The organism is Mycolicibacterium sarraceniae, assembly GCF_010731875.1.
GTDB classification, from domain to species: domain Bacteria; phylum Actinomycetota; class Actinomycetes; order Mycobacteriales; family Mycobacteriaceae; genus Mycobacterium; species Mycobacterium sarraceniae.
Genome location: NZ_AP022595.1, coordinates 225,473 through 280,289, shown reverse-complemented (window position 1 = coordinate 280,289; position 54,817 = coordinate 225,473). Strand labels below are relative to the sequence as shown.

Sequence of the window (54,817 nt, the reverse complement as noted above, 5' to 3'; positions counted from 1 at the left end):
GCCCAGGCGCCCCGGCGCATCGAAGGTGAGCTCGATAAGCCTTGTGCCACAGAGGTCTCGCTCATGCGGCGTGCCGTCGCGGATGATGTTCGACATCGGCCTGCCCTCGATCCACTCGGTGATCATCACCTTGGGTGCGCTGGCCACCACGTGGGGCACGACAAAATGCGGATGGCCCTGGTAGGCCTTGGCGAAGGCGCGCTGGTTGTCGGCCTCCAGCCGGTAATCCAGCTCCATCTCGGTGCGCTCGATGAGCTCGTCGACCACGCCCTGCACATCGGCACCGGGAGCGAGTTGTTTGAACACGCTGACCAAGCGCTGCATGGTCTTGAGGTCGGCGCGCAGCGCTTCGTCGGCGCCGGGGTACTGGATCTTGACCGCGACCTCGCGGCCGTCGGACCACACCCCTTTGTGCACCTGGCCGATGCTGGCCGAGGCCACCGGGGTGTCGTCAAACGAGGTGAACCGCTCACGCCACTTGGTGCCCAGCTGGCCGTCGAGCACCCGGTGCACCTTCGCCGCGGGCAACGGTGGGGCGTCCTTCTGCAGTTTGGTCAGGGCTTCGCGGTAGGGCTCGCCGAACTCCGCGGGGATCGCGGCTTCCATCACCGACAGCGCCTGGCCCACCTTCATGGCACCGCCCTTGAGCTCACCGAGCACGGTGAACAACTGATTGGCGGCCTTCTCCAACAGCTCGGCCTGGACCTCGTCTTTCGACTTGCCGGTCAGCCGTTTGCCGAGGCCCAGCGCCGCCCGGCCGGCAAACCCCACCGGGATGCTCGCCAGCTTGACGTTGCGGGCCGCCCGGCCACGCTTGATGTCTGCCACGCCCCCATCATCCCTGACGAAACCCCGCTGGCAACCATGGATGGTCAGCATTGACAGTTCGGATGCCGTGACCAGCGACGGGCCGAGATCGTGTTGCTAGTGACATCGACCTGCAGGGTGGTGTTCAGGGTGTCCGGGGGTGCCCCGGCGGGTTCGTCTCCGCGAACCGCGGTGATGATGCGCTGCAGCTGGCCCAGCGCGACCGCAGCGGTAGCCAGCACCGTTGGTCGATCAGCAGTGCCGATCACCTCGCGTAGCTGGGCGGCCACCGCGGGCCAGGCCCCGTCGCGGTCGGTGCGGTGCAGGTCTGCGCAGGCAAGACAACTCGTCACCCCGGGGATTACCAGCGGCCCAACCAGTCCGGCGCCGTCTCGCACCCGGACCGGCAAATGCGGCACACCGGCGGTGTGTAAGTCCCGGACCAGCCGCGGGTCGGCGACCAGATAATCGCTCAATACCACCATGTCCGCGCTCGCGGGGGATACCGAGGCATTCGGGTGGCTGGTCTGCGCGATCCGGGCTCCGGAGCATCGCAGCGTCTCGACCAGCAGATCGGATAGCGGGCCGCGGCCGTGGATCCGGATCGACAGCGCGCGGGTGGCCGGCTGCCGCGCCCGGCCGCGGACTACCCCGCTGCGCACCAGGGCTTCCAGGATCTGTTGGACACCGGGCCCGGTCAGTCCGTGCGTGTCGGCCAGCCGGTGCAGCTCGGCCATTGCCAGCGGAACCTGCATGCCGCGCAGCAGCGCGGCCAGTGCGGACGGGGTGGCACCGTCAGGCGGACGGACCAGAACCGCGCGGCGGGGATCCCAGCCCACCTGCACCGCGCCGTCGGGGCGTAGCAGGACGGGCATCGCGGGGTCGAGCGCGTAGAGCACCCGCCGACTGTGGCATCACCGAGGTGCCGCGCGGCTCAGCTATCCACAGGCTTGGCGGGGTCGTCGCCCTCATCTTGAGATTTCTGGAATTCCTCGATCGCGGCGTCGATATCCAGCCCGCTGGTGTCACCACCGATGATCCGGTCGATGAATCCGGCTGGCTCGTCGAGGTCGGTCGAGTTGGGCAGCAGGTCGGGGTGCTGCCACACGGCGTCGCGGGCATCGATGCCGACGGCGTCGGTCAGCCGCTCCCACAGCGCGGCGGCTTCCCGCATCTTGCGGGGCCGCAGCTCGAGGCCAACCAGCGTCGCGAACGTCTGCTCAGCAGGTCCGGCGGTGGCTCGCCGACGACGCAGCATTTCCGAGAGCGCGGCGGTGCCGGGGATGCGCTCACCCAGGGCGGCGGTGACGACGGTCTGTACCCAGCCCTCGACCAGCGCCAGTAGGGTTTCCAGGCGTTCCAGCGCCGCGGTCTGCTCCGGGGTGGCCTTCGGCTCGAACATGCCCTGGCTGAGCAGTTGCTCCATGGCGGCGGGGTCGGCCAGTGCGGCTGGGTTGAAGCCCTGAGCCAGCTCCTCGATACCGCTGATGTCGATCTTCATGCCCTTGGCGTAGGCCTCGACGGCGTTGAGCAGCTGAGTCGACAGCCACGGCACGTGGCTGAACAGCCGGTGATGGGCCGCTTCTCGGGCGGCCAGAAAGGTCAGGATCTCGCTACGCGGCTGTTCGAGACCCTCGGAGAGCGCTTCGATGGCCTCAGGCAGCAATGCGGCGACGCCCTTGGGGCCCAGCGGCAGCCCGATATCGGTCGAGGTGAGCACCTCGCGGGACAGCGTGCCGAGCGCCTGGCCCAGCTGCGAACCGAATGCCATGCCGCCCATCTGGGTCATCATCGCCAGCAGCGGGCCGGCCATCGCCTGGGCTTCCTCCGGCAGGGACGACGCCCACACCGACCCGATCTGCGCGGCCATCGGGTCACACAGGCGCTTCCAGGTGTCCAGGGTGCCCTCGACCCATTCGTTGGGGGTCCAGGCGACAGCCTTGGTCGCCCCCGCCGGTAGCGCGGTGGCGCCGTCGAGCCAGGTGTCGGCCAGGTGCACGGCATCAGCGATCGCCGAGCTGGTGGCCGCCGGAATCGGTGCCACGAAACCGATCGAGCTCGACGCCAGCTGGCGGGCCAGGTCGTAATTGACCGGCCCCGAGGAACGGCCGCCCATCGGGTTGTCGGCGCCGCTGAACATCTGGCCGAGCTTGGTGAAGATCTGGCCGAGGTCGGCCATATTGAAGTCGCCGCTGCCGAAGCCGAATGGGTCGGCGGGGCCGGAGGTGGGGTCCTTTTTCGGCTTGTCGCGGTCGGGGTCGTCTCCCGGGGAGAAGCCAAAGGGCAGGTCAGCCATGTCTCAACCGTACTCACCCGGCGTCGCGGGCGCGTAATTGGCGATCACGCTGTCAGTGAACCGGGCCTGCTGACATTCCCCGGGTCACTTCGCTCCTGCCCACCGGATCTACTCTTGGCGGCGTGAACAGGCGGATTCTGACGCTGATGACGGCGCTCGTGCCGATCGTCGTTTTCGGCGTGCTGCTGGCGGTCGTGACGGTGCCCTTTGTCTCGCAGGGGCCCGGGCCGACTTTCGACACGCTCGGCGAGTTCGACGGCAAGCAGGTGGTGGCCATCAACGGCACCGACACCCATCCCACTTCGGGGCACCTGAACATGACGACGGTCGCCCAGCGCGACGGGCTGACCCTCGGGCAGGCACTGACGTTATGGGTGTCGGGCCGCGAACAGTTGGTTCCCCGCGATCTGGTGTTCCCGCCGAACAAGTCGCGTGAGGACGTCGAGAAGGATCAGGACGCCGATTTCAAGAACTCCGAGGACAGCGCTGCATACGCCGCCCTGGGGTTTTTGAAGTACCCCAAGGCGGTCGTGGCGGCCAAGGTCAACAACCCCGGACCGTCGGCAGGCAAGCTGCAGGACGGTGACGCCATCGACGCGGTCGACGGTAAGCCGGTAGCGAACCTTGCGGAGTTCACCGGGCTGCTGAAGGCCACCAAACCGGGGCAAGAAATCGTCATCGATTACCGCCGCAAGAACGCCCCGTCGGGCACGGCGCGGATCACGTTGGGCACCAACCCCGATCGCGAGTATGGCTATCTGGGGGTGGCGGTCCTCGACGCGCCGTGGGCTCCGTTCAGCATCGATTTCAACCTCGCCAACATCGGCGGTCCGTCTGCCGGGCTGATGTTCAGCCTGGCCGTCGTCGACAAGCTGACCACCGGGCACCTCAACGGATCGAAGTTCATCGCCGGCACCGGAACAATCGACGCGGACGGCAAGGTGGGTCCGATCGGGGGCATCACCCACAAGATGCTGGCTGCTCAGGAAGCCGGCGCCTCGGTCTTCTTGGTGCCCGCCGACAACTGTGACGAGGCCAGGTCAATGCGTGACGACAATATGGAACTGGTCAAGGTGGACACCTTGGCCGGGGCGGTCGACTCGCTGCACACATTAACCTCCGGCGGCCGTCCGCCCAGCTGTTAGCCCGTCGGTGCAGGACGGCACCGCTGTCCAGGTGCGTAGAGTTGTGGCGTATTGCTGCCCCGGCGCGGCGCGCCCGCCCGACAAGACCCAGGAGCCTGACAGGTGAGTATGCGGCCCGGCGCCCGGATGCCGAAGTTGACTCGGCGCAGCCGAATTCTGATCGGTGTTGCGCTCGCGGTCGTCGTGCTGTTGTTGGTTGGACCTCGTCTGGTCGACACCTATGTGGACTGGCTGTGGTTCGGTGAGCTGGGCTACCGCTCGGTGTTCACCACCGTGCTGGTGACCCGCATCGTCGTATTCCTGGTGGCCGCGCTGCTGGTCGGGGCGATCGTCTTCGTCGGGCTGGCGCTGGCCTACCGCACCCGCCCGGTATTCGTGCCGACCGCCGGGCCCAACGATCCGGTGGCGCGCTACCGCACCGCGGTGATGGCGAAACTCAAACTGTTCGGCATCGGGGTGCCCGCGATCATCGGCGTGATGGCCGGTGCGGTCGCGCAGAGCTACTGGCCACGGGTACAACTGTTCCTGCACGGCGGCGATTTCGGCGTCACCGATCCACAGTTCGGCAAGGACCTCGGCTTCTACGCCTTCGATCTGCCGTTCTACCGGCTGGTGCTGTCGTATCTGTTCGTGGCGGTGTTCCTGGCCTTCCTGGCGAATCTGATCAGCCACTACGTGTTTGGCGGTATCCGGCTGGCCGGCCGTGGCGGCGCGTTGAGTCGTCCGGCGCGTATCCAGCTGGTCGCGTTGATCGGGACGCTGGTGCTGCTCAAGGCGGTGGCCTACTGGTTCGACCGCTACGAGTTGCTCAGCCACACGCGCGGTGGCAAGCCCTTCACCGGCGCCGGCTACACCGATATCAACGCGGTGCTGCCTGCCAAGCTGATCCTGATGGCCATCGCGATCATTTGCGCGGCCGCGGTGTTCTCCGCACTCGTGCTGCGTGACTTGCGGATTCCCGCGATCGGGCTGGTGCTGTTGCTGCTGAGCTCGCTGATCGTGGGGGCGGGCTGGCCGCTGGTCGTCGAGCAGATCAGCGTCAAACCCAATGCGGCGCAGAAGGAAAGCGAATACATCAGTCGCAGTATCGTCGCAACCAGGCAGGCCTATGGCTTGACCAACGATCACGTGACGTACCGCGACTACACGGGCAACGCGCCCGCGACGGCCAAGCAGGTGGCCGACGATCGGGCGACTACGTCGAATATCCGGGTGCTGGATCCAACGATCATCAGCCCGGCGTTCACCCAGTTCCAGCAGGGCAAGAACTTCTACTACTTCCCCGACCAGTTGTCGATCGACCGCTATCAGGGACCCGACGGCGATCTGCGTGATTACGTCGTCGCCGCGCGTGAGCTCAACCCGGATCGTCTGATCGACAATCAGCGGGACTGGATCAACCGGCACACGGTGTACACCCACGGCAACGGCTTCATCGCGTCGCCGGCCAACACGGTGCGCGGAATCGCCAACGACCCGAACGCCAGCGGCGGCTATCCGGAGTTCCTGGCCAGCGTCGTCGGTGCCAACGGCAGTGTCGTCTCGCCGGGTCCGGCTCCGCTGGATCAGCCCCGTGTCTACTTCGGTCCCGTCATTTCCAATACCGCGGCTGACTACGCGATCGTCGGCAAGAACGGCAACGACCGTGAATACGACTACGAGACCAACACCGAGACCAAGAACTACACCTACACCGGCAGCGGCGGTGTCGCGCTGGGCGACTGGCTGGCCCGCAGTGTGTTCGCCGCGAAGTTCGCCGAGCGGAACTTCTTGTTCTCCAACGTGATCGGGTCCAACAGCAAGATCCTGTTCAACCGTGATCCCGCGCAGCGGGTGGAGGCGGTGGCGCCGTGGCTGACCACCGACAGCACCGTCTACCCGGCGATCGTGAACAAGAAGATGGTGTGGGTCATCGACGGCTACACCACGCTGGACAACTACCCGTACTCGGAGTCGACCTCGTTGTCCTCGGCGACGGCGGACTCCACCGAGGTGGCCGTCAACCGGCTGGCGCCGGACAAGCAGGTGTCCTACATCCGCAACTCGGTCAAGGCCACCGTCGACGCCTACGACGGCACCGTCACGCTGTACGCGCAGGACGAGACCGACCCGGTGCTGAAGGCGTGGATGTCGGTGTTCCCCGGCACGGTCAAGCCGAAGAGCGACATCTCGCCGGATCTCGCTGCGCACCTGCGTTATCCGGAAGACTTGTTCAAGGTCCAGCGGATGCTGCTGGCCAAGTACCACGTCGACGATCCGGTGACGTTCTTCTCCACCTCGGACTTCTGGGATGTGCCGCTGGATCCCAACCCGACCGCAAGCAGCTATCAGCCGCCGTATTACATCGTCGCCAAAGATATTGCCCGCAACGATAATTCGGCGTCCTTCCAGCTGACCAGTGCGATGAACCGGTTCAGGCGCGACTTCCTGGCTGCCTACATCAGTGCGAGCTCCGATCCCGACACCTACGGGCGGATCACGGTGTTGACGATTCCAGGTCAGGTCAACGGCCCCAAGTTGGCGTTCAACGCGATCAGTACCGACACCGCGGTCAGCCAAGACCTCGGTGTGATCGGCCGCGACAACCAGAACCGAATACGGTGGGGCAATCTGCTGACGCTGCCGGTCGGGCAGGGCGGTCTGATCTACGTGTCGCCGGTCTATGCCTCACCGGGAAGTAGTGACGCCGCATCGTCGTACCCACGGTTGATCCGTGTGGCGATGATGTACAACGACAAGGTCGGCTACGGCCCGACGGTAAGTACGGCTCTGGATGGCATTTTCGGGGCTGGCGCGGGTGCGACGGCCACCGGTCCGGCACCGGCGACCCCGCCGGGGGGTCAGCCGCCGGGCTCTCGTCCGCCGGCAGCGGCTGCGGCCCCGGCGCCGGGCAGTGCGCCGGAGGTTCCCACCCCTATCGCGGCGGTTACGCCGGGCGTGCCGGGCGCGCCGACGGCGTTGTCGGGGCCCAAAGCGGCCGCGCTGCAAGATGTTGAGACCGCGCTGGGTGCCGTGCAGGAAGCCCAAAAGAATGGCAACTTCGCCGAATACGGCGATGCGCTGCAGCGTCTTGACGATGCCTTCAAGAAGTACGAGGCCACTAAGTAGTTCTGCCATGCGTGAGTTGGTCGTGCTCGGCACCGCAAGTCAGGTGCCGACGCGCTACCGCAACCACAACGGCTACCTGCTGCGCTGGGACGACGAAGGGCTGCTCTTCGATCCCGGCGGGGGAACCCGGTGCCAGATGGTGCTGGCTGGGGTTCCGGCCAGCGCGGTAAACCGGCTGTGTCTCACGCACTTTCACGGGTACCACTGTCTCGGGGTGCCCGGCATCATCCAGCGCTCGTCACTGGACCGGGTGGATCATCCGATCTCGGCACACTTTCCGGCGTCGGGCGCGCAGCACTTCGCCCGGCTGCGGCACGCCTCGATCTTCTACGACACCGTCGGCGTGCGGGAGGAGCCGATCGAGGCCGCGGGGCCGGTGGCGGTTGGGGCGTTCGGGGTGTCGGAGCTCGCCGACGGTGCCGACATGTTGGTGATCGGGGCGACGTTCTTGGCGCACGACGAAGACCTCGCGGTGCGTTACGGGCACCTGACGGCTCGGCAGGCAGCCGGGGTAGCCGCCGCGTGTGGCGTGGCGTACGCCGGTGCCCGCGCGACGCTAGGACGCGCCTTGAGCGGTGGGAAGTCCCACGCGCAGGGCGATGGCTTGTTTCTGCCCGGTGTTGGTGACGAAGTTGGCGTCGGCGGGTTGGCCGGGTAGACCGTCGAACTCGACGCGGGCCAGGGTGGATCCCTCGGTGAACAGCAGCACGGTCACCGACTTCGCGCCGTCGGGGGAGTTACCCGAGACCACAGTTCCGCCGGTGCCGACGATCGAGGGCTGTGGCGGTCCGGGGTTGACCGATTTGGTCAGGCTGGCCTGCGCTTCGGCGAGCGCGGACGGGCCGGAGGCGGGGTTGTCGAGCTCGACGAGCAGAATGCTGACGGCCTTGGTCTGCTCCTGGTTGACGATCAAGACCTCTGCGCCGGGGCGGGTGTCGGGGTTGGCGGTCGCGGGTTGCGCGGTGAAGGCGTCGCTCTTGGTCGAGATGTCGCGGGACTGCAGCAGCAGTCGGGTGTAATCGACGGGTGCAGCGGCCGGCTTGGTGCTGGTCGTCGTGGTTGACATGCTCACGCCGGGGAGCGCGGGGATCGACGCGGCGGGTTTGCCTGTTTCGAGACCGGATTCGTGGTCACAGCTGGTGGTCCCGAGAGCGACGGCGGCGATCATGGCGATCGCGGCGCAGCGAGTGGCGTGTTGTCTCTTCATCTCCATCGAGCCTGTCGACTTCGGCCGCGAGAAGCAAGTGAATAGGGGTGGGTTGTGACGAACGCGATGGGTGTTTGGGGCTCTGATCAGCCGATTTGGTTCCTCTGCTCAGCGCCCGGTAACGTTGCGTTCACCCGACGCGGGGTGGAGCAGCTCGGTAGCTCGCTGGGCTCATAACCCAGAGGTCGCAGGTTCGAATCCTGTCCCCGCTACTAGGCAAAACGGCCCCCGGAGATCTCTCCGGGGGTCGTTTTCATTGGGTTTGTGAACGGATTTGTGAACGTCAGGCTTCCTGATTAACGATTAACGATCTTGACGCGTGACGACCGCAAGTGAGTGCACGAAGTTCGGTAGCACAGGTCTGTGCTCGGCTTGATTACTCCAGCTGGCACGAGTCGCGGCACGTGAGCCGCATGTATGGCGAATGGTGCGTGCCGCTGCGCGTGGCGGCGCAGTGGCGCGCTGGCGGTCTGGCTAGGTCACATGGCCGAGCACGGTGTCACAGGAGTGCGCATGATCGGGGCACTCAGGGCTGGCGAAATCGGCGAGTGTGCGGCAGCAGCCCTTTTCGATGACCATGACCCTGAGAAAGTCCGGCTAGTCGACATCACAGCTAGTCAGCCCATCCTGTCGGAGGGGCAACGCATACTGGCGATCACGACGACACCTGACGAGCTGACCACCCTGCAAGCGGCGCTGGCGATTTGCGATGAGAACGACGGTGCGGTTGCCGCCGACGCCATTGCCGCTCGATTCGACGTGGATCGTGATGTAGCGGTGCGTGTGCTGCTGCCGTCCATTGCCGAGTATTTCGAGAACAGGCAAGACCGTGAACGCGGCTCTGCGGTATCAGCACAGCCAAGACGGTAGGGACGCTGTCGTTGCCGCGAACCTCAGTGCCAACGCTGTAGCTGAACTGGCGAAGGCGAAGGACAACCTCTGATGAGTTCGAAAGCTTCAGGGGAACAGTCGGACGCGCTGTCATGTATCGGCCTCCGTCCTACCTGTCAGGAAGGGCGTCATCGCTGCTGTCACTGACCACACCGTGGTTGTGCAGCTGCGCGGTGACTCACACACGGCCGCTGTGTCGCCGGAGCACCTTAAAGTTGCAGCCTGAGCCGACGTGCAAGGGCATGATGATCCAGAGGCATATTCAGCGGAGTAGGACCGTGTGTGCCTGCCGCTTCTTGACGGTGGCCAGCCCTACGCTGGGAAGCTATGACGACATGGCGGGACATCGCCGAACACGAGCACCTCATCCCTAGTGTTGACCGTCGCTGTGGATGCAGTTGATGGCGTCATCGTGGATGCCGATGGTGTTGATGTAGCGAAGGCCCTGTCCGCGTAGCGGGCAGGGCCTTCGTCTGCATGGTGACGGCGTCCTCGGTGCGGTGACGTCGCATGGTCGGTGATTCAGTCGTGGCCTGTTTCAGTGACCGCGATCCGGGCGGCTTTCTCATCGACGATCGCGGCTTTCGCGGCGAACGCCGCGGTCAGTGCGTGCACGGCGAGGTTGTTGACCGCCCGGGGGTAGCCCCGGGCGGCGTTGTGGATCAGGGTGATCGCGTCGTCGGAGAACAGGGTGTCGGTGCGGCCGGCGATCGTGGCGTGGTGGCCGATGTAGTCGGCGGTATCGGCGGGGGCCATGCCGGCGATCGCGTAGCGCATCGCGATGCGCTGATCGAGTGCGGCCAGCACGCCCAGACGCAGGCGATGCCGCAGGGTGGGTTGCCCGACGAGCAGGGCGGCGAAGGGTGACCCGGAGTCCATGTCGTGGTTGGTGAGCATGCGGATCGCTTCCATTTGGGTGTTGTCGAGCAGGTGGGCTTCGTCGATGACCACGACGGGGGTTCGGCCGCGTTCGGCGTGTTCAGCGGCCAGGGCCTCGGCGGCCTGGGGGGCCAGGGTGGCGGTGTAGAAACTGGGCACCCGCCCCAACGCGGTGACGATGTGGTGCAGCATGCCGCGGACCCCGACCGAGGGGTTGGGCAGGTAGATGATGACGTGGCGGGCCGGATCGAGCGCGGCGGTCGCGGCCCGGATCGCGACGGTCTTACCGGCACCGACCTCCCCGGTGATGACCCCGATCGCATGCTGGTCCACACACCAGGAGATCCGGGCGACGGCTTCGCTGTGGCCGGGGTGGCGGTGCAGCATCCCGGGGGCCAGAGCGCGGCCGAAGGGCATCCGGGTGAAGCCGTAATACTGTTGCAGCCGTTCGATACTCACGCCGACACCCCATCCTGGTCGTCAAGGCTGGCGATGTCGTCGATGCTGAGTTGTCCGGGGATCTGGCCGTCGGTACGCGCGGTGGTGGGGGTGGCGAACAGGGCGTTGTATCCGATGCGGTGATCGGCGCGGATCTGCTCGTGGTGGGTCTGGGCGGTCAGCGCCAGGTAGTCGATCCCGGTCGCCGCCGGGGCTGGTTCGGTGTTTCGGGTCGGGCTTTGGGGTGGGTATGGCGGGTGATGATGTGCGGCACGGCCCGGCCGTAGCGGACCTCGCGGTAGCGGACTTCGATGGTTTCCAGGTCGAAGGGTGAGAACACCAACTCCACCCGCCGCCCGATCAGGGCCGTATCGACTTGAAAGGTGTTGCCGTGCAACGACACCGTGGCCGTTTTGGTGACGGTGCGGTGCTCCGACCACAGGAACGCCTCGGTCAGATCCGCGGATGTCGGTACCGCCGGGCCGCGGCCGAGCCGGGTCCAGCCTTGCTCCCAGCGGTCCAGCGGGGCGTGGCCGGTCTCGGTGTGGGTGCGGCGGTGGTACTCGGTTTCGACCCACGCGGTGAACAGCCGGTTCAGTTCCAGCAGCGCGGTGCGGTGATCAACCCCGGTAGCGGCGAGCTGTTCGGCGGTGGTATCGACGATCTCGACCAGGAACTGCTCACGCACGGTGCGGAAGAACCGTTCGATCTTGCCTCTGCCCTGGGGGCGGTGCGGGTGGAATGGACCAGGCGCACGCCGAGTTTCGCGCACGCCCGCAGCAGCCAGGCATCGACGAAGGCCGACCCGTTATCGACATAGACGCTGGCCGGGACCCGCGGGCGGCCAGTGCGGGTTGCAGCGCGGCACCCAACCGGACGGCGTCCTCGGCGAAGCCGAAACGGTAGCCGCAGACCAGCCGGGAATGATCATCGAGGAAGGCGAACAGATAGGTTTTCCTCCCGCCGATCCGCGGGCCGTGCAGGGCGTCCCCGGTCCACCGGTCGTTGGGGTTGGCGGCTTCGAACCGGCCGAACACCACCGGGGCATCCCCGGCGGCCGGGCCGATCAGCTCCAGGCGGTGGAACAGCCGCAGCAGGGTCGATTCCGAGGGCCCCCGGTCGCGGTGCGCAGGATCCTGCCCACCTGCGCGGCGGTCCGGGCCGGGTTCTCCCGCTTGAGGGCCGCGGCCATCTCCAACACTGCGGTATCGGTGCGCGGCACACACGTCCGGGGGCTGGGCACCAACTCGACGAACCCGCCGGCCCGATACCGGCGGATCCACCGATCCAGGGTGTCCCGGGAATACCGCACCGGGGTCCCGAACGGGTCGGTGTGCTCACCGGAGGCGATCTGGCGGACCAGCCGCCCCGGGCCTTCGTCGACAGGCCCTGATCCAACGCCGGGCAGATCAACTGGTAGCGGAACAACCCCACCGCCTGGGCCCGCGCCCGGCGCTCATCCTCACCCAACACCGCACTGACTCCTTCACCGCTGGCGATGCCGCCCAAACCCGTTGCCAGGGCAGTCATCCCCGCGACGATGGCCCATCGACCCCACCGCGCATCAGAGGGCAACTGGTGTTGCACCCACCCACCCCGACACCGGCGGCCACTCCGGCGCGAGCAGCCGGGCACCGCTGCACGCCACCGCCACTGAAACCGCCGTCACCGCGCCGACCAGCCGTCCCGGCCCGAACCGGGACACCATCGCCGCCCTCGCCGCGCCCACCGCAGCCAGAACATCCCCGACAGCTGTGCCGGTCGCCGGAGGTATCGACACCTCCACCCCCGCGGTCACCGCGACCCCGATGAACCACTGGCGCACCGCCTCGACCCGCCGACCGATCACCCGCAACCAGCGCCGGACCGTGCACGCCGGGATACCCGCCGCCGCGGCGATCCGCCGATGCCCGACACCGGCCGCCCGGGCCTGCAACACCGCCCATACCAGCTCCGCGGCATACGCCCTGCGCAGCAACAACGACACCGGCAACAACACATGAGTCACCGCACACCCCCGGCACCGCGACCGGCGAGGCCGGACCGGACCCTCCAGCCCGACCACCCGCCGCGACCGCCCGAAACCCCACCGGGCCAGCACCCCGTCCGGGCACGACGGACACGACAGCTCCCCAGCCGCCAACCGGGACTCGACGCGAACAAGATCGACCTCTACGGTCACCATCAGTGCCTCCGAGCACTACAGCGCGGCACCCCGCCAAGCCGGCCAAGACTTCAGCGGGGTGCCGCGCACCATCAGTTCCTCGACACACTGACGGTGCAGACCACCAAGATCAAACCCCGGTCACACCAACGACCACATCGGCACGCTCAACGACGAAGGCCCACCCCGTGGTCGTCGTTCCCAGCGACGGTCAACACCCTAGTCAGATAGCTGATCTGGAGAGGATAGAAGAACAAGGCGCGCCTGCAGAGCAGCTCTTGAAGGAAGCCCGTTCGTATGCCTCCCTCAACCTCCGGGGACAGGTGGACTTCGGTCATGTACCCGACCCTTCCGGCGCAATGGAGTGCCATGAGTGGCAGGAAAGACACGGAAGCTGGTCGCGTGAGTTCACGGGCCACACCCGGTCTACAGGACGTAACACGGTCACTGTCATTGGGAAACAGGACAGCACTGGCGCAGTAGTGCAGACGTGGCTCGAGATCCGCGTCAACGACGCCGTGATGGGAACGTCGACCGCTGATGCCCGAGAATTGGCTGCCGCCATCGTTGCCGCTGCCGATGAGGCCGAGGAAATTGAAGATTGAAGCTCTTGTCTGTCGCCAAATCGTTACTGTTACAACCATTCCGGCAGATCTACCAAACGATGCGCAAAAGGGGCAATGTGGACACCAGCGGTTCGTCAGGCGACAAGCCGCCGAGCGTCGAGGAAGGTTATGCGTGGCTAAAGGATCAGACCGGGAACGCGTTGACGCGGCTGCAGGCGGTCAAGGCGTCCGACTCTGCGGTCATCATCGCGGATGATCTCTACTTTGCACCTATCTACACAACGTTTCAGCAAGGTGTTGTCCAATGTCTACTCAGCGCGCTGGATCATCTGAGGTTCTTGGCGTGGAGCCTTGAAAATCGTGAGCACCCATATCCGTACGCGCAGGCCACGGTGATACGAACTGCAATCACCGGAGCCGCGACTGCCTTGTGGATGGCCGACGGAAATACACCAACCGAACGACGTTTGCGCGCATTGGAATTCAACTTCAAGGACCTCAAGTCTCGCCTAGGGTGGCTGAATACCTTGGCGGCTGACCCGATAAATCAACCGTTCCCGCCAGCAGACCAAGCCACCTTTGACGCGCTGGTGGTCGAAATAGACAAGCGGCTTAACTGGATTCTGCAACAGGCGACCACGCTCCAATCGCGTGCCACGCTCTTCACACAGAACACTTACGGGGGGCAGTGCACCAGCGATACGAAAATGGTGCAGCTCGCCGGAGCGGTGGTGCCGGCACTCAGCAGTGGCGGGTTTGACCCTGCCTGCGTCTTGTCGAACTCATGGCAATTGCTCAGCGGCTACGCGCATGCACGGCCCTGGGCCTCGCTACAAAGCAGCAAGCACATCGTCAAGGACGCAACACCCGACCCCCAAACCGGGGTAATAACAGTCGCCGTGCAGGGTGACCCAGAGAGGTTGTTGGACTATGCATTTCGGGCTCTGCGGGTCGTTGAAGCTGGAATCAGTACGCTCGAGCACCTATCCGCCTAGGGTTTAGACGGGCCTCAAAGACGCCGGCAACGGTTCGGATATTCCTTGCCAACCGCGGCACGGAGGGGCATCGTCGGGTAGCGACGACGCGGAAGAGGAGCGCTGGCCTGCAATGACCCAATCGGATCCACAAGAGCTGCTGGCGCATCTTTGGCGTAGGGCAATGACCCAGAACATCGTTGAGCGCACGACGTCGAAAGCCAAACGCGGTGCCGATTTGAGAGATTGGGCACTGGAGGTCACACAGAACTTACTCGACGCTGAGAGCAGCCTTGCCCTCGACGACAGAGACTTTGTGCCCGAGTATGCGATTGGGATGGTGAGCACCACAGCGGTTTTCCCGGTCATGGCGGCAATCTGAAACGCCCTGGAAATCCCGGAGGCTCCTGACCTTGGAAACGAGGATGCAGGTATGCCGAAGGAACAGTCTGCCGGGAAGCCCACGGCGCGTCGTTACAGCCCGGAGGAGAAGGCCGCTGCGGTGCGGATGGTCCGGGCTCTGCGTGCCGAGTTGGGGACCGAGCAGGGAACCGTGTCGCGGGTGGCCCGCCAACTCGGCTACGGGGTGGAGTCGGTGCGGTCCTGGGTGCGTCAAGCCGATATTGACGAGGGATGCGCTCCGGGAGTGTCCAGCGCGGAGTCGTCACGGATCAAAGAGCTCGAGCAGGAGATCCGAGAACTCAAGCGTGCCAACGAAATACTGAAACGTGCGGCCAGTTTTTTCGGGGCGGAGCTCGACCGCCAACACAAGAAATAGTCGATTTCATCGACGCCCAGCGCGAGGAGTTCGGGGTCGAGCCCATCATCACCGTCCTGCGATCGGCAGGCGTGGTGATGGCCCCGAGCACTTACTACGACGCCAAGTCCCGCGGTCCGTCGGCGCGCGCGCAACGTGACGCCGAACTGGTGCCGGCCCTGGTGGCCCTCTGGGAGGACAACTACCGCGTCTACGGGGCCCGCAAACTGTGGAAGACCGCCCGCCGAAATGGCCACGACGTGGGCCGCGATCAGGTGGGCCGGTTGATGCGGGCTGCCGGTATCTGCGGGCACGGCGCGGTAAACGGGTCAAGACCACGAAGCCAGATGCCAGCTGCGCGGCACCCCGATCTGGTGAAGCGCAAGTTCACCGCGACCGCGCCGAACCAGCTTTGGGTGACGGATCTGACATTCGTGCCGACTTGGGCCGGCGTCGCGTACGCGTGTTTCATCGTCGATGCGTACTCCCGGATGATCGTGGGCTGGCGGGTGGCCGGCCATATGCGGACCTCGATGGTCCTCGACGCGTTGAGATGCGCGCTGGTCGCGCGGAAACCTGTTGGCGGGCTTGAGATGTCACTCCGATGCTGGGTCGCAGTTCACCTCCATTCGCTACGGCGAACGGCTCGCCGAGATCGGCGCGGTCCCTCTATAGGTTCGATCGGGGACAGCTTCGATAACGCCTTGGCGGAGACGGTGAACGGCTACTACAAGGCCGAGCTGATCTACGGTCCCGCCCGCAGCGGGCCGTGGAAGACCGTCGAGGACGTCGAGCTGGCCACCCTCAGTTGGGTCTTCTGGCACAACACCAACCGCTTACACGGCTACCTCAACGACGTCCCGCCCGCTGAGTTCGAAGCCACGTTCTACGATGCCCAACGGAGCGACCAACACCTGGTCGAAATCCAATAGCCCGAGCCTCCGGCAGAACCAGGGCGTTTCACACCATCACCCTCGACGAAAAATCGAGGCTAGGGCGCAGGCCGCCAATGCGACGGCGGAACACAACATGATCGCCGGAATGAGCCGCCGACGATTGAGGACGTCACCGAGCGGCACCACCAGCAGAATTCCTACGGCATAGCCGATCTGAGTCACCGTGACCAGCAGGCCGGCGAGGCCGGTGGAGATACCGAGCGAGGTGCCTATATTGCCGAGAAGCGGTTGAGCCCAGTAGAGGTTTCCCACTGCTGCGCCTCCCGCCACCGCGAATAACAGGGTGAGCCTGGTGGAGATGCCGACCGGTCGCTCCGGTTGTGTTTCGTCAGTTCCGTTGGTATCCATGCGATTTCCTCCGTCGTTCCGTCAGATCGAGTTCAGGAGACTGCGACCCGATCGAACTGCCCTAACTGGTTTTGGCACCGGGGCGCCAGAGGCGGAGTGTGATCAGAGGCGTCGCGTGTGGTGAAAGGGCTCAGGCGCTGTCTGTCTTCTCAATGGCCGCAATAGGGGATGGGGCGATGCCGTCGGTACTGGCGGCCCAGCTGGCGAGAAGCTGCAGACCATCATGGGAGGGGGTGCCGGGCTGCGCGGTGAAGGCCAACAGCATCAGCCCACGATCGGCGGCCAGATTCATGCCTTCGTAGGTGAGGGTCAGGTCACCGAGGGCCTTGCCCCCATGTAATGGACACGGGATTTGTGGTTAGGCGGCTTCGGGCAGCGTAGCGGGTGTCAGGGTCCTTTCGTAGGTGGCGGGGCTGGAATGACGGCAGCTGGAGTGGCGTCGTTTGGTGTTGTAGCGGGCCAGCCAGCGGAAGACCTCGCCGCGGCAGTTCGCGGTGTCGGGCCAGCTGGCACGGTCTTGGAGGACTTCGCGTTTGAGGGTGGCGTTGAACGATTCGGCCAGGGCGTTGTCGGCATGACCCCACCCCGCCCATAGACTGAGTGACACCGAGGTCTTTACAGAGTGCGCGGCGCGCTCGCGTCGGACTATCGACATTCCTCGACTCGTCAGGCGATCATCGGGTCGATCGCCGACCGGGGCACCAGCACCTGCAGCCCCCCAAACGAGGCGGGCAGCAGCACTCCCTGGTCGAAGAAGAAGATCACACCGTCGTTGACCACTGCAAAATTCTGGTAGTTGGCCGGGTTATAGAGGGCGCTCGTCGCGAACGGCAACGGTGGCGGGGGTGGCGGCGGTGTGGTGGTGGTCGTCGGTGTGGCCGCGGCCGGCTCCCCCGGTTGGGTGGTGGCAGGTGCGGCCGGCTGCGGTGGCGGGGCAAACTGCTGTTGCAGTTGGGCCTGGACGATCGGCGCAACGGTCTTCAGGGGGTCGTCGACCCGCCACAGGGGCGCGTTTGCTTTATCTTCCGGAGCGGCCGTGTAGATGATCGCCTTGCGATAACTCTGGTCCCAGTCGAAGGCCTTGTACGTCGTCTGCGCTTGCGTGCCACCGACGTTCTGGACCACCTTGAAGACCATGCTTTGTGTGCCGCGTGGGGGAATCGAGGACGTGTACTCCGTCGGTGTGACGGTCAGCGAATACGGGGTCTCGCGGGGCGCGCCGGACTTGGCCGTATTGAGGAAGGCGTCGCGGGTCTGCGAAATATAGTCGGCGACGGACTTCTGGTCGGGGTAGTCGAGCGGCATGCTGATGTTGACGCTGTAGGCCGGGTCGGAGAGCTGAATGACACACGCGCTGCCGGTGTTGCTGCCCTTGAGATCTGCGCAGTAGTCCTTCGGCGCCGCCACCGCCACACCAGAGGAACTGACGATGGCGGCGACCGCGACGCCAACGATCACGCTGAACGAGCGCATGGGTATCCCTTCACACACACGCGGCGCTCGGCCGCTGATCGAAACAAACGACTACGTATAGCCTAATCCGTTGCCGTTCACACAGGCCGCAAGCCGCCGACGCGTGAGCGCGGACCATGATGGTTGCATGAATGCACGATCAACGAGCCGGGCGCTACGAGCCGCCGGGGCTGTCCTCGGCCTGCCGATCGGGTTCGACCCGCGTGCTGTCACGGCCAATAATCTTGTTGTCCTGCACCAATTTCCGGAGGCCACGGCGTGCCATTCGTGGTGATCAGCGACCAGCCGATCGACGAAGACTAGGACTGGCTGGCTCAGCTGCCCGGCTGAGATCGGTCACGACGGTCTTTGTGGGACGGCGTGGTGAGCTCCTTGATCTCGGCGACCACATCGGCCACGTTGAGCGCGTCATGGTCGGCGATCGCAAGCTCGTCCGCCGCGAGCGTGCCGCCGAATGCTGCAACCCCGCCGATAGCGTTTAGCCTGTTCAACTAGGGGGTACTCCGCGACAGCAGGTTCAGATTCGAGCCGGTGACTACTTACGGCGAATCAAAGGGAGCTTGTTGATGCCTGCGTCCGGTGCGGCCAATTCAGATTATTCCGAAGTCACTCAAATGTTCCGGAGCCTCAAGCTCCTTGATGAGGGTTCGCCCGCGTTTCGCCGTCTCCGAGATTCCATCATCGAGCGCAGTTTGCCGCTTGCCGACCACATCGCGCGGCGGTACGGCGGCCGTGGCGAGCCGTTCGACGATCTTGTGCAGGCCGCACGAGTTGGCCTTGTCAACTCCGTGAACCGCTTCGACGTCGAGACCGGCTCAGAATTTCTGTCCTTCGCCGTGCCGACGATGATGGGCGAGGTCCGGCGTCACTTCCGGGATTACGGGTGGGCGGTGAAAGTGCCTCGTGGGATCAAAGAGATTCAGCCGCAGATGATCAGGGCTCGTTCGGACCTGTCGCAACGGCTGAACCGCGCACCCACGGCCACCGAAATCGCCGCTCATCTTGGAGTCGACCGGGAGCTGATCATCCAGGCGACCATTGGTGGCGGTAACTACGCAACCGTGTCAACCGATGCCCCCGTTGGGGCCGGCGAGGGCCCCAGGGTTATCGCCGACACCTTTGGTGAGGTTGACCCCAACCTGGACAAGGTGCTGAACGTCGAAACGGTCCGTCCGTTGATTGCCGCATTGCCCGCGCGGCAGCGAGTGATTCTGACCCTTCGCTTCTTCGACAATCTCACCCAGACCCAAATCGCCGAACGAGTGGGGTGCTCGCAAATGCACGTCTCACGTCTTCTCGCGAAGGCGCTCAAGTCCCTGCGCGCCAGCGCCGAGGGACCCGAGCTCGCAGCGACCGCATAGTCCACCCCAGGTGGCTCAAACAAGTCGATGTGCCGAGACCTATCGCAGCGGACGACGCCTTGGCCGCCGCGGGACATGACGACAGGGTCGGTCAGCCCCGCTCCGACGAAGAAGAGGCCGATCGCGGCGGCAATCCAACTACTCACCCGGGACGTGCTCTATCCACGTCTGGACGAAGTCTGACCCGTCGCCAACTAACCCGTCAGCCCCAGCAGCGGCGGAACCAGGTAACGCCGTGCGAAGGACCGGGCTGCGTCGTCATCGCCGAGCGCGACGTTCTGTGAGGGTGTCAGCACAAACGACACGATGACTCGGACGGTGACCTCGGCGACCTCGAGCAGTTCAATCTGGGTGCGCTTGTCATCGGGCAGCGCGACGGCTAGTTGATGCGCCAGGAACGATGACGCGGTCAGGATGACGCTGTCGCCCTCGACCGTCAGGAACGGCAGCACGGTCTCCGGTTCGGTGGCCAGCAACCGCTGCAGCAGTGCGTGCCCGCGCATCGTATTCAGCGTGAACACGAACCCCTCGACCAGCTTGTCTTCCGCCGTCGGGTAGCCGCCGGCCTCTTCGGCGAGTTCGGATAGGAAGCGCTCGAGTTCCCGGAGCAGTACCGCCTCGACGATGGCGTCCTTGTTCGCGAAGTTCCGGTACAGCGTCACCCGGGCCAACCCGGACCGCTTGGTGATGTCCTCCACGGTGGATCGCCGGATGCCGAACAGCTCGAATTGCTTGAGCGCTGCATCGAGGATCCGTTGAGGGTTGCCTTCGGCGGTCGGCGACCCGAAACGCTGCACCGCTTTGGCGAGCAGGCCTCCGTGTTTCATCGGTGCAGTCTAAAGCCTGGCATGAACTATTGATACAAACAGACGACGAATGTATCTTCAGTTCGCAGCGCTCAGGACATCCGCGACTAGCAGGAGGCTTCCCATGGCCACAGCTTCAATGGCTTCATCGACCAAGACACTGACCTCACCCAGCCGGGAGGAGTTCTCCGATCGGCTGCTCAAGGGCTCGGCCAAAAAGTCGTACGCGCCGGCTGTCGACATCGACTGGGAATCCCCGGTCGTACCCGACAGGTTCTTCCTGCCACCCCGCGTGGTGTCGCTGTACGGCACTCCGATGTGGGCGGATATGACCCGCGAACAGCAGATCGAGCTCTCGCGCCAGGAGTTCATCAACCTTCTCTCGGCCGGTGTGTGGTTCGAGAACATCCTCAATCAAGCGCTGCTGCGTGGCCTGATGCACGCCGACATCACCTCGTCGTCGACCCATTACTCGCTCACCGAACTCGGTGACGAGACCCGGCACATGGTCATGTTCGGTCGCACGATCAGCGCGGTGGACGGAAAGGCGTTTCAGCCCAGTCGCTTTCAGCGGATGATCATCAACGCGTTGCCGTTGATGTTCCAGAAGTCGGTGCTGTGGATCGCCGCACTCGTCGGTGAAGAGATCTTCGACGCCCTTCAACGCCAGATCCTCGACGACCCCGAGCTGCAGCCGATTGTGCGTCGCATCATGCGGATTCACGTGACCGAGGAGGCGCGGCACATCCAATTCGCCCGCGACGGCGCACGTCGCGATGTCCCAACGATGCGGCGGCGCAACCGGTTTCTACTCGCCAGCGTCCACGGCGCCGGGGGACCGTTCTACCGCTACCTGTTCACCAACCGCGCCGTGTACCGGCGGGCCGGTCTCGACGGCCGGGAAGCGCGCCGCCAGGCCCGCGCCAATCCGTACTTCCATGAGACGACGCGTGCCGGATTCGCGCCTTTGGCGGCGTTCCTCGACGAGATCGGGCTGATGAACTGGATCAGCCGCCGGATGTGGAAGCGGACCAACTTCCTGTGACCACAGTGGACGAGAACGGTGTCTTCGACGGCACAGCCGAACTGGATGTGGCCGACGCGCGTTATGAGGTCCGGGTCCGCCTCGCTGGTCACCTCAGCCCGATCGACGGGCAGTACCACTGGCAAGGCCTCGCCTACGGAGCGCCCGAGGATCTGGCGGCGGGCAAGCAGGCTCGACTGCGGATTGGAAGCCGAAGCGCCGCCGTTCGTCTCGTCGAGAAAGTCCCCTCCGGCCAACTGATGGTCAGTGGGGTCGGAGCGCCGCCGTACGATCTCATGCCGGTCGGAGGGAAACCCTCGAGAGAGGCCTTCTAGACGGTCCGCGCCAACCGATCCGCTAGCAGCGCCGCGAACTTCGCAGGATCTTCCAGCGTGCCACCCTCAGCCAGAAGTGCTGTGCCGTAGAGCAATTCGGCTGTTTCGGCGAGCGCGGCGTCGCCCCCGCGGCTCGAGAACCCGTCTCTCAATCCGGCCACCAACGGATGGCCCGGGTTTAGCTCGAGGATGCGTTTCTGCTGCGGGACCGTTTGCCCTGACGCCTGCAACATGCGCGCGAGCGCGGGCGTCATGCCGAAACTATCGGTGATCAGACAGGCCGGAGAGTCGGTCAGCCGAGTAGATAAGCGCACTTCTTTAACGTTCTCGCCCAGAGTCTCGGCCAGCCACCCGAGCAGGTCGGCGTAGTCCTGCTCCAACTGCGAGCGTTCGGCCTCGAGCGCGCTCTTGTCTTCCTCGGAGTCGAGGTCAACCTCGCCCTTGGCGACAGATTGCAGGCGCTTGCCGTCGAACTCGGGCACCATATCCACCCAGACCTCGTCGACCGGGTCGGTAAGCAGCAGCACCTCATAACCCTTGGCCTTGAACGCTTCCAGGTGCGGTGAACTCAGTAGCTGCTGACGCGATGTACCGGCGGCGTAGAAGATCTGCTCCTGACCCTCTTTCATCCGACCGACGTATTCGGCCAGCGTAGTGGGTTCCTCGTCACTGTGCGTCGAGGCGAATGAGGACACCGCCAGCAGCGTGTCCTTGTTGTCGACATCGGATAGCAGGCCCTCTTTGAGGACCCGGCCGAAGTGCACCCAGAAGGTTCGGTAGTCGGCCGGGCGCTCGGACTGCATCTCCTTGATCGTCGCGAGCACCTTCTTGGTGAGCCTGCGGCGGATCGCCTTGATCTGCCGATCTTGCTGCAGAATTTCGCGAGAAACGTTGAGCGACATGTCCGCCGCATCGACGACGCCCTTGACGAAGCGCAGGTAGGGCGGCAGCAGTTCATCGCAGTCGGCCATGATAAACACCCGCTTGACGTACAACTGCACACCGACTCGGGCATCGGAGTTGAACAGGTCGAACGGGGCGATCGACGGGATGAACAACAGTGCCTGGTACTCGAAGGTGCCCTCGGCCTTCATCGGGATGACCTCCAGTGGGTCGTCCCAGGCGTGCGCAATGTGCTTGTAGAACTCCGTGTACTCCTCGTCGGAGACGTCGTCTTTAGGCCTGGCCCACAATGCCTTCATGGAGTTGACGGTCTCCGTCTCGACGGTGACCGCCTCGCCTTCGCCGTCCTCGGTCGCCGGGCTGCGCCGCTCCACCTGCATCCGAATGGGCCAGGCGATGAAGTCCGAGTATTGCTTGACCAGTGCCCGGATCTTCCATTCGGCGGTGTAGTCGTGCAGCTCGTCCTCGGCATCCTCGGGCTTGAGATGCAAGGTGACCGACGTGCCTTGCGGCGCGTCGTCGACGGCGGCCACGGTGTAGGTGCCCTCGCCGCTGGACTCCCATCGGGTTGCCGAGGTCTCGCCCGCTTTACGGGTGAGGAGGGTGACCTTGTCGGCCACCATGAACGACGAGTAGAAGCCGATGCCGAACTGGCCGATCAGTTCTTCGGATGCGGCGGCATTCTGCGCCTCCCTGAGCTGTTGGCGCAGTTCGGCGGTGCCGGACTTGGCCAGCGTGCCGATCAGGCCGACCACCTCGTCGCGGGTCATCCCGATCCCGTTGTCGCGGATCGTGAGCGTGCGGGCGTCCTTGTCGATGTCGATCTCGATGTGCAGATCGGAGGTGTCGACGTCGATGTCCTTGTTCCGGAACGCTTCCAGGCGCAGTTTGTCCAGCGCATCGGAGGCGTTCGAGATCAACTCCCGCAGGAATGAATCCTTGTTGGAGTACACGGAGTGAATCATCAGATCAAGCAACTGGCGGGCCTCGGCCTGGAACTCCAGCTGTTCGACGTGTTCAGTCATGGTGAATCCGATCGGGAGGGACGACGATTGGTGCCGGCAGGATCATAGCGAGCGTCAATGGACGCGTGGCGCCATCTGTCAGCGGTTCAGTAGCGAATAGCTGTTATGGATGCGCGGCGGGAGATGGAGTCGACCGTCGCGACGCTGGATTCAGGGGAATCCGGCGCCTGTCTGTGGTTAGGCTATGGCTTGATGAACGGATCGCCGCCGCCGCGCAAGGAGCTTGAGGCATTGCTGGCGCGGGCAGCGCGGCAGGATGCCGAGGCATTCGCCACGTTCTATGACCTGACCAAGGCGCGGGTGTACGGGCTGGTGCTACGGATCCTGCGGGATCCCGGTTATAGCCAGGAAACCACCCAGGACATCTTCCTTCACGTGTGGCGCAATGCCACCAAGTACGACCCGGCGGCCGGATCGGCGATGGCCTGGCTGATGACGGTCGCCCACGGTCGCGCTGTCGAGCGGGTGCGATCTGAAGAGGCGAGCCGTCGGCGTGAAGACCGCTACGGAACGGCCACCGTCGAGCGCCCCGGCGACGATGTGGCCGAAGCGGTGCTCGTCGGAGAGGACCGCCGCCGCGTCGCCGAATGCCTCGGTTCGCTCACCGACGTCCAACGAGAGTGCATCGAGCTCGCCTATTACGGCGGATTGACCTATCCGGAGGTGTCGGCACGGCTTTCGGCAAATCTGTCGACCATCAAATCGCGGATCCGAGATGCCTTGCGGGGCCTGCGCAACTGTCTGGCTGTGGCATGACAGGCCCGGCAGATTTCGAGCTGATGGAACTCGCGGGGGTGTACGCCCTCGGAGCCGTCGACGATGACCAGCGCGCCGACATCGAGCGCAGTCTTGACGCCGCACCTGCGGCGTTGGCCCAAGCTTTTCGCGATGAGGTGCGGGCCTATCGCGAAATGATGGCCCTGGTGTCGGCCGCCACTGCCGTCGAGCCGCCGCCCGAGCTGCGGGAGCGGATCCTGGCAGCGGCCACACCACAGGTCAAGGCACCCCGTCGCTCCTGGCGCAGGCCGCTCATCGCCGCCGCTGCAGCTTTGGTCATCGGGCTCGGGGCGCTCGGCGCGGTCGCTGTACTGCGCCCACCGACCCCCAGCACGCCGACCGCCGCACGCGTGCTCGAGGCTCCAGACGTCCGGACCACCACCGCCGCCATCCCGACCGGGGGCATGGCCACCCTCGTCTACTCACGCGACACCAATGCCGCGGTGCTGGTGATGAACAACGTCGCCCCGCCACCGCCGGGTTCGGTCTACCAAATGTGGCTGCTCGACGGTGGGACCCCGAAATCGGCAGGCACGATGGGCACCGATACCGTGCGGCCGTCGACAACGGCGATGCTCACCGATCTCGGAAACACCAACGCGCTGGCGTTCACACTCGAGCCCGGGCAAGGTTCCCCACAACCGACGGGACAGATTTTCGCCACACTGCCGCTGACCTGATCCGGTCGCAACGGCGGGCCCACACCCATCCGGTGGGCCGGCGGTGACGAATACCGGTGCTGAACGTTGCGCAGCGCCTCGAAGCACTCGTCGGCACAGCAGACGGCGCGACCGCCCATCACTACGATCTGTCCAACGACTTCTATCGCCTACTTCTCGATGACCACGTGGCGTACTCGTCGGCATGTTTCACCGATGACCGGCAAACGTTGCCTGAGGCGCAGACTGAGAAAGTCGACCTCATCTGCCGCAAACGCGTTCTCGCCGAGGGCCTGCGGCTGCTCGATGTCGGCTGCGGCTGGGGTTCGCTGATCCTGTTCGCGGCGCGGCGCTACGGGGGTGCACGCCACCGGTATCGCGTTTTTCATACAGCGTTCCGTCAACCGTGCTCCGGTTTCGCGGGTGGCGATGCCCAGTTCGTCGAACAGGCGGCACCACGTCGGGTATGTGCGATCGTTATGCACCAGAAACGCGGAGTCCACCGCGACCGTCTGGCCGTACCCGTCATCGAGCAGGTGAGTGTGCGCATGCCGCCGACACGGCTGTCGGCCTCGAACAACGTCACCCGGTTCCGCCGTGCCAGCACGTATGCGGCGGTCAGGCCCGCGACTCCACCACCCACAACGGCGAGTGATCGCCGACCGACGCCGTGACTCATGCCCGTCATTCGGCGCAGCGCCCGCGCCGGGTGGGTGGCAATGTCGGCGGCTTGGCCAACCCCGATCCCATCCACGACGTCGTCAGCGCCGAATACCTGAATATGACTGCACCGGACGCTTCGGGAACTCGCGTGCTGACAACGCATTTCGACGATGTTCAGGCGCACTAAGACCTACCCGATGAATTCTTCCGGCTGTTCCTCGACCCCACCCAGACCTACAGCTGTGCGTGTTTCGAACGTGCCGACATGACCCTGGAGCAGGCCCAGATCGCCAAGATCGATCTGTCGCTGAGCAAGCTGGGACTGGAGCCGGGCATGACGCTGCTCGACATCGGGTGCAGCCGGGGCGCCACCCTGAACAGGGCCGTGGAGCGCTTTGACGTCAACGTCATCGGGCTGACCTTGAGCCGCAACCAACAAGCCAGCGCGCAGCGACTCCTCGACGAGAACGCCAGTCCGCGCGCCAAACACGTTCTGCTGCAAGGCTGGGAGCAGTTCGGTCGCGCCCGCTACGACGGTTTCTTCCGGGCCGCTCATACGCTGCTGCCGCCTGACGGGGTCATATTGCTGCACAGCATCATCAGGCGCGATGTCGAGGAATTCGCGGCAGCCGCCAGGCCTGCACAGCCTTGGCCGCCCGCAGCTCGTCGATGGAGGGCAGTTCCCACTCGGGTGGCAGCGTCTCGAGGAACTCGCGGAGCACTCGGGTGACGTTGATCTGCTGCCAGCGCTTGTAGCTGTTGACGTAACCCAGCCCGATAAGGCAGCCCCCGCCCATCGGAAACACCCAGCCGTAGCCGGGCAGCTGATCGCCCTGAAACGCCAACTTCATATGGATGTCGAGGGAGTCGGAGTCGGGACGGTTCGCCTGCATCTCGGTGCGAATCGCGATCGCCGAGTAGCCGTTGTACCGCGACGTCAGGCCGAGGGCCCGTTCGACGGGCGAGTAGGTGCCGTCGGCGGCGATCACCGCGTCGGCGAACACCTACTCCCCATCTTTGCGCGCCAACCCCGTCACTCGTCCGTCGGCGTCGATGATGGGGCCGGCGACCTCGGTGGACTGGCGCACCTCGGCGCCTGCGGACTGGGCGTTCTTCAGCAGCAGCGGGTCCAGTTCGCGGCGAGGCGCACAGTGGCCATGGTTGGGCATGCCGGGGCGGCTCGGGAATGACAGCTCCAACCGATTGGGGCTGAAGATCGTCGCCCGATTGACGCGGTGGAATTTGTCGACCTCGTCAGCCAGTCCCATCTTTTGGATGAGACTGACCGCGCGAGCAGTCAGGCCATCGCCGCGTGGCTTGTCACGCGGGAATTCGGCCTTATCCAGCAAGACAACTCGCGCTCCGCTCTGCACGGCCCGCCAGGCTGCAGATGCCCCTGCCGGACCCCCGCCGACAATCGCCACGTCATATCGCTCCATACGCGGTATTCGACGCTGTGGCCGTCGCGGACGGGTTGTGAGCGGGACCAATCTCACATCACATGAGGCGCGATCAGCATGGTGGCGCCGCGGACAACATCGAGAAGATCAAGTCGGCGTTGGCCAGTCTGAAGGCCGATGCCGAGTCGTTGGGGATGGAGATCGATCCGGTGGCCGGCAACCCCAAGCAGTTTCGCGACCTTTGGGACAAGCTGTCCCAGGAGGACAAGGACTTTCTGTACAGCCGCGACCACAGTGTCGGCAACCACCCGGGCATGCCGTTCGTCGACCGCGACACGCACAACCAGCAGCACCTCGGTGAGCTGATCGGAGACCACTCAGAACAATATCGATTCGATGCAACGCCGCTACGACGAGCTTGCCCGCCAGGTGTACATGGGGGACAAGACCGATGCGACCGGTAACGAGCTCACCGCGCTGGGGTCGCAACTGATGGCGGCGCGGCTCAATATGGATGGCTATAAGGCTGTGCAGGGTTCACTGCATCCGTCCGGCGATAACAATGATCCGCTCGGCAAGGTGCCGCGGATGCTCGGCTTCATCGACGGTGAGTTTCATTGCCCCGGCCGGTTCTTCGCCGGCATATGCTGCGACGCGATTGGCGGCGAATCGGGAGTCGCAGCCGCTTGCCGACCACGCCGTCATGACATCGATAGCCTGACGAGTCCACTCGGCTTTCTCGTTCATGATGTGCTGTATGTGCGGCCATGCCGACGACTCACTCCGGGGATTTCGCGTCCCCAAAATGTGGATAACGAGTGCGTGTGGCACAGTGGCGCGACCGTTGCGGACTCGCACCGGATTCCTGCCGCTACACGCGACCCTGACTGTAGCTCAGCTGGTCGCCGCCGACGGGTAGGGCTGATCGGTGCTGGCGTGCGGATCGATGTGCACCGGCCGGCCGATGTAGGGAAACGCGCGTTGTGCGCACGCAGGCCGATCGCAGACCTTGCAGCCCGCGCCGATCGCGACACTGGTCTCGGCGTCAGCCAGATCCACACCCGCGGAATAGATCAGCTTGTCAGCATGATTGAGCTCGCAGCCGAGCCCGACGGCGAACGTCTTGCGCTGCCCGAGATAGCGGCTCGGCGGTGAGTCGGTGGTGCGGGCGATCCAGAAGTACGACCGGCCGTCAGGCATCTGCGCTACCTGGGTGCTGAACTCGCCGGGCCGGTTGAACGCATGGTGCACCACCCACAGCGGACAGCTGCCACCGACGCGGGAGAAGTGGAAGGCCGTGGCGGACTGCCGCTTCGAGATGTTGCCTGCGGCATCGGCGCGGACGAAGATGAACGGCACACCGCGCGCGTCCGGGCGCTGCAACGTAGAAAGCCGGTGGCAGACGGTTTCGAAACCGACCTCGAAGCGGCGGGCCAGCTGGTCGATGTCATAGCGAAGTTCGTTGGCGGACTGCAGGAACCGGCGGTAGGGCAAAAGCAGAGCTCCTGCGAAATAGTTCGCCAGCCCGATGCGGGCTACCTCGCGGGCCTCGGGTGTGAGTTGATCGTCGGTGGCCAGGATGGCGTCGAAGGCGTCGGCCTGGGTCAGCAGCGCTAGCTGGGTGGCCATCTGGAACGCCCGCTGGCCCGGGTGTAGCCATCGCGCGATGTGCAGGATGGCGGTGTCTGGTCGATACCGGCGTTTGACATTGGGGCCCAGTGTCTTTCCGTCGTCCAGCACAGCGGTGATACCGAGATCCTCGGCGAGCACTCGGATCAGCTGCACATCCAGCTCACCCACCCGCAGTTGGTAGGCGTCGAATAGTTCCTCTGCTGCCCGGTCGAGTTCGTCGACATAGTTCTTGCGGTCGTAGAAGAAGTCGCGGACCTCTTCGAAGGGCATCGGCCGTTCCGGGTCGTCGGGGATATCGACGCTGGCTCGACTACGCAGCGCTTCCACTTCGGCGGTCGCGTTGACCATCCGGCGGTGCAGGCTGACGATGGCTTGCCCGACATCGGGCATGCGGGCCGCAAGCTCCTCGATCTGCGTCGTGGTCGCCTGGCTTTCAGCGAGGCTTTCCCGTAGGTCGGCCACGAGCCGGGCATCGGAGTCGGTGGCGAAGAAATGGGCGGGGAGATTGAACCGCTCGGTCAGTGTCAGCAGCACCGGCACGGTGATCGGCCGCTGGTCGTTCTCGAGCTGATTGACGTAGCTCGTCGACAGATCCAGTGCTCTGGCCAGCGCGACCTGAGTAAGGCCGTGCTCCTCCCGCAGGCGGCGCAAACGCGCGCCGGCGAAGGTCCTAGACGGCACCCCAACCACGCCAGCAGCCTACAACCCACGGCATTCGCAACATTCGCAAAATCGCCCTGAAAAGGACGCAAAAGTACGCACTTACAGTGGGTGTTGGGTGTCGACCCGGCTGCGTACTGTGCGAATCATGTCGAGCTTGCAGATTCACGACGTCCGTACCCGGCGCAGCGCGGAGGAGTTTCCGCGTTCCGAACACCTCGCGTGGAAGATCGCCGAACTGGCCGCCGATCCGGTGGCCGTCCCGCCGGAAACCGAGGCGATGGTCATCAATCGCATCATCGACAATGCCGCGGTGTCGGCGGCCTCGGTGATCCGGCGCCCGGTCACGGTCGCCCGCGAGCAGGCGCTGGCACATCGCTGCGCCCGTAACGGAGCCAAGGTGTTCGGTGTTCCCGGCAGCGTGTCGCCCGAGTGGGCCGCCTGGGCCAACGGCGTCGCCGTGCGCGAACTGGATTTCCACGACACGTTTCTGGCCGCCGAGTATTCGCACCCTGGGGACAACATCCCGGCACTGGTCGCCGTCGCGCAGCATTTCGACGTCCGCGGTGCTGACCTGATCCGCGGTATCGCGACCGCCTACGAGGTGCAGATCGACCTGGTCAAGGGAATCTGCTTGCACGAGCACAAGATCGACCACGTCGCGCATCTGGGGCCGGCGGTGGCCGCCGGGCTGGGCACCATGCTGCGACTCGACCCGGAGACCATCTACAACGCGGTCGGCCAGGCACTGCACCTGACTACCGCCACCCGGCAATCGCGCAAGGGGCTGATCTCCAGCTGGAAGGCCTACGCCCCGGCCTACGCCGGCAAGGTGGCGATCGAGGCCGTCGACCGCGCCATGCGGGGCGAGGGTTCACCCGCGCCGATCTGGGAAGGCGAAGACGGTGTGATCGCCTGGCTGCTATCGGGTCCCGAGCACACCTACCAGGTGCCGTTGCCCGCGCCGGGACATCCCAAGCGCGCCATCCTGGACAGCTACACCAAGGAACACTCGGCCGAATACCAGAGCCAGGCGCCGATCGACCTCGCCCGCCGGTTGCGGGAACGCATCGGCGATCTCGACCAGATCGCCACGATTGTGTTGCACACCAGCCACCACACCCACGTGGTGATCGGCACCGGTTCCAACGATCCGCAGAAGTTCGACCCCGACGCATCCCGCGAGACCCTCGACCACTCGGTGATGTACATCTTCGCCGTCGCACTGCAGGACGGCAGCTGGCACCACGAACGGTCCTACGCACCCGAGCGGGCACACCGCCCCGACACCATCGACCTCTGGCACAAGATCTCCACCGTCGAAGATCCGGAGTGGACGCGGCGCTACCACTCGACCGACCCGGCCGAGAAGGCGTTCGGCGCCCGCGCCGTGGTCACGCTGAAGAACGGTGACGTGATCACCGACGAACTGGCGGTCGCCGACGCGCATCCGTTGGGGGCGCGGCCCTTTGAACGCGATCAATACATCGCCAAGTTCGTCGAGCTGGCCGACGGTGTGGTCGAGGACGCCGAGCAGAAGCGATTCCTCGCGACTGTCGGCGACCTCGCCCGGATCCGGCCCGGCGGGTTGGACGCGCTCAACGTCCTCGTCGATCCGCGGGTCCTGGACAAGGCACCCACCATCCCGTCCGGGATTTTCTCGTGACCGCGGGTCTGATCGGGTCGGTGTCCTCGGCCGCCGACAAGCGCGCCCGCTTCCGGCGTGGACTGGATTCTGGTCGGCTGCTTCGCTTTCCCGGAGCGTTCTCACCGCTGGTCGCCAAGCTCGTCGCCGAGATCGGCTTCGACGGCGTCTACGTCTCGGGAGCGGTGCTGTCGGCCGACCTCGGCCTACCCGATATCGGGCTGACCACCCTCACCGAGGTGGCCGGCCGGGGCGCCCAGATCGCCGGGGTCACCGACCTGCCGACACTGATCGACGCCGACACCGGATTCGGCGAGCCGATGAGCGCCGCGCGCACGGTCACGGTGGTGGAGGACGCCGGCCTGGCCGGCTGCCACTTCGAAGACCAGGTCAACCCGAAACGGTGCGGGCACCTTGACGGCAAGGCCGTGGTGCCGACCGAGGAGATGGTCAAGCGACTGCGGGCAGCTGTTGCGGCGCGGCGTGATCCGAACTTCATCATCTGCGCACGGACCGATGCCGCTGGTATCGAAGGTGTGCCGGCCGCCATCGACCGGGCCAAGGTCTACGCCGACGCCGGCGCAGACCTGATCTTCACCGAAGCGCTCTACGCGCCCCTGGATTTCGAGCAGTTTCGCGCCGCGGTCGACACGCCGTTGCTCGCGAATATGACGGAGTTCGGCAAGTCCGAACTGCTCACCGCTGCCCAGTTATCCGACATCGGCTACAACGTCGTCATCTACCCGGTGACCACCCTGCGGCTGGCGATGCATGCCGTCGAGGTCGGATTGCGCGAGATCGACTCGGCCGGAACGCAATCAGGGCTGATCGACCAGATGCAACACCGCAGCCGCCTCTACGAACTGCTGCGCTACGCCGACTACAACCAGTTCGACTCCGATATCTACAATTTCGCGCTGCAAGGAGTAACACGATGACTACTCCCACCATTCACAAGGGGCTGGCCGGTGTCGTCGTCGACACCACCGCGATCTCCAAGGTGGTTCCCGAGACGAACTCCCTGACATATCGGGGCTACCCCGTGCAGGATCTGGCCGCGCACTGCAGCTTTGAGCAGGTCGCCTATCTCCTGTGGCACGGCGAACTGCCGACCGACCAGGAGTTGGCGCTCTTCGCCCAACGGGAACGTGCATCCCGGCGTATCGACCGTTCCATGCTCGGCCTGCTGGCCAAGCTGCCCGACAATTGCCATCCGATGGATGTGGTGCGGACCGCCATCAGCTATCTCGGTGCCGAGGACCCCGACGAGGACGACAGCACCCAGGCCGCCAACTACGCCAAGTCGTTGCGGATGTTCGCGGTTCTCCCGACGATCGTCGCCGCCGATATCCGGCGTCGGCGTGGGTTGGAACCGATTGCACCGCAGAGCCATCTGAGCTACGCGGAGAACTTTTTGCAGATGAGTCTCGGCGTAGTGCCCGATCCGGTGATCGTCAAGGCATTCGAGCAGTCGATGATCCTCTACGCGGAGCACAGCTTCAACGCGTCGACGTTCGCCGCGCGCGTGGTCACCTCCACCCGGTCCGATATCTACAGCGCGGTGACTGCGGCCATCGGAGCCTTGAAGGGATCCCTGCATGGTGGCGCCAATGAGGCCGTCATGCATGACATGATCGAGATCGGCTCGGCGGACCGTGCGGCGGAATGGCTGCACGGCAAGCTGTCCCGCAAGGACAAGGTGATGGGGTTCGGGCACCGGGTCTACAAGAACGGTGACTCCCGCGTGCCCACCATGAAGGCCGCACTGGCCCGCGTTGTCGAAGCGCGCGACGGCCAGCGCTGGATGGACATCTACAACGTGCTGGAAGCGTCGATGTTCGCCGCCACCAAGATCAAGCCCAATCTCGATTTCCCGACCGGCCCGGCCTATTACCTGATGGGTTTCGACATCCCGAGCTTCACACCGCTGTTCGTGATGAGTCGGATCACCGGGTGGACCGCGCACATCATGGAGCAGGCGGGGTCAAACGCGTTGATCCGGCCGCTGTCCGAATACTCCGGCCAGCCTCAACGCGCGCTCGTCTAGCGCAGCTCGAAGGGGACGTGTGTTTTCTAAGGTTCTGGTTGCCAACCGCGGTGAGATCGCGATCCGCGCGTTTCGTGCCGCCTACGAGCTGGGCGCGGACACGGTTGCGGTCTACCCCTACGAAGATCGCAACTCGTTGCATAGGCTCAAGGCTGACGAGTCGTATCAGATTGGCGTAGAGGGTCATCCGGTTCGCGCGTACCTGAACGTCGACCAGTTGCACTGGTCAGCCTACCTGTCGGTGAAGCGCCCAGGGGGCGGCATCGCTCTATCCGGTCTCGGGTGGCTCGGCCTGACGAGTGATCGTCGACGCGATTGCTTGCAAGATCTCGGCGCCGCTCTTGCCGGTGGTGGCTTCCATGCCGGACAGCAGCAGGCCGGACAAGTTGACCAATCCGGTGATCAACCCGGAGCAGCCGTCTGGCTCGGCTGTGTAGGCGTCGATCCGCTGGTGGAGGAACTCCGCGCCCTCGTCGTGGTTCCACGCGGTCATGACGTCGATCGCCCACCTGGTCTTGTCCTCGGCCATCACTGCATGCCTGGTGCGGCCTAGAAGATCAGGCCGGACGTTGTGGTGGTGGCGGCAGCAAACCGTTGTTGGACATCGGCCCAATTGACCACGTTCCAGAACGCCTTCACATAGTCGGCTTTGACGTTGCGGTACTGCAGGTAATAGGCGTGCTCCCACATATCGACTTGCAGCAGCGGGATGATGCCCAGCGGCACGTTCGCCTGCTGGTCGTACAGCTGGAACGTCAGCAGTTTCCCGCCCAGGGTGTCATAGCCCAGCACAGCCCATCCGGAGCCCTGCAGTCCGTTGGCGGCCGCGGCGAACTGCGCACGAAAGCTGTCGAAGGACCCGAACTGGTCATCGATGGCAGCCGCCAGGTCACCCTCGGGCTTATCGCCGCCGGCGGGGGAGAGGTTCTTCCACCAGATCGAGTGGTTGACGTGGCCCCCGAGGTGAAAGGCCAGGTTCTTCTCGTTGAGGAAAATCGCGGCGTGATCGTTGTTGGCGCGGGCCTCTTCCAACTTCGCAACCGCGTCATTGACCCCTTTGACGTAGGCCGCGTGATGCTTGCTGTGGTGAATCTCGTTGATCTGCCCCGAGATATGAGGCTCCAGAGCCCCGTAGTCGTAATCCAGCTCAGGCAGGGTGTACTCGGCCATGGGGTGTCCTCTGCATTCTCACTCGTGGGCATTCAAACTTCAGCGTATCTGTTCAGATGTTCAGATGATAGGCTAAGTGCGTGGGTCGGCCGCGCACCTGAGTCGATGCAGCACATCACTAACCGCCGTTCGGTGGCCAAGGGTGCCGCGGCCGCCCACGCCACACGTGAGCGATTGTGGCGCAGCAATTTTCCGGTGCCGAGGAGCGGTCGGCCTCAGTAATCCCAACCGGGCCGCCTGCCCGGGGTTGTGCTCGAACCCGTTCTCCCAGTAGGGCTTATCGAATCCGGGGGCGAACACGGCATCACCGGCGAAGGTCAGCTGATCGTCTCGACGGGCACTCCGCTGGCTTCGGCGATATCGGTCACCGTGCCGCGATCGAAGGCCGTTGGCGAATTCATGGCTGGAAGATCTAGGATCGCTCCAGCCGTCGTGGTGAACAGTGCGTCAATTGCGCAAAGCCGGCCCGGGTAATGCGGCGAAATGCAAAGGTGGAGCCGATGCGTCACCGAATCCTGGGCGTCGTGCTCACTGCTGCCGCAGCCACACTGTGCGTGGCTGCCCCGCCCGTGGCCGCGGCTGGCGATGACGACTGCAGCCTGCTTCTGCCGGCAGCCGATCGGCTGGAGGCGGTGTTCAATCAGATTGCCCCGAGCGGGACTCCGCCGTGGGTGGCCGCCCAGGTTCGGGCGCCGCTGAGTCTGCTGCACAACTTGAGCAGCCCACCCGGGATCGACCTGCGGATCCGCTCGAACATGGTGGCCTCGCAGATCGACAACGGCGACCCGTACCGGCCGGCCAGCCCGGAACGCCTGGCCAGCGATCTCGCCAAGGCCAAGGGTCTGCTGGTCGAGGTTCGGGACTGGTGCGCCCCATAGCGTCTAGTTTCCGCCCAGACCCCAACGCTTGATCGCAACACGTTCGGCGTCAGGCCAAATGGCTCTGGCGGCCGGTGAATTGCAGAAGTAATCCTCGGCCTGGCGAATGCTCATGTCGACGGCGTGCTGGCCATCTTCTTGGTGGGCACGGCAATTGACAGTCAAGGCCCGGTTGGTGGCCGGATCGGCCTCCAGGACTTCGATCGTCAACACCGTGACAAGCGTGTACCCTGCCCCGGTTGGCAGATAGAAGGTGAGATCCCGGCTGGCCAGCCCGCCGGCGTTGGTCACCAGATAACCGTCACCACTGGGATATGCGGCCTGTCCGACCATTTGGGTGCGTTCGTAATGCTGGCTGTCGCCATCGGCGCGCCACACCGCGAACCGAGTGTTCGGGTTCGCGCCGTTCAGCAGATTCTGGGAGATCGGGATGATCAGCTCGTCGCGGCCGTCGCCGTCGACGTCCTGCAGTCCCGCACCGCCTGGGGTCGAGGGCTCCAGCAGCTCGTCGATGGTCTGCACCACCGCGCCCGAGCGGTCGGTCACGGTGACCTTCACCGCCCTGGGCCGGGGCAATTCGGGCACGCTCCAGTAGTTGACGGCGAAAGTGAGACCATTCGAACGCAGGGTGCAGTCCACCAGAGGTGACGTCCCCGTTGGGGTGATCACGGGATTCGATTGGGGGCACGGGGGTAGCGAGGTATCCGCTGCGGCTGTCGGGGACAGCGTGCTCCCCGCCGCCATCGTCACGACGGCGACGAGGTGCGGCAGCCGAATCACGGATGGGGCGCCGGTTTGGCCGGGGCAGGAGCAGGCGCAGGACCGGCGCCCGGCGCGGGCGGAGCACCCGGTACCGGGGGAGCGGCCGGGGTGCCGGCGCCCGGAATCTGTTGCTCCCCGGGTGCCTTGGTACCGGTCTTGGGGCCGATATCGGTGACCTGCCACGCATTGCCCACTTTGTTCACCGTGACTCGCAGCAGGATGATCGACACCTTCGGCGTCGGGTTCTGCAGATTGCGGGTGGTCTGGTGCGCTGAGATCACCACTTGGTAGGAACCGTCGGGCTGGAGCACTGGATCGGAGGCCAATACCTCGCCGGTGGAGCTGACCTGCGCCTGCAGCATCACCGCTTTCAGTAGGTCGGTGGCATTGACGTACTTGTCTTTAAGCTGCTGTGACACACCGTCTTCGACAGCGTGAAAGAAAGCGTCGGGGTCCTCGAAGCTGTAGGTCAGCGATTTCATCGCGTAATCCCTGGCGAGCTGTGCCGCAGCCGCACGATCTGCCTCGCTCTGGCGCAGCTGGGTGAGCTGGTCGTTGACCTGGCGGTATCTGATGAACCCGAACGCGCCTCCGCCGAGGATCACGATCACCAAAACGACTGCGACCCAGAGCCCGCGGTTCTTCGACCAGTGCTGCGGCGCGGGAGAGTCGAGCGCAACTGCAGTGTCGTCAGCGGCGGGCCCGGCGTTGTTCACGGCCTCGGTGTCGTGGACTTGCGTTTCATCGCCGGCAGTTGGCTCGGTCATGGAGAGATCTTCCCTTGTTATCGCGTCGTTCGTGGTCACTGGCGCCATGCGGGTACGTTGAGCTGAACCCGCACGCCGCCGGTGTCGTTGAACGTCGATTCCCAGAAGTCGAGCCAGTGCCCGGCGTCCACCTTAATGTCGTGCAGGGGAGCCATCGCCGGCTGCAGGATGGTGGCGAAGGTACTCAGCGGGCCGGCCAGCATGTCGAGCCAATCGCCGAACTTGGCGACCAAGATGCCGGCAGGGTCCTGGGGGCCGATGACGCCGATCCCGGTATGCGACAGGATCTCGATCTGATGAATCAACTGCAAGAAGGCGGGAACCGATTTCGGCAGTATTTTGCCGGTCTCGCTGATGATTTCGCCGGCATGGAGCTCACCCAGGTTGGTGGTGAACGTGGAGACATTGCTGAACAATGTGCCCAGCAGTTCCTTGTCGTCACGGATCACCTTGGCGGTCAATCCAGCGGTGACGGCCAGTGAGTCGATGGTCTCGTCGTTGCCCCGGAAAGCCTCCGACATGTCATTGATGATGCCGTGTATCTGGTCGAGGTTGAGCGCCGTGAACAGGACATTGGCCTTGGTGAGCAGATCGCTGGCGGTGACGATCGGGGCGACTCGGTCGGCGGGTATCACCGTCCCGTCGGTGAAGTACGGTGGCGCAATCAGTTTCGGCCGGAAGTCGATGTACTGCTCGCCGGCCGCCGACAGGTTCTCGACACTGACCATGCTGTTGGCGGGCACCTGATACTTGCGGTCGACGTCCATCGACACCGCCAGCCCGGTGTCGGTGGTCTGGATGCCAGTCACCCGGCCGACCTTGATACCGCGCATCGTCACTTCCGAGGTAGGCATCAGGCCCCCGGAACTGTTGAGCAGCAGGGTGAGTCGGGTGATCTGTTTGGTCGGGCCCATATCGAGCACGCCGAACGACATGTAGGCCGCGCCGGCCAGTGTCATGACCACCAGGATGGCCAGTGTGGTGCGCGCACTGAATTTCATGGCACCAGTCCCATCGTCTGCATAGCCTGGACCGCGGCGTCGGCCTTGTCCGCGGGATCGACACCCTCCTGCCCGGTGGGGGTGTGGAGTTCGGTGATGGTGTATTTTGGGCCGCCGTTGCCGAAGAAGCCGAGCAGCTTGTAGCGGAGCAAGGCCACGAACTTGTCGGCGATCACCGGAATCGTGGTGTCGGCGGTCGCCATCGTGTGGATCATCGGCGTGATGTAGGAGAGGATCTGCATCAAGTCACCGGCAATCGGGTTAATGAGATCACCGCCGAGCTTGCCGACATCCTTGGAGGTGCCGACCACATTGAGGATCGCCATCGTGACCGCCGACAGGCCTTGGAGTTTCGCCGGGCCTTCGGTGACCAGCCGGTTGAAGACTTGCGTGTTGGCCGCGAAGCCGGAGGTGATGTTCTCCATCCCTTCGAGCATCCGATCGATGGTGTCCTGATTGGCGGCCAGATCATTGAGGACGCCGGCGACGGTGTGCTGCATCCGGTTCAGCTCGCCGGGGTCTTGCGGGAACGCCTTGTTGACCTTGACCACGGTGGTCTGCAATGTGCCGATCGCGCCGCCGGCCACTAGATTCGACATCGACCGCAAGAGGTCTTCGACGTTGTCGGCCGGTGCGGTGTTCCGCATCGGGATGGTGTCACCGTTGCGCAGGATGGGCCCAGACGTGTCGTCTGGCGGGAGCAGCGCGATGTAGATATCGCCGAGCGGGGTGGCCTGGCGAAGTTCAGCGCGGGTATTGACGGGAAGTTTTGTATCGCCGGCTATTTCGACATATGTCACTGCTGTGGTGCCCTCGAGCTGAACGCGATCGAGCACGCCGATCTGCACTCCGCCGGAATCGACCTTGGCCCGGGCCGGCAGATTGAGCACGCTGGCGAATTCGATCTTGATGCTGTAGGAGTGCCGCGGGGTGTACGCGCCGGGCACCGGCAACCGGGTGGGATCCAGCGAGCAGGCCGCTGTGAGACTGAGAGCCAGCGTCGCCAGCAGCGCACAGAAAATGCGAATCGATCGTCGGGTCATGGTGACAGCGCCGCCCCCAGAACAAGATTGGTCAGACCGAGGGTGATCGGGTCGCTCGGGGTGCCTGATGCGCACGCCGCAGCCGCGCCGGGGACATTGCGGTCCTTGAGGCCCTGGCAGATCGCACCGGCCTGGGTCGGGGCGATCGAGACCTGCGGTGGGATGTAGGTGACGTTGTGGGTGCCCCACGACGGTTCATAGATGTCGGCGATCCAGTGGCTGAACTGTGGCCAGGAATTGATCATCGCGGTGATCGCCGGGATATGTCTGTTCAGCAGGTCCCGCAATCCGCCGAACCGAGCATCCAACTTCTCGTAGAATCGCGGCCCGAAGCGGTTGATCGCCTCGGTTAGGGTGGGCAGCAGGTGCGAGACATACGCCATTGCCGCCCCGAAGTTGTCGGACAGGCCCTCCATCAATTGGGTGGTGACCGGAAGCGTTCGGATGACCGAGGCGAAGCTGTCCCAGTTGGTGAGGAAATCAGAGGTGAGGATCTCGCTGTTCTCGAAGAGCTGCCGGTAGTCGGCATCGGCCTTGTAGGGGTCGGCGAGCATGGTGACCAGATTGCGCATGGTCTTGTTGATGCCGGGGCCGGTGCCCTTGAGGGAATTGCTGGCCGCCGACAAGCTGTCGTTGATGGCCTGCACGCCGGGCGCCTTGGCGGGGTCCTGTCCTGGCTCGGACCCAAGGATGGAGTCGGTGAGATCGCCGATGGCAGAGAATGTTTCGCTGACGCTGATCGGGGTCTTGGTGGATTTCAGCTTGATACAGCCCGGACCGGTGAACTTCGGGCCACCGGTGTAGGGCTTGGTCAGTTCGATATGGCGATCGGTGACGATCGATTGTGAGTAGGTGACCGCCCCGACATCGGCGGGCAGCACCAAGTCAGCCGGGACGGTGAAGTCCACTTCGACGTGGTCGGGCTTGTTGACGATCGCGTTCATCGAGCCCACCTCGATACCCAGCAGCGCAACCTTGTTGCCCGGATACAGTCCTACCGCGTCGGTGAATTCGGCGCACATCGACCGGGTGGGATTGATCTTGGGGCTCAGGATCTTAATGCCGACAACGACCGCGACCGCGATCACAGCGAGGATGACCACCGCTACGGCGATGACACGCGTCGACCGCCGCGAACCGATACCCGACTCCCCGGTCATATCAACAGGTCTTCATGATGTTGGGCAGGCACAGGTCTTGACCGGGGACCAGCCGGTTGTGCTGGTCGAAGGTGACACCGTTGCCACTGAGCATCGGTCCCACGATGTTGAGCGTTTGCCCCAGGCCGTCAAGTGCCATACCCCACCGTTCGGGATGGGCCGCGAGGGTGTCGCTGATGTCTTCGAGTCCCTCGGCGATCGGCATGACATCTTTGCCATACCACATCGTGAGCCGGTCGAGTACGCGGGTCAATTCCTTTATCAGGCTGAAGAATTCGACGATATCGACGGATTTCGAGGTGTACATCTTGCCGAGAATGTCGAACTGTTCGAATAGCGTGATGAGCTGTGCGCGCCCGGCGGTCATCGCACGCAGGCCGTCGTTGACGAAGTCGAGGCCGCGATGGAAGTCGGTGGTGGACTTGCTCATCGATTCGGTCAGCGTGTCCGCCGACTGCAGGAGGTTGCGTATCGCGTCGGGATACCTGTTCGCGGCCTTGGCGACCTCGGCGAAGGTGTCGTGGATGACGTGACCGTCGACCTTTTTGACCACCGGGGTGGCGGCCTGGATGATGTCGTTGACCTCGAATGGCAACGTGACGCGTTCCGGTGCAATCCCGTTGCGGCCCAGCGGTGATGAACCCTTGGGGTCCAGCGCGACATAGTGTCCGCCAAGCGGCGTCAACAGCTTGATGTCCAGCGTGGAGTCCGAGCCCACCTTCACCGCATTATCGACGTCGAACGTCATCTCGACGAGAGCGCCGTCGAGCCGAACACTGGTGACCTTGCCGACCGGGATGCCCGCCACCCGGACCTGATCGCCGGCGCGCAGACCGGCAGAGTTGGGCATATGCGCGGTGAAGCTGGCCTCGTCGGCCGGATTCAGGTAGGCCATGGCGGTGCCGGCCAGCGAGGCGATGATGAGAGCGACGCCGATGATGCCGTTTCGGCGATTACGGTTGGCGGTGGCGCGTTCGTCTCGCGACGCCTGCCATCCGCCGATTCTCGCGCTCCATCCGCTGAGCCGCTTCCCACGCTCGATCACCGGCATACCACCAGGTTCTGTTGTGCGAACGACACTTCGCCGATCCCTGGCAGGGTGACTTCGCCGTGTGAGCAGGAGAACGCTGGTGTTGCCGGTTGTTCGTCGACCAGCCAGTCCCGCACACCCTGGATCAATGACGGGGCCAATGAGAGGCCCGCGATGATCGTCGGGGTCTGCGGCCACATCCGGCTGCTCAGGTCGTAGAGCGGACCGGTCGTCCCGTCGAATGTGCGCTCGAAATATTGCAGGACGTGGGTGGTGTTGCGTAGTACCGGAAGTCCGCTGTCCAGGGCGGAGCGGAATTCCTCGGCCTTGGAGCCGAATTGCGCCAGCACTTCGTTGAGCTGGGAGATGAGCGCGAACAGCTGTCCGGACCTGCCGCCCAGATCTTGGGCGATAGCACTGAGATTGCGGATCATCGTGGTGATGAGGACCTGACGGTCGACGGCCAGTTTGGAGATTTCGTCGAGGTCGTGAAGGAACGGGCCGATACCCGACTCGTCCCCCTGGATCAGCCGCAGCAGGTTCTCACCGAGCAGGTTGAACTGGGCGGGGTCCAGAGTCTGGAACATCGGCTGAAATCCGTTGAACAGCTTGGCTACGTCGAACGACGGAATCGTCTGCCCGATCGGCAGGGTGCCGCCGTCGGGCAGCCGGTTCTCGGGCTTGGGTGGTTGAACGAGTTCCACATAGCGCTGACCAATCAGGGTCTGATACCGCACCGCGGCAACGGTATTGGTGTACACCGGGTGATCGGTTTGGGCGTTGAAAACTACCTTGGCGACTCGCCCGTCGAGCCGGATAGTCTGCACTTTGCCGACCTGCACCCCGGAGATGCGGACGTCGTCGCCGACGTAGAGGCCTGACACATCGGAGAACGTCGCCGTGTAGCGGGACAGTGCTCCGGTGACCGGACTGCGCAGGGCCGTCAGCACGACCAGTGTGCACACCACGGCGACCGCGGTGAAGATCGTCAGCCACATCACGGATTTGGTCACGCTTCTCATCGCCCACCACCCGGTGGTGGTGTCGGAGCCTCGGCGGGCAGCGCTGCTGCCAGTCCGGGCATGGCATCCAGAGTCAGCTCGAGATTCAGTCGGACCTTGCTGTTGATGATAGGAAAGGCCGTACTCGTGCGGTCCAGCAGACCCGATATCCGGTCGTAGGCCGGTGACATGCTCCCGTACATGTAGGCGTACGGCACGAACACGCTCATGGCCCCGCCGAAGAGCGGGACGAGCCACGATAAGTGCTTGGCGAAGATGCCGTCGGTGGTGAAGAGAAGTTTCGACAACTGGTCCATGATCACGTTCATCCGGTCCACCCCGTCGGGGTGCGCCAGGAATTCCATTCCGTTGAGCAGGTCGTAGGCCAGGCTCACGAGGGGAACGGCGTCGCTGACCCCGTTGACCACCGAGGCGAGCACCGAAAGCGATTGCGAGAAAGGCACTTTCTGGGAGTCGGTGAGCATCTTGACCAGGTCGAAATACGACCGGGTGACCGGCTCGGTGAGGTCGGCGTGCTTGCGCACGATCCCGATGATGTGGTCGATATCGGGCGAGTCCATGATCCGGCCGAACTTCTGGCCCTGCCGGAGCAGCCCGGTGATCGATGCCGATTTCACATTGGTGTCGACCATCAGCGTCTTGTTCGGGCCCAACCGGGGGCCCGCCCCACTGCTCACGAGTTCGACCGCCGCCAGGCCAAAGGTGTTGGAGGAGGTGAAATTCGCCGTCGTGTCGGCGGCCAGAGCGGCCGCTTGGCGCGGCTCGAGCTCCAGGGTGATTTTCTGCTTGTTGAAACCGGCCGACTGCAGCGTTTTGACCGAACCAATGGTCAGGCCACGGAACTTGACCTCAGCACCTGGGGTCAGACCCTCGCCGAGCTTGTCGGCCAGCACTGTCAGAGTGAACGTGTCGGCGTAGTTCCCGGTGCCGACTTGGTACAGGACAGTGCCCGCGACAGCCAGCACCACCGCGGCGAGGAGTCCCCGGAGTCGCAACGCACCCGAACTGGGCTTCCGCCCTCCTTGGTCGGCAGCAGATACTGGCATGCCCTATCCCGAAATCCGAATACCGGGGCTGTTGCCCCAGAACAACAGTGTCAGCACCATGTCGGCGGCCACGACGGTGACGATGCTGGCCCGGATCGCGCGACCCGAGGCTCGTCCGACACCTTCGGGCCCCCCGACGGCGTAATAGCCCTGGTAGCCGTGGATCGCGATGATCAGCGTCACGAAAATGACCGCCTTGAGCACCGAGAACACCACGTCGGAGGGCTGGATGAACGAGTCGAAATAGTGGTAGTAGGTACCCGAGGACTGCCCGTGCAGGACATTGACCACGAGTGCGCACGACACATAGCTCAACGCCAGGGTCACCACGTAGAGCGGAATGATGGTGAGCATCCCGGCGATCACCCGAGTGGTGACCACGAACGGGATCGACCGAATCCCCAGCGCTTCTAGCGCGTCGATTTCCTCGGAGATCCGCATGGCGCCGATTTCGGCGGTCATCCGGCACCCGGCCTGGGCCGCGAAGCCGATCCCGGCGATCATTGGCGCCATCTCCCGGGTGTTGGCATACGCGGAGACAAATCCGGTCAGCGGGCCCATCCCGACCATGTCCAGGGCGCTATAACCTTCGATGCCCACCGAGCCGCCGACCGCCGCACCCATGAACACCAGCACGCCGATGGTGCCGCCACCGACGATCAGTGACCCGTTGCCCCACATCACGTCGACGAGCAGGACCCCGGTCTGGTGCCGGTAGTGCTTGAGCGTGTGCGGAATGGTGCCGAGCACCTCGGCCAGGAAGCTGACCTGATGCCCGAGGCGCTGGAACAGCGAGTCGCCCCGCTCGGCGATCCACACCGGCACCCGTACGACGCCCGGCACGTAGCGGGCCGGAGTGGCCATCAGCCCATCCTTAGCGGCATGGACATCGACACGCCCTGCGTGATGATCAGGTTGAGAATGAAGACCGCGACTACCCCGATGACGACCGAGGCGTTGACCGCGTCGGCCACCCCGCGCGCACCGCCCTTGGCTTCCAGTCCGCGCTGACAGGCCACCAGGATCACGACCAGACCGAAGAGCCAGGTCTTGAGCATGGCGACGACCACATCGCCGACGCTGGCGAACGACGCGAACGAGGCGATGTAGCTGCCGGGTGTACCGGATTGGAAGCCGACATTGATCGCGTAGCCCGCCGCCAGCCCCATGAAGATGATGAAGGCGCACAGTACCGGTGCCACGAACACAATTGCCGCCAGTCGCGGGGTGACCAAGCGCTGCACCGGATCGACACCCATCACGCGCAGCGCGTCGACTTCCTCGCGGATGGTGCGTGCGCCGAGATCGGTCGCCACGGCCGAACCGGCGGCTCCGCCCAGCAACAGCGCCGCCACCATTGGCGCGCCCTGCCGGATCACCCCGAGACCGCCCGCGGCACCCGAGACCGACGAGGCGCCGACCTGCTGGATGAAGTTGCCGACCTGGACCGCCACGATAACCCCGAAGGGGATGGACACCAGCAATGCGGGGATCGCCGTGACACTGATGATGAACCAGGCTTGATGGATGGTGTCGCGCCATGGGTGGCGCAGGCGGCACAGGTCCGTGATCAAGAAGCCAAACGCCTGCGCGCCCAGTCCGAAGAAGCGGCCCAACGTCTGCAGTGACGAATCCGTTTGGGCGAGCACATGCCGAAGCGGTCTGCTGAGGATCGTGATGGCCTGGCGGCCCGTCGACACCTCCGCAACGGACTCGGTGGCCTCCGGATTATCCGATCTCGCGGGGGCGTCGACATCGACGTCGGCGAGATCGATGTCTTCGAGTTCGGTCGCTGGTTGCGCCGCAGTCGCGTCATGGACACCTGCGGTCAACGGCAGGCACCTCCTTAGTCGCTGGCAAACTACTTCCCCCCAGCAAAGTTCGAGCATGGTTGTTGTGCGTTTACCAGCGGTCCGACTACGTGCGTTCTACCAGCGGCGGAGTTCGCGTGTTCACAAAAGAAGTTCAGTGTGATACACGCCACAATAGGCCGTCAACGCCCGCTGACGCTCGGCGGCGCCGGCCGCCGCCGCTCCAGGGTTGCGGCAGGGTCAATAACGTGCGCAGACGTGGATCGAGTGCGACAAGAGTCGTGAGTTCACTGGCTCAGCAAGGCTTCGTGTCCGGTGATGTCCTCTTTCGACAGGGTCTGTGGTTCCGATTGACCCGCGATCGCACAGGAAACTGGCAGCCTGTCCGGGCAAGTACCGCTACGACCCGGCGCGATTATCTGCCAGATCGTCAAATCCCGGCGAAGAACTCGGTATCTGCATTAGGGTTCGTGCAAGTTAGACGGACTAGGTGGAGGTCATGGCGAGCGCGGTTTCTGGGCAAGTGCCGGGGGCGATTGTGCTCGAACGTTATGCCGGTCACCTCTGAACACAATGGCGCAGGGGATCGGCGCACGCGAGTAGTCGACTTCATCGTCGAACACCTGGCCCTGCGCGGCACCCGGCATCTGTTCGGTGTAGACGGCGCTAACATCGAAGACGTCTATGACGCCGCCCATGCTCGCCCCGACATCACCGCGGTGGTGGCCAAGCATGAGTTCTCCGCAGCCGCCATGGCCGACGCCTACAGCCGCGCTCGGGGCGCTATCGGGATCGTCATCGCGACATCCGGCGGCGGTGCCCTCAACACCATTCCGGGGCTGGGGGAGTCATTGGCCAGTCGGGTTCCGGTCCTGGCGCTCGTCGGTCAGCCGCCGACGACGACTGATGGCCGTGGGTCGTTCCAGGACACCAGCGGGCAGGGCGGTGCGCTGGACGCGGACGTGTTGTTCTCGGCCGTGTCGGTTTTCTGCCGGCGGGTACTGACCCCGGCCGACATCGTGACCGCCCTGCCGCAGGCGCTTGACGCCGCGGCGGCCCGCGGCGGCCCGGCGGTGTTGTTGCTGCCCAAAGATATTCAGCAGGCTCTTGTTGATGCACCCGCCGGCGCGGTGATCGGGCAGCCTGTGCGCCGGATCGGGGACATCGGCCCGCTGGTCGAGCTGATCCGCAACACCGACGGTCCGGTGACGATCATCGCCGGCGATCAGGTCGCCCGCGACGACGCCCGTACCGAACTGGAGACGCTGCGGGCGGTGCTAGGGGCACGTATCGCCGCGGTGCCCGATGCGAAAGACGTTGTCACGGAAGCGACTCCGCTCGGTGTGGCGGGGGTGATGGGCCACCCGGCGGTGGGTATCGCGCTGGCCGAGAGCGGGCTGTGTCTGTTGGTGGGAACCCGGTTGCCGCTGATGGCACGGGAGCCGGCGCTGGATTCGGTGCCGATCGCGTCGATCGGCTCGGCGGTCCCCTATGTCCGGAGTGCACATGTCGACAGCGACGACCTGCGCGCCTCGCTGAGGCTGCTCGCAGCCGCGTTGGCCGGCCTTACGTCTCCCACGCCGATCGCTGATAAGGCCACACCCGGGGAGCTGACACCACCGGTGCGCGCCGGTGAGGGTGTGCGCTACCGGGCTGCGATGCTCGCGCTGGACACACTGCTGCCACCGGACACCGATATCGTTGTCGACGCAGGCAATATCGGTGCCGCCGCAATCCACTGGCTGCCGGCTCGCCGTGATGGCCGCTTCCTGGTGGCCCTCGGGATGGGCGGCATGGGTTACAGCTTCGGCGCCGGCATCGGAATGGCCTTCGCGCGTGGACGTCGCACGGTGGTCATCGCCGGCGACGGATCATTCTTTATGCACGGCATGGACATTCACACCGCAGTGCACTACCGGCTTCCGATCACGTTCGTGCTCTTCGACAACCATGCCCATGCGATGTGCGTGACGCGCGAGCAGCTGTTTTACGGTGACCGCTACAGCTACAACCGCTTCGGCCCCAGCCGCCTCGGTGCTGGCTTGGCGGCCATGTTCCCCGCATTGCCGTCCCTTGATGTCACCGATATCGGCGAACTGGCGGTTGCGGTGCGGGCCGCACTGGACGTCGACGGGCCGTCCGTCGTCGCCGTCGAGTGCTCCGCTGACGAAATCCCGCCCTTCACAGCATTTTTAGCGAATACGAGAGAACACTGATGACACTGCCCGCACTCGAGGACATCACGGCCCACCACACTCACCACATCGGGGCTGGCACCGAACCGATCCCTGGGCTGATGCGCATCGAGACGTCGCCGAGGGAGAAAGCCACCCCGGTCCTGATGGAGATGATCCACGCGGTCTATCCGCACGACGACGTGTTCGGCGAGTACTGCACTGTCAACGATTACATCGACTGTCCTCCCGACGAGCTGTTCGACTACCTCGCCGACACCCGCTCACTGGAGGAGTGGACGTACAGCCTGCGCGGGTTCACTCCGACCGACGAAGCCGGGCTCTGGCTGGCCTACGACCGGCTCGGCAGCGAAACCGAGATCTACACCCGTACCGTCGCCAACCGCGAGGCTCGCACCGTCGACTACCACTGCGCCTGGGATCAGGGTCGGCACCTGTGGATGATCTACCTGATGCGGGTGGTGGATGCGCAGGTGGTTCTCAACAAGCCCGGTTCGGTTGTGCTGTGGACCAACTGCCACCATCCCTATTACGACGACAATCCCTATCCCGAGACCGCGCCGCCGGAACGTCCGGTCTGGGTGGGGGATTTCTGGGAGATGTTCGGCGCGGGCCACGAGTTGGAACTGAAGAACCTCAAGGCCATTGCCGAGTATCGTCACCGCAACGGACTCCCGATCACCCCGGACTGGATGCGGACATCATGAGCCCGGCCGGAATCCAGCCGACGGTCAGCCTGATCGACATCGCCACCTACCTGCCCGAAAACCGTGTTCCCGCAGAGTGGTACACGCAATACAGTGACAACGACGGCCTCCGGGACAACCCGATGTTCCGGCCGCCGGACTTCCGCCACCACGCCGCCGATGACGAATCCAACGTCGACATGATCGAGCGTGCCGTCGCGGCATTGGTGAGCCGCCACGGACCCGATGTGCTGGGCGAGGTCGATGTCGTGCTGACCCACTCTCAATTGCCCGATCTGCCGATCCTCGGGGCGGGCGGTGAGGTCGCCAAGCGGCTGGGCATCAATCCCGAGTGGATCATCGACGTGCACAACGGCGGCTGCGCGGCATTCGTGTTGATGCTCAAGCTCGCTCGTCAGCTGCTGGCCAGCGGTGCCGGGCGAACCGCGCTGATCGCCGTCGCCCAGAACGCCGCGGGCAAGATCTTCGAACAGGACCAGGTGCGCAAGCTGGCGCAGGCATCGGTTCCCGGTGACGGCGCGGCTGTCGGCCTGGTCACCCTGTCGGACAGCTCGCCGGTGCTCGATATCGAGTGCCGCTATTTCGGCGAGAACGCCACCGACATGACCTTGGCCGCCGACCCGGCGCGACGGTGGTGGGAGGCCGGTGAGGGACAGGGCTACGTTGGGTTCAACGAGGGCAAGATCATCAAGGTGCTTGCCCGCGGCAACCGACAGGTGCCGCAAGTCGTGCGAGCTGTGTGCGACCGCGTCGGAGTGAAGCCCGGTGACCTCGACCTGCTGGTGACCAACCAGCCGAACCGGTTACTGCTGCGCAACTGGAATGAGGCGCTGGGAATTTCACCCGAACGTCACCGCGACACGTTCCACGAGTGCGGCAACCTGTTCGCGGTCGCCATCCCGGTCAACATCGAGGCCGCCGTCCTCGACGGCCAGATCGGCGCCGGCGACATCGTCATGATGGCGGGATTCGCGCATGCGGGAGACTTCGCCGGCGCCGCCGCCATCCAATGGGGTGGAACCCGGCGATGACGGTGCCGACGACGCTGGCCGAGATCACCCAGGACATCATCGGATTCATCGAATCCGAAACCGATTGTGCTGCAACCACTCTCACCGCTGATTCAGGCCTGCAGGACGCCGGTATGGACTCGGCCCGGGTGCTGTCACTGGTTTTCCGGATCGAAGCCCGCTACGACATCGACCTCGACGCCGAGGACGGCGACGACCTGCGCACCGTGGGTGAGCTCGCTCAGTTGGTGCTGCGCCGCATCCAAGAGCGCCGATGATCGGCGCAGCTGCCATCAGGCCCAGGTTCGCGACACTGACCGACATGCTGGACAGGGCAGCGCAAAGCGGTCATAGCCTGTACTTCGTCGACCGCAATGAGAACGACACCGAAGTCGCTTTCGCCCAGATTCGCTCTGATGCCCGCGATTTCGCAGCTGGCCTGAGTGCCGCCGGTGTGCATAGCGGAGATCGCGTCGCGCTGGTGTTACCGACCGGACCCGAATTTGTCGCGAGTTTCTTCGGCGTGCTCTACGCGGGCGCCGTCCCGGTACCGCTGTATCCGCCGGTGCGGCTGGGCAGGCTCGATGACTACCGACACCGGACCGCGGCGATGCTGCGGGCGGTTCACGCGGTCCTGGTGGTCACCGAGGATCGGATCCGTCCGCTGCTCGAGGGTGACGAGACACGCTGCGTCACCATGGCCGAACTGTCCGGCCCTGACTTCGCTGACAGCCCGCTGGTTGCCACTGATCTGGCGTTGATCCAATTCTCTTCGGGCACCACCCACGACCCCAAACCCGTCGCGCTCACCCATGCCAATCTGCTGCACAATCTCGCCGCGATCGCCGACTACTTCGACAGCGCGGGTATGCCTGAGCAGGTGGGTGTGACCTGGCTGCCGCTCTACCACGACATGGGGTTGATCGGGAACCTGTTGATGGCGTTCTATCTTCGGCGCCCCCTGGTGCTGCTACCACCTGAACTGTTCCTCGCTGTGCCGGCGGCATGGCTGCGGGCCATCTCCCGTCACCGCGGCACCGTCACCGCGGCACCGAACTTTGCGTTCGGTTTGTGCTTGAAGCGGATTCGGGATGAGGACCTGGCCGGTGTCGATTTGAGTTCCTGGCGACTGTGCCTGAACGGGGCCGAACTCGCCAGCGCCGACGTTCAGCGAAGGTTCAGCGAACGCTTCGGGCGCTGGGGGTTCGACAGCTTGTCGTTCACTCCGGTCTATGGGCTGGCCGAGGCGTCGCTGGCGGTGACCTTCAAGCCTGCCGGCCGTCCGTTCAGTGTGGTCGAACGCGACAACAAAGAACTCGTGAGCACCGGCCGTCCGCTGGCGGGAGTCGACGTTGAGATCCGGGGCGACGATACCCGGCCGCTGCCCGAGGACGAGGTGGGGAATATCTTCGTCCGCGGACCCAGCGTGATGGCCGGCTACTTCGGCCGCGCCGACCTCACCGGGCAGGTTTTGCGCGGCGGCTGGCTGGATTGCGGTGACCTCGGATTCATCCATGACGGTGAGCTTTTCGTCTGCGGACGCAGCAAGGAGACGGTGGTCATCCGCGGCGCCAATCACGCGCCCCAGGATTTCGAGGCGGCACTGGACGGGCTGGCCGGTGTACGCACCGGGTGCGCGGTGGCCGTCAGTTACCTGCCCGCTTTCGCCGACGACGAAGCGCTGGCCATGCTCGTTGAGACCACCGCCGACGCACCCGACGGCTTGGCGGACGACGTGGCGGCCCGGGTGTTGCAGCGCACCGGAATCGCTGTTGGCCATGTCGAGCTGTTGACGCCTGGCACCTTGCCGCGGACGTCTAGCGGAAAACTGCGCCGAATCGAGGCGCGCACTCAGTGGCTGGCGGGAACCCTATCGCCGTGTTAGCGGCCATCGCCCGCCTCGCGACTCGCGCTCCCCGGCGGATGATCACCGTGGCGTGCTGATCGACGCATGGTCTCGGCCGGCAGGACGGTGTTGTTCTCCGCGATGACGGTCGCCCTATCGATGGCGGCGATGGTGCTGTTCCTGATCTATGCGCTCAAATCGTTCGGCTCCGCGGAATCGCCACCAAGCCCAGCCGCGAGATCGCCCTCAGTGTGATCGCGCGACGGTAGCTACTGGCGGTACGTCGCCAGGAACTGCCCGATGCGCTCGATGGCGGACTCCAGTTTCTCGGCGTGCGGCAGCGTCACGATCCGGACATGGTCGGGCTCAGGCCAGCTCAGGGCTGTCCCGGGGATGATGTGGATCTTCTCCTGCAACAACAGATCGAGGACGAACTGCTCGTCATCGCGGATCGGGTACACGCTCAGGTCGATCTTTGGAAACGCGTACAGCGCGCCCTGGGGCTTGACGCAGGAGACTCCCGGAATCGCATTCAGGGCCGCCCATGCGCGATCCCGCTGCTCGTGCAATCTGCCGGCGGGAAGGGCAAGGTCCACGCCCGACCGATCGGCGTCGAGCGCGAACCGAATCGCCTGCTGGGCAGGAACATTCGCGCAGCGGCGCAGACCGGCGACAGTCGCCAGGCCATCGAGGTAGCTGGTGGCGTGGTCGGTGGGCCCGGACACCGCGAGCCAGCCGGCGCGAAAGCCCGCACAACGGTGGGCCTTGGACAGGCCGTTGAAGGTAAGGCAGATCAGATCTGGTGCCAATGAGGCCGTCACGGTGTGTGACACGCCGTCGTAGAGAATCTTGTCGTAGATCTCATCCGAGCACACGATGAGGTTGTGCTCCCTGGCGATTGTGAGGATGCCGGTCAGCACCTCGGGCGGGTACACCGCGCCCGTCGGATTATTGGGGTTGATGATGACGATCGCGCGTGTTCGAGAGGTGACTTTGTTCGCGATATCGGCGACGTCGGGGTACCAGTCCGAGGACTCGTCACATCGATAATGGATGGCGCGCCCGCCGTTGACGTTGACCGCGGCGGTCCAGACAGGAAAATCGGGCGCGGGCACCAAGACTTCGTCACGGTCTTCCAACAGGGCGGTCATCGACATCGTGATCAGCTCGGAGGCGCCATTGCCTAGAAATACGTTCTCGACGTGGACTTCCGGAACGGCACGGGCCGCGTAGTACTGCGCTACGGCACGCCGCGCCGATAGCAGCCCCTTGGCTCCGGTGTAGCCGGCCGAGGTCGCCAATGTGCCGGCGATCTCGCGGACCAGTTGTGCGGGTACCTCGAAACCGAAAGGATGCGGGTCGCCCACATCCAGTCGCATGATCTGTTGTCCAGTCGCCGCCAGCCGGGCCACCTCTTCGGCGATCGGTCCCGCGGCTTCGTCAGACACGTTGGACAACCTGCTCGACTGGGCGAACTTCATGCGGTTCCTTTCACCGCCGAAAGCATCGCAGACAGCTGCAGCGCTCAGTGCGGTTACGCGATCATCAATGTGCTCGCCGGGTATCTACCGGTCATAATGGCAGGTAATCTGGGGTGGTGGAGCTATTAACGAGGGCGTCAGAAGCTTAACGTCCGGTTACCCGCCTGATCAGTTAATACGAGCTACGCGGGATACTGGGGCGCGGCGGCATGGCCGAGGTGCGCGACGGCTGGGATACCCGGCTCAACCGGCCGGTGGCGGTGACACTGCTACACCCGGCGCTTGGCCGGATGCCCGATATCTTCGCCGGCCCGCCCGCCACGGTGGCCGACCTTTACGCGGTCGGCTGGCGGCAGCAGCCAGACGTGGCGCCGATGCGGCGCTGCACTGTGCGTCTGGGCCACAGCAGTACGCGATTGCGTTATCGGATGCGCTGTCGGCGCTCAACCGCGGTGACATTGCTGCCGCCCAGGCGATCGTCGACCGGCAAAAGGCTCAGGCGCACGGGGCCCCGCACGCCGAGGCCATCGTGGCAGCGATGGCCGGCCGCGTCCAGCTCGCGGCCGGTAACCCGCAGGTCGCCTGCGGTGGCGCGTATCTCGGTGCCGCCACGGGTGCAACTGCCGATGCTCATCGCGCAATCGAGCGGTGATGGCGACGACCTCGACCTGGTGGCTACCGAATGGGAATCACTCGAGATGGCGGCTCCTGCCGCAGACGCTTTCGCGGCCGCTGCGTTGGTGCACCGGCGGTCAGGCGCACGGTTGCCAGGGCTTCAATCGTCGACGCGCGCGCACTGGTTGGTCAGCACATTCGGGCTACATACTCCCGCGACAGCGACGGGTGGAGTTCCGTTGCCGCTGAGCGGCCGTGAGCGAGAAATCGCCAATCTGGTCGCCAGCGGGCTGACAAACCGGCAGATCGCCGAACGGCTGGTGGTCTCGGTCCGCACTGTCGAAGGCCACCTCTACCTGGTGTTCAAACAGCTCGGAATCAACGAACGCGAGCGACTGATTCGTCTGATGCGAAATGCCGATCCTGATACACCGGCTAACGGTGGGAAAACTCCGGGTTCTCAACCGGAGTCGGCGGCTGGTCGTCCTCTGACGACGTCGCGGTTTCGGGTTGCACGGGATGGGAAAATAGCGGGTCCATAGGTATCCCTCTCAGGCACAGATTGATTCGAACTTGCCACCGTTAGACAGCGGCAGTTCGTTGAACGGATCGCAGATGTTCACGACACGCGCGACACACGGCACCGCGTCGATCATCCAGGTCACGTTTGCCTGGCGGCATCGATCGTCGATGTTGGCGAGGGCCGAAAATCCCGCGCAGTCAAAGAATGTCACCCGGGTCATATCGAGTACGAGCAGCTTGCAGTTGCCCGCACGGCGGAACACGTAGTCACTGAGTTGGTGGGCTGTGGACATGTCGACAGGGCCGGCCACGGTGATCCGGACGTTGGTGGTGCTGACCCATTCGGTGACGAGTTGCAGCGGACTTCGGGAGTCACCATCTGCGGGCAACCCGGAAACAGAACTCGACATTGGGGCGGCTCCAGTGAGCGCTAGGAGGAAAGCACAAGTTTCTGTAGAACACGCACGAAAGGCTTCGCGTAGCGGGTGCAAACACACCGCTCTCCTGCGCCGATTGCCGCAGCTGGAACGTCAACCTTCGCCTAGCCTACACCCAGAGCGTGGTTCCTGGCGCTTCTTCAGGCGCAGGGGGAGTCGCCGGGGGTGTAGTAGGTGGAGCCGTCGGGGGCGAAGCAGGGCTCCCGACCGGCCGCGGCTTGGGCTGCGGCGTCCAAGGGATCAGAGAACGTGATACCGGGACCGACCTGAACGTTAGGGCCGTCGACGACATTGGGGCCGAACACGTCATCCGCGTGCGCCAAGGCCGGGGCCAACAGCAGCGAAGCCGCACTCATTCCCGCAGCGAACAGTGTCTTCATAGTGTTTTTACTCCCTACGTCTTCAGCATGGCTCGGTATTGACGCATTCGGCGTGGCGGCAGCTGCAGCGTGCGCCGCACAGTGGTGGCGTGTGGTCCAGTTTAGCCAGCTCAGAGTGACTCGTGCAGTGGAGGGGGATAGCTAGTGTCCTGAGTCGTTAATTCGGGTGCAGTAGCTGGCGATGCTGGCGAGGATTTGGTCGGCGGTCTGGGTCCACACGGAGGGGCGGGGGTTGTCGTTGCAGGTGTCGATCCAGGCGCGGATGTCGGTGTTGAGTTGGCAGACCGAGGTGTGGGTGACCAGTGTTCGACGAGGTTGAGCCATGACGAGCTGGTCGGGGTGCAGCACCGCTGGCACCTTGGCCGCTGGTCGGGAAAACCGCTTATTCCCAACGGTTCTCGCTGACGAATTCGCTCAGCGGACGGCCATACGTCCATTCGTCGATCTCCAGGGCAGGCCGGTCGGGAAAGTCGGGTACCGGACCGAGGCACAGGATCGCCACCGGCTCGGCGCCGGACGGCATCTCGAGTAGTTCGCCAAGGCGCACGGGGTCGAAGATCGACACCCAACCCATGCCGAGGCCTTCGGCGCGGGCGGCCAGCCACATGTTTTGAATGGCACACGACACCGAGGCCAGATCCATGTGCGGCATTGTGCGCCGGCCGAACACGTGCCCGTCCCGGTCATCGCCAAGGGCGACCACAAGCAACTCGGCACAGTCGAGGATGCCTTCGACCTTCAGCGCCAGGAACTCCGCTGCCCGCGTGCCCAACGCGGCCGCCGTCTGCTGACGTTCCTCGTCGACCAGTGCGTGTATCTTCCGCCTCAGCCCGCCGTCGGTGATGCGCAGGAACCGCCAGGGCTGCATCAATCCGACGCTGGGGGCGGCGTGAGCTGCCGCCAGCAGCCGGGCCAGCACCTCGTCGGGCATCATCGTGCCCGGGCTGAACTTGCGCATATCCCGGCGTTCGTCGATGACGCGGTAGAC

The 54,817-nt window shown here is 64.6% G+C and carries 57 protein-coding genes, 1 tRNA gene, 7 pseudogenes and 1 other annotated feature (2 of these 66 cut by a window edge); of the genes and pseudogenes, 29 read left to right on the top strand and 36 right to left on the bottom strand.

Annotated features, from left to right (window positions below; translation table 11 throughout):
- The 3 genes in view from G6N13_RS01565 to G6N13_RS01555 are tightly spaced (at most 59 nt apart) and all read right to left on the bottom strand, a layout consistent with a single transcriptional unit that may run on beyond the window.
- Positions 1-879: the 5' portion of a macrolide-binding ATPase MABP-1 gene (locus G6N13_RS01565; RefSeq protein ID WP_163694524.1), read on the bottom strand. Its footprint begins 498 nt before the window's first position; only the first 879 of its 1,377 coding nucleotides appear in the window; it begins with the start codon at positions 877-879; its stop codon lies off the left edge, out of view.
- On the bottom strand, positions 873-1,682 hold the full coding sequence (locus tag G6N13_RS01560; RefSeq protein ID WP_163701516.1) for a TOMM precursor leader peptide-binding protein: 810 nt from the start codon (positions 1,680-1,682) through the stop codon (positions 873-875). Before G6N13_RS01560 ends, G6N13_RS01565 begins: the two co-directional genes overlap by 7 nt.
- Positions 1,683-1,741: 59 nt before the next feature.
- Positions 1,742-3,103, bottom strand: coding sequence for a zinc-dependent metalloprotease (locus G6N13_RS01555; protein WP_163694523.1), 1,362 nt, complete (start codon positions 3,101-3,103; stop codon positions 1,742-1,744).
- A 122-nt stretch (positions 3,104-3,225) separates the two neighbouring features.
- On the opposite strand from G6N13_RS01555, the gene G6N13_RS01550 reads away from it, so the two are divergent.
- From G6N13_RS01550 to G6N13_RS01540, 3 genes are all read left to right on the top strand, one after another.
- Positions 3,226-4,248 carry a YlbL family protein gene (locus tag G6N13_RS01550; protein ID WP_163694522.1) on the top strand — a complete coding sequence of 341 codons (1,023 nt, stop codon included), beginning with the start codon at positions 3,226-3,228 and terminating at the stop codon, positions 4,246-4,248.
- A 102-nt stretch (positions 4,249-4,350) separates the two neighbouring features.
- Positions 4,351-7,356 (top strand): UPF0182 family protein, encoded by a 3,006-nt coding sequence (locus tag G6N13_RS01545; protein WP_163694521.1) that lies wholly within the window; start codon positions 4,351-4,353, stop codon positions 7,354-7,356.
- A gap of 7 nt (positions 7,357-7,363) precedes the next feature.
- On the top strand, positions 7,364-8,014 hold the full coding sequence (locus tag G6N13_RS01540; protein ID WP_163694520.1) for an MBL fold metallo-hydrolase: 651 nt from the start codon (positions 7,364-7,366) through the stop codon (positions 8,012-8,014).
- On the opposite strand, the gene G6N13_RS01535 is transcribed toward G6N13_RS01540, so the two are convergent.
- Entirely contained in the window at positions 7,913-8,563 is a 651-nt protein-coding gene (locus tag G6N13_RS01535; RefSeq protein WP_163694519.1) for a hypothetical protein, read from the bottom strand. The two genes, G6N13_RS01540 and G6N13_RS01535, sit on opposite strands and share 102 nt — an antisense overlap.
- A 138-nt stretch (positions 8,564-8,701) precedes the next feature.
- On the opposite strand from G6N13_RS01535, the gene G6N13_RS01530 reads away from it, so the two are divergent.
- Positions 8,702-8,775: transfer RNA gene (locus G6N13_RS01530), tRNA-Met, on the top strand.
- A 301-nt stretch (positions 8,776-9,076) separates the two neighbouring features.
- Positions 9,077-9,433: a hypothetical protein gene (locus tag G6N13_RS01525; RefSeq protein ID WP_163694518.1), complete on the top strand. Its 357-nt coding sequence runs from the start codon at positions 9,077-9,079 to the stop codon at positions 9,431-9,433.
- A 543-nt stretch (positions 9,434-9,976) separates the two neighbouring features.
- Here G6N13_RS01525 and G6N13_RS01520 read toward each other — a convergent pair.
- The 3 genes and pseudogenes from G6N13_RS01520 to G6N13_RS25625 form a co-directional block, all read right to left on the bottom strand.
- Complete coding sequence (locus G6N13_RS01520) at positions 9,977-10,750, bottom strand: ExeA family protein (RefSeq protein WP_235678014.1); 774 nt, start codon at positions 10,748-10,750, stop codon at positions 9,977-9,979.
- A gap of 38 nt (positions 10,751-10,788) precedes the next feature.
- Positions 10,789-12,301, bottom strand: a pseudogene (locus G6N13_RS01515) (DDE-type integrase/transposase/recombinase).
- A 34-nt stretch (positions 12,302-12,335) separates the two neighbouring features.
- Positions 12,336-12,956: a helix-turn-helix domain-containing protein gene (locus G6N13_RS25625; protein ID WP_163694516.1), complete on the bottom strand. Its 621-nt coding sequence runs from the start codon at positions 12,954-12,956 to the stop codon at positions 12,336-12,338.
- A 167-nt stretch (positions 12,957-13,123) separates the two neighbouring features.
- Between G6N13_RS25625 and G6N13_RS01505 the strand changes: the two genes are divergently transcribed.
- The 5 genes from G6N13_RS01505 (at position 13,124) to G6N13_RS01490 (ending at position 16,164) form a co-directional block, all read left to right on the top strand.
- Entirely contained in the window at positions 13,124-13,540 is a 417-nt protein-coding gene (locus G6N13_RS01505; protein WP_163694515.1) for a hypothetical protein, read from the top strand.
- A complete protein-coding gene (locus G6N13_RS01500) occupies positions 13,537-14,496 on the top strand; it encodes a hypothetical protein (protein ID WP_163694514.1) in 960 nt (319 codons plus the stop codon). The genes G6N13_RS01505 and G6N13_RS01500 overlap by 4 nt, the downstream gene beginning before the upstream one ends.
- A gap of 163 nt (positions 14,497-14,659) precedes the next feature.
- Positions 14,660-14,857, top strand: a complete 198-nt coding sequence (locus G6N13_RS01495) for a hypothetical protein (protein ID WP_163694513.1) — start codon at positions 14,660-14,662, stop codon at positions 14,855-14,857.
- Positions 14,858-14,908: 51 nt separating this feature from the next.
- Complete coding sequence (locus G6N13_RS24725; protein WP_235677901.1) at positions 14,909-15,253, top strand: transposase; 345 nt, start codon at positions 14,909-14,911, stop codon at positions 15,251-15,253.
- Positions 15,208-15,339: a sequence feature (AL1L pseudoknot), on the top strand. Its footprint overlaps the gene before it by 46 nt.
- A complete protein-coding gene (locus G6N13_RS01490) occupies positions 15,250-16,164 on the top strand; it encodes an IS3 family transposase (protein ID WP_235678013.1) in 915 nt (304 codons plus the stop codon). It overlaps the preceding feature by 90 nt. Before G6N13_RS24725 ends, G6N13_RS01490 begins: the two co-directional genes overlap by 4 nt.
- Positions 16,165-16,200: 36 nt before the next feature.
- Here G6N13_RS01490 and G6N13_RS01485 read toward each other — a convergent pair whose 3' ends face one another.
- The 5 genes and pseudogenes from G6N13_RS01485 to G6N13_RS26025 all read right to left on the bottom strand — a co-directional run bounded on the left by G6N13_RS01485 (position 16,201) and on the right by G6N13_RS26025 (position 18,500).
- Positions 16,201-16,536, bottom strand: a complete 336-nt coding sequence (locus tag G6N13_RS01485; RefSeq protein WP_179965054.1) for a hypothetical protein — start codon at positions 16,534-16,536, stop codon at positions 16,201-16,203.
- A gap of 130 nt (positions 16,537-16,666) precedes the next feature.
- Entirely contained in the window at positions 16,667-16,828 is a 162-nt protein-coding gene (locus tag G6N13_RS01480) for a hypothetical protein (protein WP_163694512.1), read from the bottom strand.
- Positions 16,829-16,894: 66 nt separating this feature from the next.
- Positions 16,895-17,165: pseudogene (locus G6N13_RS01475) on the bottom strand (integrase core domain-containing protein); the annotation flags it as partial.
- A 37-nt stretch (positions 17,166-17,202) separates the two neighbouring features.
- Positions 17,203-18,009: an RsiV family protein gene (locus G6N13_RS01470; RefSeq protein WP_163694511.1), complete on the bottom strand. Its 807-nt coding sequence runs from the start codon at positions 18,007-18,009 to the stop codon at positions 17,203-17,205.
- A 314-nt stretch (positions 18,010-18,323) separates the two neighbouring features.
- Entirely contained in the window at positions 18,324-18,500 is a 177-nt protein-coding gene (locus G6N13_RS26025; RefSeq protein WP_163694510.1) for a hypothetical protein, read from the bottom strand.
- 75 nt (positions 18,501-18,575) lie between these two features.
- On the opposite strand from G6N13_RS26025, the gene G6N13_RS01460 reads away from it, so the two are divergent.
- Positions 18,576-19,370, top strand: coding sequence for a SigB/SigF/SigG family RNA polymerase sigma factor (locus tag G6N13_RS01460; RefSeq protein WP_163694509.1), 795 nt, complete (start codon positions 18,576-18,578; stop codon positions 19,368-19,370).
- Between the two features lie 194 nt (positions 19,371-19,564).
- On the opposite strand, the gene G6N13_RS01455 is transcribed toward G6N13_RS01460, so the two are convergent.
- A complete protein-coding gene (locus G6N13_RS01455) occupies positions 19,565-20,197 on the bottom strand; it encodes a TetR/AcrR family transcriptional regulator (RefSeq protein ID WP_163694508.1) in 633 nt (210 codons plus the stop codon).
- A gap of 103 nt (positions 20,198-20,300) precedes the next feature.
- On the opposite strand from G6N13_RS01455, the gene G6N13_RS01450 reads away from it, so the two are divergent.
- The gene (locus G6N13_RS01450; protein WP_407663859.1) at positions 20,301-21,221 is read left to right on the top strand and encodes an AurF N-oxygenase family protein; all 921 of its coding nucleotides are present in this window, start codon (positions 20,301-20,303) and stop codon (positions 21,219-21,221) included.
- Positions 21,218-21,535, top strand: coding sequence for a DUF4873 domain-containing protein (locus G6N13_RS01445; RefSeq protein ID WP_179965053.1), 318 nt, complete (start codon positions 21,218-21,220; stop codon positions 21,533-21,535). Before G6N13_RS01450 ends, G6N13_RS01445 begins: the two co-directional genes overlap by 4 nt.
- Here the strand turns inward: G6N13_RS01445 and htpG are convergent.
- A complete protein-coding gene (gene htpG, locus G6N13_RS01440; protein WP_163694507.1) occupies positions 21,532-23,463 on the bottom strand; it encodes a molecular chaperone HtpG in 1,932 nt (643 codons plus the stop codon). The two genes, G6N13_RS01445 and htpG, sit on opposite strands and share 4 nt — an antisense overlap.
- 192 nt (positions 23,464-23,655) lie before the next feature.
- Here htpG and sigK point away from each other — a divergent pair, with 192 nt between their 5' ends.
- The 3 genes and pseudogenes from sigK to G6N13_RS01425 all read left to right on the top strand — a co-directional run.
- A complete protein-coding gene (gene sigK, locus G6N13_RS01435; RefSeq protein WP_163694506.1) occupies positions 23,656-24,219 on the top strand; it encodes an ECF RNA polymerase sigma factor SigK in 564 nt (187 codons plus the stop codon).
- Entirely contained in the window at positions 24,216-24,920 is a 705-nt protein-coding gene (locus tag G6N13_RS01430) for an anti-sigma factor (protein ID WP_163694505.1), read from the top strand. Before sigK ends, G6N13_RS01430 begins: the two co-directional genes overlap by 4 nt.
- Before the next feature lie 56 nt (positions 24,921-24,976).
- A pseudogene (locus tag G6N13_RS01425) lies at positions 24,977-25,198 on the top strand (SAM-dependent methyltransferase); the annotation flags it as partial.
- A gap of 101 nt (positions 25,199-25,299) precedes the next feature.
- On the opposite strand, the gene G6N13_RS01420 reads toward G6N13_RS01425, so the two are convergent.
- On the bottom strand, positions 25,300-25,578 hold the full coding sequence (locus G6N13_RS01420; RefSeq protein WP_407663897.1) for an FAD-dependent oxidoreductase: 279 nt from the start codon (positions 25,576-25,578) through the stop codon (positions 25,300-25,302).
- A 102-nt stretch (positions 25,579-25,680) separates the two neighbouring features.
- Between G6N13_RS01420 and G6N13_RS01415 the strand changes: the two are divergent.
- Positions 25,681-26,202, top strand: a pseudogene (locus G6N13_RS01415) (class I SAM-dependent methyltransferase); the annotation flags it as partial.
- Here G6N13_RS01415 and G6N13_RS01410 read toward each other — a convergent pair.
- Positions 26,186-27,001 (bottom strand): annotated as a pseudogene (locus G6N13_RS01410) (NAD(P)/FAD-dependent oxidoreductase); the annotation flags it as partial. The pseudogenes G6N13_RS01415 and G6N13_RS01410 sit on opposite strands and share 17 nt — an antisense overlap.
- 62 nt (positions 27,002-27,063) lie before the next feature.
- On the opposite strand from G6N13_RS01410, the gene G6N13_RS01405 reads away from it, so the two are divergent.
- On the top strand, positions 27,064-27,426 hold the full coding sequence (locus G6N13_RS01405) for a hypothetical protein (protein ID WP_163694268.1): 363 nt from the start codon (positions 27,064-27,066) through the stop codon (positions 27,424-27,426).
- A 73-nt stretch (positions 27,427-27,499) separates the two neighbouring features.
- Here the strand turns inward: G6N13_RS01405 and G6N13_RS01400 are convergent, their stop codons facing one another.
- Positions 27,500-27,709 (bottom strand): hypothetical protein, encoded by a 210-nt coding sequence (locus G6N13_RS01400; protein ID WP_163694504.1) that lies wholly within the window; start codon positions 27,707-27,709, stop codon positions 27,500-27,502.
- A 147-nt stretch (positions 27,710-27,856) separates the two neighbouring features.
- A complete protein-coding gene (locus tag G6N13_RS01395) occupies positions 27,857-29,284 on the bottom strand; it encodes a short-chain fatty acyl-CoA regulator family protein (protein WP_163694503.1) in 1,428 nt (475 codons plus the stop codon).
- 127 nt (positions 29,285-29,411) lie between these two features.
- Between G6N13_RS01395 and prpD the strand changes: the two genes are divergently transcribed.
- From prpD to G6N13_RS01375, 4 genes and pseudogenes are all read left to right on the top strand, one after another.
- Positions 29,412-30,920, top strand: a complete 1,509-nt coding sequence (prpD, locus tag G6N13_RS01390; protein WP_179965127.1) for a 2-methylcitrate dehydratase PrpD — start codon at positions 29,412-29,414, stop codon at positions 30,918-30,920.
- Complete coding sequence (gene prpB, locus G6N13_RS01385; protein ID WP_163694502.1) at positions 30,917-31,837, top strand: methylisocitrate lyase; 921 nt, start codon at positions 30,917-30,919, stop codon at positions 31,835-31,837. Before prpD ends, prpB begins: the two co-directional genes overlap by 4 nt.
- Complete coding sequence (locus G6N13_RS01380; RefSeq protein WP_163694501.1) at positions 31,834-32,946, top strand: bifunctional 2-methylcitrate synthase/citrate synthase; 1,113 nt, start codon at positions 31,834-31,836, stop codon at positions 32,944-32,946. The genes prpB and G6N13_RS01380 overlap by 4 nt, the downstream gene beginning before the upstream one ends.
- 19 nt (positions 32,947-32,965) lie before the next feature.
- Positions 32,966-33,161: pseudogene (locus tag G6N13_RS01375) on the top strand (biotin carboxylase N-terminal domain-containing protein); the annotation flags it as partial.
- A 53-nt stretch (positions 33,162-33,214) separates the two neighbouring features.
- On the opposite strand, the gene G6N13_RS01370 reads toward G6N13_RS01375, so the two are convergent.
- Both G6N13_RS01370 and G6N13_RS01365 read right to left on the bottom strand, forming a co-directional pair.
- Complete coding sequence (locus G6N13_RS01370; RefSeq protein WP_163694500.1) at positions 33,215-33,475, bottom strand: hypothetical protein; 261 nt, start codon at positions 33,473-33,475, stop codon at positions 33,215-33,217.
- Positions 33,476-33,495: 20 nt separating this feature from the next.
- On the bottom strand, positions 33,496-34,116 hold the full coding sequence (locus tag G6N13_RS01365; protein ID WP_163694499.1) for a superoxide dismutase: 621 nt from the start codon (positions 34,114-34,116) through the stop codon (positions 33,496-33,498).
- Between the two features lie 500 nt (positions 34,117-34,616).
- On the opposite strand from G6N13_RS01365, the gene G6N13_RS01355 reads away from it, so the two are divergent.
- A complete protein-coding gene (locus G6N13_RS01355) occupies positions 34,617-34,994 on the top strand; it encodes a hypothetical protein (protein ID WP_163694498.1) in 378 nt (125 codons plus the stop codon).
- 3 nt (positions 34,995-34,997) lie between these two features.
- On the opposite strand, the gene G6N13_RS01350 is transcribed toward G6N13_RS01355, so the two are convergent.
- From G6N13_RS01350 to G6N13_RS01305, 10 genes are read right to left on the bottom strand one after another with little or no spacing between them, the layout of a single operon-like run.
- Entirely contained in the window at positions 34,998-35,738 is a 741-nt protein-coding gene (locus G6N13_RS01350; RefSeq protein WP_163701506.1) for a hypothetical protein, read from the bottom strand.
- A 32-nt stretch (positions 35,739-35,770) separates the two neighbouring features.
- Positions 35,771-36,523 carry a hypothetical protein gene (locus tag G6N13_RS01345; protein ID WP_163694497.1) on the bottom strand — a complete coding sequence of 251 codons (753 nt, stop codon included), beginning with the start codon at positions 36,521-36,523 and terminating at the stop codon, positions 35,771-35,773.
- A 35-nt stretch (positions 36,524-36,558) separates the two neighbouring features.
- Positions 36,559-37,524 carry an MlaD family protein gene (locus G6N13_RS01340; RefSeq protein WP_163694496.1) on the bottom strand — a complete coding sequence of 322 codons (966 nt, stop codon included), beginning with the start codon at positions 37,522-37,524 and terminating at the stop codon, positions 36,559-36,561.
- Positions 37,521-38,567 (bottom strand): MlaD family protein, encoded by a 1,047-nt coding sequence (locus tag G6N13_RS01335; RefSeq protein ID WP_163694495.1) that lies wholly within the window; start codon positions 38,565-38,567, stop codon positions 37,521-37,523. The genes G6N13_RS01340 and G6N13_RS01335 overlap by 4 nt, the downstream gene beginning before the upstream one ends.
- A complete protein-coding gene (locus G6N13_RS01330; RefSeq protein WP_163694494.1) occupies positions 38,564-39,727 on the bottom strand; it encodes an MlaD family protein in 1,164 nt (387 codons plus the stop codon). The genes G6N13_RS01335 and G6N13_RS01330 overlap by 4 nt, the downstream gene beginning before the upstream one ends.
- Position 39,728: 1 nt before the next feature.
- Positions 39,729-40,778, bottom strand: coding sequence for an MlaD family protein (locus G6N13_RS01325; RefSeq protein ID WP_163694493.1), 1,050 nt, complete (start codon positions 40,776-40,778; stop codon positions 39,729-39,731).
- Positions 40,769-41,779, bottom strand: a complete 1,011-nt coding sequence (locus tag G6N13_RS01320) for an MlaD family protein (RefSeq protein ID WP_163694492.1) — start codon at positions 41,777-41,779, stop codon at positions 40,769-40,771. Before G6N13_RS01320 ends, G6N13_RS01325 begins: the two co-directional genes overlap by 10 nt.
- Positions 41,776-42,825 (bottom strand): MlaD family protein, encoded by a 1,050-nt coding sequence (locus G6N13_RS01315; RefSeq protein WP_163694491.1) that lies wholly within the window; start codon positions 42,823-42,825, stop codon positions 41,776-41,778. The genes G6N13_RS01320 and G6N13_RS01315 overlap by 4 nt, the downstream gene beginning before the upstream one ends.
- Positions 42,826-42,828: 3 nt before the next feature.
- Positions 42,829-43,689: an MlaE family ABC transporter permease gene (locus G6N13_RS01310; RefSeq protein ID WP_163694490.1), complete on the bottom strand. Its 861-nt coding sequence runs from the start codon at positions 43,687-43,689 to the stop codon at positions 42,829-42,831.
- Positions 43,689-44,657 carry an MlaE family ABC transporter permease gene (locus tag G6N13_RS01305; RefSeq protein ID WP_163694489.1) on the bottom strand — a complete coding sequence of 323 codons (969 nt, stop codon included), beginning with the start codon at positions 44,655-44,657 and terminating at the stop codon, positions 43,689-43,691. Before G6N13_RS01305 ends, G6N13_RS01310 begins: the two co-directional genes overlap by 1 nt.
- 530 nt (positions 44,658-45,187) lie before the next feature.
- On the opposite strand from G6N13_RS01305, the gene G6N13_RS01300 reads away from it, so the two are divergent.
- The 5 genes from G6N13_RS01300 to G6N13_RS01280 are packed head-to-tail and all read left to right on the top strand — an operon-like array spanning position 45,188 to position 50,433.
- Positions 45,188-46,852 (top strand): thiamine pyrophosphate-binding protein, encoded by a 1,665-nt coding sequence (locus tag G6N13_RS01300; RefSeq protein ID WP_163694488.1) that lies wholly within the window; start codon positions 45,188-45,190, stop codon positions 46,850-46,852.
- Positions 46,852-47,538 (top strand): DUF8713 domain-containing protein, encoded by a 687-nt coding sequence (locus G6N13_RS01295; RefSeq protein ID WP_163694487.1) that lies wholly within the window; start codon positions 46,852-46,854, stop codon positions 47,536-47,538. Before G6N13_RS01300 ends, G6N13_RS01295 begins: the two co-directional genes overlap by 1 nt.
- Positions 47,535-48,569 carry a 3-oxoacyl-ACP synthase III family protein gene (locus tag G6N13_RS01290; protein WP_163694486.1) on the top strand — a complete coding sequence of 345 codons (1,035 nt, stop codon included), beginning with the start codon at positions 47,535-47,537 and terminating at the stop codon, positions 48,567-48,569. The genes G6N13_RS01295 and G6N13_RS01290 overlap by 4 nt, the downstream gene beginning before the upstream one ends.
- Positions 48,566-48,826 carry an acyl carrier protein gene (locus G6N13_RS01285; protein ID WP_163694485.1) on the top strand — a complete coding sequence of 87 codons (261 nt, stop codon included), beginning with the start codon at positions 48,566-48,568 and terminating at the stop codon, positions 48,824-48,826. Before G6N13_RS01290 ends, G6N13_RS01285 begins: the two co-directional genes overlap by 4 nt.
- A 44-nt stretch (positions 48,827-48,870) precedes the next feature.
- Entirely contained in the window at positions 48,871-50,433 is a 1,563-nt protein-coding gene (locus G6N13_RS01280; RefSeq protein ID WP_235677899.1) for an AMP-binding protein, read from the top strand.
- Positions 50,434-50,663: 230 nt separating this feature from the next.
- Here G6N13_RS01280 and G6N13_RS01275 read toward each other — a convergent pair whose 3' ends face one another.
- Both G6N13_RS01275 and G6N13_RS24045 read right to left on the bottom strand, forming a co-directional pair.
- Positions 50,664-51,875, bottom strand: coding sequence for a pyridoxal phosphate-dependent aminotransferase (locus tag G6N13_RS01275; protein WP_163694483.1), 1,212 nt, complete (start codon positions 51,873-51,875; stop codon positions 50,664-50,666).
- A gap of 421 nt (positions 51,876-52,296) precedes the next feature.
- Positions 52,297-52,509, bottom strand: a complete 213-nt coding sequence (locus G6N13_RS24045) for a hypothetical protein (protein WP_170310424.1) — start codon at positions 52,507-52,509, stop codon at positions 52,297-52,299.
- Between the two features lie 220 nt (positions 52,510-52,729).
- Between G6N13_RS24045 and G6N13_RS24245 the strand changes: the two genes are divergently transcribed.
- Positions 52,730-53,032, top strand: a complete 303-nt coding sequence (locus G6N13_RS24245; protein WP_179965052.1) for a helix-turn-helix domain-containing protein — start codon at positions 52,730-52,732, stop codon at positions 53,030-53,032.
- Positions 53,033-53,041: 9 nt separating this feature from the next.
- Here the strand turns inward: G6N13_RS24245 and G6N13_RS01265 are convergent, their stop codons facing one another.
- From G6N13_RS01265 to bluB, 4 genes and pseudogenes are all read right to left on the bottom strand, one after another.
- Entirely contained in the window at positions 53,042-53,422 is a 381-nt protein-coding gene (locus tag G6N13_RS01265) for an STAS domain-containing protein (protein WP_163694481.1), read from the bottom strand.
- A gap of 167 nt (positions 53,423-53,589) precedes the next feature.
- Positions 53,590-53,829: a hypothetical protein gene (locus G6N13_RS01260; RefSeq protein ID WP_163694480.1), complete on the bottom strand. Its 240-nt coding sequence runs from the start codon at positions 53,827-53,829 to the stop codon at positions 53,590-53,592.
- 141 nt (positions 53,830-53,970) lie between these two features.
- A pseudogene (locus G6N13_RS01255) lies at positions 53,971-54,191 on the bottom strand (IS630 family transposase); the annotation flags it as partial.
- 20 nt (positions 54,192-54,211) lie between these two features.
- Positions 54,212-54,817: the 3' portion of a 5,6-dimethylbenzimidazole synthase gene (bluB, locus tag G6N13_RS01250; RefSeq protein ID WP_163694479.1), read on the bottom strand. Its footprint extends 39 nt past the window's final position; only the last 606 of its 645 coding nucleotides appear in the window; the start codon falls outside the window, past its right edge; it ends in the stop codon at positions 54,212-54,214.

Coding starts and splice junctions, on each gene's coding strand:
- G6N13_RS01560 (WP_163701516.1), bottom strand. CDS start 1,682: ATGCCCGTCCTGCTACGCCCCGACGGCGCGGTGCAGGTGGGCTGGGAT.
- G6N13_RS01555 (WP_163694523.1), bottom strand. CDS start 3,103: ATGGCTGACCTGCCCTTTGGCTTCTCCCCGGGAGACGACCCCGACCGC.
- G6N13_RS01540 (WP_163694520.1), top strand. CDS start 7,364: ATGCGTGAGTTGGTCGTGCTCGGCACCGCAAGTCAGGTGCCGACGCGC.
- G6N13_RS01535 (WP_163694519.1), bottom strand. CDS start 8,563: ATGAAGAGACAACACGCCACTCGCTGCGCCGCGATCGCCATGATCGCC.
- G6N13_RS01525 (WP_163694518.1), top strand. CDS start 9,077: ATGATCGGGGCACTCAGGGCTGGCGAAATCGGCGAGTGTGCGGCAGCA.
- G6N13_RS01520 (WP_235678014.1), bottom strand. CDS start 10,750: ATGCCCTTCGGCCGCGCTCTGGCCCCCGGGATGCTGCACCGCCACCCC.
- G6N13_RS25625 (WP_163694516.1), bottom strand. CDS start 12,956: ATGGTGACCGTAGAGGTCGATCTTGTTCGCGTCGAGTCCCGGTTGGCG.
- G6N13_RS01495 (WP_163694513.1), top strand. CDS start 14,660: ATGACCCAGAACATCGTTGAGCGCACGACGTCGAAAGCCAAACGCGGT.
- G6N13_RS24725 (WP_235677901.1), top strand. CDS start 14,909: ATGCCGAAGGAACAGTCTGCCGGGAAGCCCACGGCGCGTCGTTACAGC.
- G6N13_RS01485 (WP_179965054.1), bottom strand. CDS start 16,536: ATGGATACCAACGGAACTGACGAAACACAACCGGAGCGACCGGTCGGC.
- G6N13_RS01480 (WP_163694512.1), bottom strand. CDS start 16,828: ATGAATCTGGCCGCCGATCGTGGGCTGATGCTGTTGGCCTTCACCGCG.
- G6N13_RS01470 (WP_163694511.1), bottom strand. CDS start 18,009: ATGCGCTCGTTCAGCGTGATCGTTGGCGTCGCGGTCGCCGCCATCGTC.
- G6N13_RS01460 (WP_163694509.1), top strand. CDS start 18,576: ATGCCTGCGTCCGGTGCGGCCAATTCAGATTATTCCGAAGTCACTCAA.
- G6N13_RS01455 (WP_163694508.1), bottom strand. CDS start 20,197: ATGAAACACGGAGGCCTGCTCGCCAAAGCGGTGCAGCGTTTCGGGTCG.
- G6N13_RS01450 (WP_407663859.1), top strand. CDS start 20,301: ATGGCCACAGCTTCAATGGCTTCATCGACCAAGACACTGACCTCACCC.
- htpG (WP_163694507.1), bottom strand. CDS start 23,463: ATGACTGAACACGTCGAACAGCTGGAGTTCCAGGCCGAGGCCCGCCAG.
- sigK (WP_163694506.1), top strand. CDS start 23,656: ATGAACGGATCGCCGCCGCCGCGCAAGGAGCTTGAGGCATTGCTGGCG.
- G6N13_RS01430 (WP_163694505.1), top strand. CDS start 24,216: ATGACAGGCCCGGCAGATTTCGAGCTGATGGAACTCGCGGGGGTGTAC.
- G6N13_RS01420 (WP_407663897.1), bottom strand. CDS start 25,578: ATGAGTCACGGCGTCGGTCGGCGATCACTCGCCGTTGTGGGTGGTGGA.
- G6N13_RS01405 (WP_163694268.1), top strand. CDS start 27,064: ATGAGGCGCGATCAGCATGGTGGCGCCGCGGACAACATCGAGAAGATC.
- G6N13_RS01400 (WP_163694504.1), bottom strand. CDS start 27,709: ATGAACGAGAAAGCCGAGTGGACTCGTCAGGCTATCGATGTCATGACG.
- G6N13_RS01380 (WP_163694501.1), top strand. CDS start 31,834: ATGACTACTCCCACCATTCACAAGGGGCTGGCCGGTGTCGTCGTCGAC.
- G6N13_RS01370 (WP_163694500.1), bottom strand. CDS start 33,475: ATGGCCGAGGACAAGACCAGGTGGGCGATCGACGTCATGACCGCGTGG.
- G6N13_RS01365 (WP_163694499.1), bottom strand. CDS start 34,116: ATGGCCGAGTACACCCTGCCTGAGCTGGATTACGACTACGGGGCTCTG.
- G6N13_RS01355 (WP_163694498.1), top strand. CDS start 34,617: ATGCGTCACCGAATCCTGGGCGTCGTGCTCACTGCTGCCGCAGCCACA.
- G6N13_RS01350 (WP_163701506.1), bottom strand. CDS start 35,738: ATGGCGGCGGGGAGCACGCTGTCCCCGACAGCCGCAGCGGATACCTCG.
- G6N13_RS01345 (WP_163694497.1), bottom strand. CDS start 36,523: ATGACCGAGCCAACTGCCGGCGATGAAACGCAAGTCCACGACACCGAG.
- G6N13_RS01340 (WP_163694496.1), bottom strand. CDS start 37,524: ATGAAATTCAGTGCGCGCACCACACTGGCCATCCTGGTGGTCATGACA.
- G6N13_RS01335 (WP_163694495.1), bottom strand. CDS start 38,567: ATGACCCGACGATCGATTCGCATTTTCTGTGCGCTGCTGGCGACGCTG.
- G6N13_RS01330 (WP_163694494.1), bottom strand. CDS start 39,727: ATGACCGGGGAGTCGGGTATCGGTTCGCGGCGGTCGACGCGTGTCATC.
- G6N13_RS01325 (WP_163694493.1), bottom strand. CDS start 40,778: ATGCCGGTGATCGAGCGTGGGAAGCGGCTCAGCGGATGGAGCGCGAGA.
- G6N13_RS01320 (WP_163694492.1), bottom strand. CDS start 41,779: ATGAGAAGCGTGACCAAATCCGTGATGTGGCTGACGATCTTCACCGCG.
- G6N13_RS01315 (WP_163694491.1), bottom strand. CDS start 42,825: ATGCCAGTATCTGCTGCCGACCAAGGAGGGCGGAAGCCCAGTTCGGGT.
- G6N13_RS01310 (WP_163694490.1), bottom strand. CDS start 43,689: ATGGCCACTCCGGCCCGCTACGTGCCGGGCGTCGTACGGGTGCCGGTG.
- G6N13_RS01300 (WP_163694488.1), top strand. CDS start 45,188: ATGCCGGTCACCTCTGAACACAATGGCGCAGGGGATCGGCGCACGCGA.
- G6N13_RS01295 (WP_163694487.1), top strand. CDS start 46,852: ATGACACTGCCCGCACTCGAGGACATCACGGCCCACCACACTCACCAC.
- G6N13_RS01290 (WP_163694486.1), top strand. CDS start 47,535: ATGAGCCCGGCCGGAATCCAGCCGACGGTCAGCCTGATCGACATCGCC.
- G6N13_RS01285 (WP_163694485.1), top strand. CDS start 48,566: ATGACGGTGCCGACGACGCTGGCCGAGATCACCCAGGACATCATCGGA.
- G6N13_RS01280 (WP_235677899.1), top strand. CDS start 48,871: ATGCTGGACAGGGCAGCGCAAAGCGGTCATAGCCTGTACTTCGTCGAC.
- G6N13_RS01275 (WP_163694483.1), bottom strand. CDS start 51,875: ATGAAGTTCGCCCAGTCGAGCAGGTTGTCCAACGTGTCTGACGAAGCC.
- G6N13_RS24045 (WP_170310424.1), bottom strand. CDS start 52,509: ATGAGCATCGGCAGTTGCACCCGTGGCGGCACCGAGATACGCGCCACC.
- G6N13_RS01265 (WP_163694481.1), bottom strand. CDS start 53,422: ATGTCGAGTTCTGTTTCCGGGTTGCCCGCAGATGGTGACTCCCGAAGT.
- G6N13_RS01260 (WP_163694480.1), bottom strand. CDS start 53,829: ATGAAGACACTGTTCGCTGCGGGAATGAGTGCGGCTTCGCTGCTGTTG.